57 protein-coding genes and 1 tRNA gene (1 of these 58 cut by a window edge) are annotated in these 55,501 nt (G+C 61.2%); 33 read left to right on the top strand and 25 right to left on the bottom strand.

Annotation, left to right across the window (positions count from 1 at the left end):
* On the bottom strand, positions 1-366 hold the 5' portion of the coding sequence (locus tag AC07E3_RS15390; protein ID WP_478363109.1) for a porin. The gene continues 747 nt to the left of window position 1, outside the view; only the first 366 of its 1,113 coding nucleotides appear in the window; its start codon is at positions 364-366; the stop codon falls past the left edge of the window.
* Between the two features lie 495 nt (positions 367-861).
* Between AC07E3_RS15390 and AC07E3_RS15385 the strand changes: the two genes are divergently transcribed.
* From AC07E3_RS15385 to AC07E3_RS15375, 3 genes are all read left to right on the top strand, one after another.
* Positions 862-952 (top strand) — tRNA-Ser (locus tag AC07E3_RS15385).
* Positions 953-1,217: 265 nt separating this feature from the next.
* Positions 1,218-2,360 carry a porin gene (locus AC07E3_RS15380; RefSeq protein WP_336065715.1) on the top strand — a complete coding sequence of 381 codons (1,143 nt, stop codon included), beginning with the start codon at positions 1,218-1,220 and terminating at the stop codon, positions 2,358-2,360.
* Positions 2,361-2,762: 402 nt separating this feature from the next.
* Complete coding sequence (locus AC07E3_RS15375; RefSeq protein ID WP_374730065.1) at positions 2,763-3,698, top strand: tyrosine-type recombinase/integrase; 936 nt, start codon at positions 2,763-2,765, stop codon at positions 3,696-3,698.
* Between the two features lie 88 nt (positions 3,699-3,786).
* Here AC07E3_RS15375 and AC07E3_RS15370 read toward each other — a convergent pair whose 3' ends face one another.
* Both AC07E3_RS15370 and AC07E3_RS15365 read right to left on the bottom strand, forming a co-directional pair.
* Positions 3,787-4,674, bottom strand: coding sequence for an alpha/beta fold hydrolase (locus AC07E3_RS15370; RefSeq protein ID WP_336065712.1), 888 nt, complete (start codon positions 4,672-4,674; stop codon positions 3,787-3,789).
* A gap of 198 nt (positions 4,675-4,872) precedes the next feature.
* Positions 4,873-6,948: a lytic transglycosylase domain-containing protein gene (locus AC07E3_RS15365; protein WP_478363107.1), complete on the bottom strand. Its 2,076-nt coding sequence runs from the start codon at positions 6,946-6,948 to the stop codon at positions 4,873-4,875.
* A gap of 236 nt (positions 6,949-7,184) precedes the next feature.
* Here AC07E3_RS15365 and dapA point away from each other — a divergent pair, with 236 nt between their 5' ends.
* Positions 7,185-8,066, top strand: coding sequence for a 4-hydroxy-tetrahydrodipicolinate synthase (gene dapA, locus AC07E3_RS15360; protein WP_065818357.1), 882 nt, complete (start codon positions 7,185-7,187; stop codon positions 8,064-8,066).
* Between the two features lie 120 nt (positions 8,067-8,186).
* Entirely contained in the window at positions 8,187-8,660 is a 474-nt protein-coding gene (smpB, locus tag AC07E3_RS15355) for an SsrA-binding protein SmpB (protein WP_007008478.1), read from the top strand.
* A gap of 32 nt (positions 8,661-8,692) precedes the next feature.
* Here the strand turns inward: smpB and AC07E3_RS15350 are convergent, their stop codons facing one another.
* Together AC07E3_RS15350 and AC07E3_RS15345 are read right to left on the bottom strand one after the other, a co-directional pair.
* The gene (locus AC07E3_RS15350; RefSeq protein ID WP_478363105.1) at positions 8,693-9,358 is read right to left on the bottom strand and encodes a uracil-DNA glycosylase; all 666 of its coding nucleotides are present in this window, start codon (positions 9,356-9,358) and stop codon (positions 8,693-8,695) included.
* Positions 9,355-9,945, bottom strand: a complete 591-nt coding sequence (locus tag AC07E3_RS15345; RefSeq protein ID WP_065818355.1) for a LabA-like NYN domain-containing protein — start codon at positions 9,943-9,945, stop codon at positions 9,355-9,357. Before AC07E3_RS15345 ends, AC07E3_RS15350 begins: the two co-directional genes overlap by 4 nt.
* A 296-nt stretch (positions 9,946-10,241) precedes the next feature.
* Between AC07E3_RS15345 and rpoZ the strand changes: the two genes are divergently transcribed.
* The 10 genes from rpoZ (at position 10,242) to recO (ending at position 19,019) form a co-directional block, all read left to right on the top strand.
* Complete coding sequence (rpoZ, locus tag AC07E3_RS15340; RefSeq protein WP_007008481.1) at positions 10,242-10,640, top strand: DNA-directed RNA polymerase subunit omega; 399 nt, start codon at positions 10,242-10,244, stop codon at positions 10,638-10,640.
* A gap of 133 nt (positions 10,641-10,773) precedes the next feature.
* The gene (locus AC07E3_RS15335; protein WP_336065697.1) at positions 10,774-13,026 is read left to right on the top strand and encodes a RelA/SpoT family protein; all 2,253 of its coding nucleotides are present in this window, start codon (positions 10,774-10,776) and stop codon (positions 13,024-13,026) included.
* A gap of 196 nt (positions 13,027-13,222) precedes the next feature.
* Entirely contained in the window at positions 13,223-13,570 is a 348-nt protein-coding gene (locus tag AC07E3_RS15330; protein ID WP_478363103.1) for a hypothetical protein, read from the top strand.
* Between the two features lie 109 nt (positions 13,571-13,679).
* Entirely contained in the window at positions 13,680-14,537 is an 858-nt protein-coding gene (locus AC07E3_RS15325; protein ID WP_478363101.1) for a methyltransferase, TIGR04325 family, read from the top strand.
* Positions 14,538-14,761: 224 nt separating this feature from the next.
* Positions 14,762-15,358 carry a DUF2062 domain-containing protein gene (locus AC07E3_RS15320; protein ID WP_065818352.1) on the top strand — a complete coding sequence of 199 codons (597 nt, stop codon included), beginning with the start codon at positions 14,762-14,764 and terminating at the stop codon, positions 15,356-15,358.
* Positions 15,355-15,762: a holo-ACP synthase gene (acpS, locus tag AC07E3_RS15315; RefSeq protein WP_336065689.1), complete on the top strand. Its 408-nt coding sequence runs from the start codon at positions 15,355-15,357 to the stop codon at positions 15,760-15,762. Before AC07E3_RS15320 ends, acpS begins: the two co-directional genes overlap by 4 nt.
* Positions 15,763-15,853: 91 nt before the next feature.
* The gene (gene lepB, locus AC07E3_RS15310) at positions 15,854-16,603 is read left to right on the top strand and encodes a signal peptidase I (RefSeq protein WP_065818350.1); all 750 of its coding nucleotides are present in this window, start codon (positions 15,854-15,856) and stop codon (positions 16,601-16,603) included.
* A gap of 14 nt (positions 16,604-16,617) precedes the next feature.
* Positions 16,618-17,337: a ribonuclease III gene (rnc, locus tag AC07E3_RS15305; RefSeq protein ID WP_478363099.1), complete on the top strand. Its 720-nt coding sequence runs from the start codon at positions 16,618-16,620 to the stop codon at positions 17,335-17,337.
* On the top strand, positions 17,334-18,260 hold the full coding sequence (era, locus tag AC07E3_RS15300; RefSeq protein ID WP_478363097.1) for a GTPase Era: 927 nt from the start codon (positions 17,334-17,336) through the stop codon (positions 18,258-18,260). The genes rnc and era overlap by 4 nt, the downstream gene beginning before the upstream one ends.
* An 18-nt stretch (positions 18,261-18,278) precedes the next feature.
* Positions 18,279-19,019: a DNA repair protein RecO gene (gene recO, locus AC07E3_RS15295; protein ID WP_478363095.1), complete on the top strand. Its 741-nt coding sequence runs from the start codon at positions 18,279-18,281 to the stop codon at positions 19,017-19,019.
* Between the two features lie 9 nt (positions 19,020-19,028).
* Here the strand turns inward: recO and AC07E3_RS15290 are convergent, their stop codons facing one another.
* On the bottom strand, positions 19,029-20,240 hold the full coding sequence (locus AC07E3_RS15290) for an MFS transporter (protein ID WP_418792890.1): 1,212 nt from the start codon (positions 20,238-20,240) through the stop codon (positions 19,029-19,031).
* A gap of 229 nt (positions 20,241-20,469) precedes the next feature.
* Between AC07E3_RS15290 and AC07E3_RS15285 the strand changes: the two genes are divergently transcribed.
* Positions 20,470-20,985, top strand: a complete 516-nt coding sequence (locus tag AC07E3_RS15285; RefSeq protein ID WP_478363093.1) for a sigma-70 family RNA polymerase sigma factor — start codon at positions 20,470-20,472, stop codon at positions 20,983-20,985.
* Positions 20,985-21,776 (top strand): anti-sigma factor family protein, encoded by a 792-nt coding sequence (locus AC07E3_RS15280; protein WP_478363090.1) that lies wholly within the window; start codon positions 20,985-20,987, stop codon positions 21,774-21,776. Before AC07E3_RS15285 ends, AC07E3_RS15280 begins: the two co-directional genes overlap by 1 nt.
* A gap of 8 nt (positions 21,777-21,784) precedes the next feature.
* On the opposite strand, the gene AC07E3_RS15275 is transcribed toward AC07E3_RS15280, so the two are convergent.
* On the bottom strand, positions 21,785-22,678 hold the full coding sequence (locus tag AC07E3_RS15275; RefSeq protein WP_478363088.1) for a mechanosensitive ion channel family protein: 894 nt from the start codon (positions 22,676-22,678) through the stop codon (positions 21,785-21,787).
* A gap of 223 nt (positions 22,679-22,901) precedes the next feature.
* On the opposite strand from AC07E3_RS15275, the gene rimI reads away from it, so the two are divergent.
* Complete coding sequence (gene rimI, locus AC07E3_RS15270) at positions 22,902-23,378, top strand: ribosomal protein S18-alanine N-acetyltransferase (RefSeq protein WP_336065676.1); 477 nt, start codon at positions 22,902-22,904, stop codon at positions 23,376-23,378.
* The gene (locus AC07E3_RS15265; RefSeq protein ID WP_478363085.1) at positions 23,375-24,826 is read left to right on the top strand and encodes a RimK family protein; all 1,452 of its coding nucleotides are present in this window, start codon (positions 23,375-23,377) and stop codon (positions 24,824-24,826) included. Before rimI ends, AC07E3_RS15265 begins: the two co-directional genes overlap by 4 nt.
* Before the next feature lie 33 nt (positions 24,827-24,859).
* Here AC07E3_RS15265 and AC07E3_RS15260 read toward each other — a convergent pair whose 3' ends face one another.
* The 7 genes from AC07E3_RS15260 to AC07E3_RS15230 all read right to left on the bottom strand — a co-directional run bounded on the left by AC07E3_RS15260 (position 24,860) and on the right by AC07E3_RS15230 (position 29,708).
* Positions 24,860-25,678: a mechanosensitive ion channel family protein gene (locus AC07E3_RS15260; RefSeq protein WP_336065668.1), complete on the bottom strand. Its 819-nt coding sequence runs from the start codon at positions 25,676-25,678 to the stop codon at positions 24,860-24,862.
* A gap of 258 nt (positions 25,679-25,936) precedes the next feature.
* Positions 25,937-26,557, bottom strand: coding sequence for a YfbR-like 5'-deoxynucleotidase (locus AC07E3_RS15255; protein WP_478363083.1), 621 nt, complete (start codon positions 26,555-26,557; stop codon positions 25,937-25,939).
* Positions 26,557-27,414 (bottom strand): CAF17-like 4Fe-4S cluster assembly/insertion protein YgfZ, encoded by an 858-nt coding sequence (ygfZ, locus tag AC07E3_RS15250; protein WP_478363081.1) that lies wholly within the window; start codon positions 27,412-27,414, stop codon positions 26,557-26,559. The genes AC07E3_RS15255 and ygfZ overlap by 1 nt, the downstream gene beginning before the upstream one ends.
* Positions 27,415-27,516: 102 nt before the next feature.
* A complete protein-coding gene (locus AC07E3_RS15245; protein WP_336065661.1) occupies positions 27,517-27,939 on the bottom strand; it encodes a hypothetical protein in 423 nt (140 codons plus the stop codon).
* A 60-nt stretch (positions 27,940-27,999) separates the two neighbouring features.
* A complete protein-coding gene (locus tag AC07E3_RS15240) occupies positions 28,000-28,764 on the bottom strand; it encodes a hypothetical protein (protein ID WP_478363079.1) in 765 nt (254 codons plus the stop codon).
* A gap of 48 nt (positions 28,765-28,812) precedes the next feature.
* On the bottom strand, positions 28,813-29,184 hold the full coding sequence (locus tag AC07E3_RS15235; RefSeq protein WP_478363077.1) for a TIGR02301 family protein: 372 nt from the start codon (positions 29,182-29,184) through the stop codon (positions 28,813-28,815).
* 110 nt (positions 29,185-29,294) lie between these two features.
* Complete coding sequence (locus AC07E3_RS15230; protein ID WP_478363075.1) at positions 29,295-29,708, bottom strand: NUDIX hydrolase; 414 nt, start codon at positions 29,706-29,708, stop codon at positions 29,295-29,297.
* A gap of 123 nt (positions 29,709-29,831) precedes the next feature.
* Here AC07E3_RS15230 and AC07E3_RS15225 point away from each other — a divergent pair, with 123 nt between their 5' ends.
* Positions 29,832-30,356, top strand: coding sequence for a DUF2799 domain-containing protein (locus tag AC07E3_RS15225; RefSeq protein ID WP_478363073.1), 525 nt, complete (start codon positions 29,832-29,834; stop codon positions 30,354-30,356).
* A 23-nt stretch (positions 30,357-30,379) separates the two neighbouring features.
* On the top strand, positions 30,380-31,135 hold the full coding sequence (locus AC07E3_RS15220) for an SOS response-associated peptidase (protein ID WP_478363072.1): 756 nt from the start codon (positions 30,380-30,382) through the stop codon (positions 31,133-31,135).
* Here AC07E3_RS15220 and AC07E3_RS15215 read toward each other — a convergent pair.
* Together AC07E3_RS15215 and AC07E3_RS15210 are read right to left on the bottom strand one after the other, a co-directional pair.
* Complete coding sequence (locus tag AC07E3_RS15215; protein WP_478363070.1) at positions 31,132-32,415, bottom strand: NAD(P)/FAD-dependent oxidoreductase; 1,284 nt, start codon at positions 32,413-32,415, stop codon at positions 31,132-31,134. The genes AC07E3_RS15220 and AC07E3_RS15215 overlap by 4 nt on opposite strands.
* A gap of 203 nt (positions 32,416-32,618) precedes the next feature.
* Positions 32,619-32,789 (bottom strand): transcriptional regulator, encoded by a 171-nt coding sequence (locus tag AC07E3_RS15210; RefSeq protein ID WP_157776523.1) that lies wholly within the window; start codon positions 32,787-32,789, stop codon positions 32,619-32,621.
* 435 nt (positions 32,790-33,224) lie between these two features.
* On the opposite strand from AC07E3_RS15210, the gene cysS reads away from it, so the two are divergent.
* The 6 genes from cysS to rarD all read left to right on the top strand — a co-directional run bounded on the left by cysS (position 33,225) and on the right by rarD (position 39,322).
* Positions 33,225-34,700, top strand: a complete 1,476-nt coding sequence (gene cysS, locus AC07E3_RS15205) for a cysteine--tRNA ligase (protein ID WP_478363067.1) — start codon at positions 33,225-33,227, stop codon at positions 34,698-34,700.
* Complete coding sequence (locus AC07E3_RS15200; protein ID WP_336065642.1) at positions 34,697-35,080, top strand: VOC family protein; 384 nt, start codon at positions 34,697-34,699, stop codon at positions 35,078-35,080. Before cysS ends, AC07E3_RS15200 begins: the two co-directional genes overlap by 4 nt.
* Positions 35,081-35,197: 117 nt before the next feature.
* Positions 35,198-35,710, top strand: coding sequence for a GFA family protein (locus AC07E3_RS15195; protein WP_478363198.1), 513 nt, complete (start codon positions 35,198-35,200; stop codon positions 35,708-35,710).
* Positions 35,703-36,656, top strand: coding sequence for a prolyl aminopeptidase (gene pip / locus AC07E3_RS15190; protein ID WP_478363065.1), 954 nt, complete (start codon positions 35,703-35,705; stop codon positions 36,654-36,656). Before AC07E3_RS15195 ends, pip begins: the two co-directional genes overlap by 8 nt.
* Positions 36,653-38,284 (top strand): citramalate synthase, encoded by a 1,632-nt coding sequence (gene cimA / locus AC07E3_RS15185; protein WP_478363063.1) that lies wholly within the window; start codon positions 36,653-36,655, stop codon positions 38,282-38,284. Before pip ends, cimA begins: the two co-directional genes overlap by 4 nt.
* Before the next feature lie 111 nt (positions 38,285-38,395).
* A complete protein-coding gene (gene rarD, locus AC07E3_RS15180) occupies positions 38,396-39,322 on the top strand; it encodes an EamA family transporter RarD (protein WP_336065635.1) in 927 nt (308 codons plus the stop codon).
* A gap of 279 nt (positions 39,323-39,601) precedes the next feature.
* Here the strand turns inward: rarD and AC07E3_RS15175 are convergent, their stop codons facing one another.
* Positions 39,602-40,213 carry an LOG family protein gene (locus AC07E3_RS15175; RefSeq protein ID WP_478363060.1) on the bottom strand — a complete coding sequence of 204 codons (612 nt, stop codon included), beginning with the start codon at positions 40,211-40,213 and terminating at the stop codon, positions 39,602-39,604.
* A gap of 110 nt (positions 40,214-40,323) precedes the next feature.
* Here AC07E3_RS15175 and AC07E3_RS15170 point away from each other — a divergent pair, with 110 nt between their 5' ends.
* From AC07E3_RS15170 to pssA, 5 genes are all read left to right on the top strand, one after another.
* The gene (locus tag AC07E3_RS15170) at positions 40,324-41,811 is read left to right on the top strand and encodes an Ig-like domain-containing protein (RefSeq protein ID WP_478363058.1); all 1,488 of its coding nucleotides are present in this window, start codon (positions 40,324-40,326) and stop codon (positions 41,809-41,811) included.
* 122 nt (positions 41,812-41,933) lie between these two features.
* On the top strand, positions 41,934-42,251 hold the full coding sequence (locus AC07E3_RS15165; protein WP_336065629.1) for an ArsR/SmtB family transcription factor: 318 nt from the start codon (positions 41,934-41,936) through the stop codon (positions 42,249-42,251).
* The gene (locus AC07E3_RS15160; RefSeq protein ID WP_478363056.1) at positions 42,241-44,118 is read left to right on the top strand and encodes an ABCB family ABC transporter ATP-binding protein/permease; all 1,878 of its coding nucleotides are present in this window, start codon (positions 42,241-42,243) and stop codon (positions 44,116-44,118) included. Before AC07E3_RS15165 ends, AC07E3_RS15160 begins: the two co-directional genes overlap by 11 nt.
* Before the next feature lie 154 nt (positions 44,119-44,272).
* Positions 44,273-44,971, top strand: coding sequence for a phosphatidylserine decarboxylase (locus tag AC07E3_RS15155; protein ID WP_478363054.1), 699 nt, complete (start codon positions 44,273-44,275; stop codon positions 44,969-44,971).
* Positions 44,971-45,795, top strand: a complete 825-nt coding sequence (pssA, locus tag AC07E3_RS15150) for a CDP-diacylglycerol--serine O-phosphatidyltransferase (protein ID WP_223004413.1) — start codon at positions 44,971-44,973, stop codon at positions 45,793-45,795. The genes AC07E3_RS15155 and pssA overlap by 1 nt, the downstream gene beginning before the upstream one ends.
* A gap of 10 nt (positions 45,796-45,805) precedes the next feature.
* On the opposite strand, the gene AC07E3_RS15145 is transcribed toward pssA, so the two are convergent.
* The 8 genes from AC07E3_RS15145 to AC07E3_RS15110 all read right to left on the bottom strand — a co-directional run bounded on the left by AC07E3_RS15145 (position 45,806) and on the right by AC07E3_RS15110 (position 55,160).
* Positions 45,806-46,471, bottom strand: coding sequence for a 1-acyl-sn-glycerol-3-phosphate acyltransferase (locus tag AC07E3_RS15145; protein WP_336065621.1), 666 nt, complete (start codon positions 46,469-46,471; stop codon positions 45,806-45,808).
* 204 nt (positions 46,472-46,675) lie between these two features.
* On the bottom strand, positions 46,676-47,425 hold the full coding sequence (locus AC07E3_RS15140) for an SDR family NAD(P)-dependent oxidoreductase (RefSeq protein WP_478363051.1): 750 nt from the start codon (positions 47,423-47,425) through the stop codon (positions 46,676-46,678).
* Entirely contained in the window at positions 47,422-48,897 is a 1,476-nt protein-coding gene (gene purF, locus AC07E3_RS15135) for an amidophosphoribosyltransferase (protein ID WP_478363049.1), read from the bottom strand. Before purF ends, AC07E3_RS15140 begins: the two co-directional genes overlap by 4 nt.
* Before the next feature lie 42 nt (positions 48,898-48,939).
* Positions 48,940-49,479: a CvpA family protein gene (locus tag AC07E3_RS15130; protein WP_007007707.1), complete on the bottom strand. Its 540-nt coding sequence runs from the start codon at positions 49,477-49,479 to the stop codon at positions 48,940-48,942.
* A gap of 87 nt (positions 49,480-49,566) precedes the next feature.
* Entirely contained in the window at positions 49,567-50,955 is a 1,389-nt protein-coding gene (gene radA / locus AC07E3_RS15125; RefSeq protein ID WP_336065609.1) for a DNA repair protein RadA, read from the bottom strand.
* The gene (gene alr / locus AC07E3_RS15120; protein WP_478363045.1) at positions 50,955-52,130 is read right to left on the bottom strand and encodes an alanine racemase; all 1,176 of its coding nucleotides are present in this window, start codon (positions 52,128-52,130) and stop codon (positions 50,955-50,957) included. The genes radA and alr overlap by 1 nt, the downstream gene beginning before the upstream one ends.
* Before the next feature lie 27 nt (positions 52,131-52,157).
* Positions 52,158-53,651 carry a replicative DNA helicase gene (locus AC07E3_RS15115; RefSeq protein WP_007007704.1) on the bottom strand — a complete coding sequence of 498 codons (1,494 nt, stop codon included), beginning with the start codon at positions 53,649-53,651 and terminating at the stop codon, positions 52,158-52,160.
* 249 nt (positions 53,652-53,900) lie between these two features.
* The gene (locus AC07E3_RS15110; protein WP_478363043.1) at positions 53,901-55,160 is read right to left on the bottom strand and encodes a class I SAM-dependent methyltransferase; all 1,260 of its coding nucleotides are present in this window, start codon (positions 55,158-55,160) and stop codon (positions 53,901-53,903) included.
* Positions 55,161-55,316: 156 nt separating this feature from the next.
* On the opposite strand from AC07E3_RS15110, the gene AC07E3_RS15105 reads away from it, so the two are divergent.
* A partial coding sequence (locus tag AC07E3_RS15105) for a hypothetical protein (protein WP_478363041.1) occupies positions 55,317-55,501 on the top strand: 185 nt, incomplete at its 3' end.

Here is a 55,501-nt window from a genome sequence, read left to right as displayed (position 1 = left end):
CAAGCCGGGAGCGGACGCCGGGGCCTCAGAACCGCTCGTGCCACGGAACTTGATCCATGCGCCAAGCGTGCCGTACTCGGTCTCGGAGCGTGCATCGATGTTCAGCTCGCCGCGAGCATACTTGTCCCAGCCCTCGGAGTCACCGAAGTCACCGTCGGAGTAACCGATCTGGTAACGGACCATGCCGCTGATCTTCAGGCAGGTCTCGGTGCCGGGGATGTAGAAGAAGCCTGCGCCGTAGACGTCGCAAACGCGCACATATTCCATCGGCTCCGGCTCGGGGACGACGATCGGGTCGGCCGCCTTGGCGCCGGTTGCAGCAGCTGCGAGAGCTGCGGAGCCAATCAGAAGGCTCTTGAGTTTCATGTTCTGACCTCCAGTCAAAGTTCTAAATGCGGGTCTGGGTATTTTGCTGAAGGACAGCGTTCCCTGCCCCATCCCCAAGAAAAGAAAAGTTCGCGCTTTCGCGCCCCCTTTCCGAGCCTGACATTACTCATGGGGACGCCAGGTTCAACCGCGATTACGCGGCAAGCCCCCCTGACGGTCGTCTATCCGGAATGGCTGTTGCACAAATGACACGATCTGAGCCGCCGGGTAAGTCTTTCTTAACACTTGGAAGCCGGATATCGGCATAACAAACGCGTTCCGGGGGGTGGTTTTACCGTAGTCTGGGGACGAATCGAGTCAAATTGAAACGGAATCACCGGTTTTGGGCCTGGCGATTCCCTGCCGCGATTTCCGGTGATCCACGCAGCCGCCCATCGTGCGCCGGACGGGATGCAGAATTTCCTTATAATAAAGCACGGAATCGCGAATGCCGTATTGATTGTGCGGCCGGTTTTCTTTATCCAGCCTTTCGCCGGAGAGGTGGCCGAGTGGTCGAAGGCGCTCCCCTGCTAAGGGAGTAGACCTCAAAAGGGTCTCGTGGGTTCGAATCCCATCCTCTCCGCCATTTTTCTCGCTCACGGCAGTCTCGCTTCGCCCGACGCCCCCGCTGGGGCGGGCGAAAGCCCGGGCAGCAGTCGCGGCCTCTGGCGCCTTGTTTGGGACACCTCCCGAACCCTCCGTTGAATTCCCCGTGGCGGTTTTGTTGCTGTTTCCGAAAATCGTGCGCCGGCCCATCGAGGCCGGCGTTTCATGAATTATTCCAATACTTTAACTCTATTCCCCCTAGGTGTTGAAGGTTGTTTCTTACGATTCTGACTGGAGGTCAGAACATGAAACTCAAGAGCCTTCTGATTGGCTCCGCAGCTCTCGCAGCTGCTGCAACCGGCGCCAAGGCGGCCGACCCGATCGTCGTCCCCGAGCCGGAGCCGATGGAATATGTGCGCGTTTGCGACGTCTACGGCGCAGGCTTCTTCTACATCCCCGGCACCGAGACCTGCCTGAAGATCGGCGGCATGGTCCGTTACCAGATCAACTGGGATGAGAATGATGACGGCTGGGACAAGTATGCTCGCGGTGAGCTGAACATCGACGCCCGCTCCGAGACCGAGTACGGCACGCTTGGCGCTTTCATCAAGTTCCGTGCAACCAGCAACAATGCTGGCTACACCCCGGCTGGCTCTGCAACGCCTTGGGCGACCACTGCTGGTCCGCTTCCGGCTGCTGGTGTCAACGACGGTGACGCTCTGTCGCTTGGTGTGGGTTCCAGCGTTGGCCTTCAGCAGGCGATCATCTCGCTTGGTGGCCTTTCCATGGGTCTCTCTGACACGCTCTACGACGCTGGCCTCTCCGGTGAGTTCGATAGCGGCGGTGGCGATCGCGTTCACTTCATCAGCTACACGTTTGTTGCCGGCAATGGCGTTACCGCAACGCTCGCTCTTGAAGAAGCCGACAAGAACTACGACTACACGCCGAACTTCGTCGGTAAGGTCGGCATCGCTCAGGGCTGGGGTTCCGCAGACCTCTACGCCGCTTACGATGCAACGGCTGAAGAATTCGCGCTCAAGGCAATCGTGAAGGCTAACCTGACCGAGCGTCTGTTCGCCGAAGCAATCGCTACCTATGAGAGCGGCATCAACTTCTACTCGACCGACCCGTTCAACGTGACTGGCACGGGCATCCCGTCCACGATCCGTTTCGGTTCGGAGTGGTCCGTCGGTGGTCTCATTGGCTACAAGTTCACGCCGAAGCTGAAAGCCTCGATCGGCGCTCAGTACTATGACAATGTCGGCAACGACTTTGTTTCCGCGCTTGCGGGTGGCGACGTGAACTTCCTCAGCGCCGGTGTCACGGTCGACTATGAGATCGTCGAGAACTTCGACGCCAAGCTCGCCGTCAACTACGGCAAGCTCGACACGCCGTTCGGCAACGAAGACAACTGGAGCGGCTTTGTTCGCTTCCAGCGCAACTTCTAAGATGCGCGGTTAGAAACATACGGAACCCGGCGGAGAAATCCGCCGGGTTTTGGCTTTGAAGACATCGCTGGTAGCGGGCGTCATAGGCGCAAATGCTTCGGGTGACAGGGTTTAGCGAGGTCTTCAGTCAGGCTCTCTCAAGGGCGAGTTCGTCTCATTTTTTTGAAAACTCCAGGAAGGAGAAACCATTACCCGCCGTCAGGGGCTCATAAGGGCGGGGCCATAAGTAAGTGAAAAAAATGCTTTTTTTTCTGGACTGGCCTAAGTCGCGAGTGCTAGTGCCCTTAACCGGGGATACGACTAGCTTGGGGAAATCGAGAATTTTTATCTCGAAAGGGTGGTTCACAACTCAGAATTTTACCGAACACGCATTTGACATAGACGCCCGGGACGTGACCTGACATGGGGGCGGTCAATAGTCCTGGTAGCGAGTGGGGCCTTTCGAGGTCTCGCTATTCCGTCACGTTCGGTAGCGAGCATTTGCGTCTCGTTTCTGAGTACAGTTTAAAAGAACTCTTCACAAAGTATGGCGACATACTTTGGGAACCTGGCACGCATAAATACAATGTCACCTTCTTCATCGGTGAGCTTGATGAGCTCTTGATGGGGAAACGATTCAGTGCGTTCGAGCAGAGCCTGCTCGATGAACTGATCGGCAAACTGCGCGCCCGCGGAAACAGCAATGCGACCATCAATCGAAAGATGGCCGCGCTGAGCAAGCTTCTGCGGAAAGCGCATAAGATGGGTGACATTCACAGCCTGCCGGAATTCCGGCGCCAGAAAGAGCGCTCCGGGCGCATAAGGTTCCTTTCCTGCAGCGAGGAGGAGATGCTGTTCGCGGCAATCCGCCGGCGCAGCGAGGATGCCTGGCGCCTTTCGGTGTTTCTGGTCGACACGGGCTGTCGTCTCGGCGAGGCCATCGGCCTTACCTGGAACGACGTTCGGGACGGGCGTGCGAGCTTCTGGATCACCAAGTCGGCACGTGCCCGCTCCGTGCCGTTGACAAAACGTGCTCAGGAGGTCTCGAACCTTCCCAGAAATGGTGAAAAGGGCCCGTTTGCAATGCTGCGGCAGGCGCAGTACCGCACGATCTGGAACGAGGCGAAGGCGGAGATCGGGCTGTCGCAGGACACCCAGGTGGTACCGCATGTTCTACGCCACACCTGCGCATCCCGTCTTGTTCAGGGCGGCATCGATCTGCGCCGCGTGCAGATGTGGCTCGGCCATCAGACACTGACCATGACCATGCGCTACGCGCATCTGGCAACGGGCGATCTGGATCCCTGTGTCGGCGTTCTGGAACGTTGCTCCAAAAAGGCGGCCGCAAAGCAGGCGTAGCCCTTCGGCTATGTCTGCCGTCGTTGCGAGGAATAATCTTGGCACCTGCCCGCCGAAACGGCGGGCGGGCTCCTTGGTTCGTCCGGGTTCAGGCTGATTTTTCCGCACGCTTGATGAAAGCGGCAATCTCTTTCGGCAGCGCTCCCGTCTCCAGAAGCGGGGCGTGACCCTGACCGGCCACCACGATCTGCTGCATTGTCGGGTGGCGTGCGGCCATCTCCTCAAGTGTTAGACTGGAGAGCAGGCGGGAGTTTGCGCCGCGAATGGCCAGCACCGGAATTGCTGTCAGGCCTTCAAACAGCGGCCAGAGTGCGGGAAGGGGCGTGTCGAGGTCGATCGCTTTCAGCGGCTTCAGCAGTTTGGGATCGAAATCGGCGCGCAGGCGCCCTTTCTCCTCCCTGTAAAGCGCCCCGGTAAAACGCCACCAGTCTTCATCGTCAAGGGCCGGGAATGCTTCTCCGTGAATGGCCTTCTGGATTTTGACCGCCTCGGCCATCGTGCCAGGTTTGGGCGCGCGCTGCAGATAGGCGCGGATCTGGGCGAGCCCGTCTCCCTCCACCACCGGACCGATATCGTTCAGCACCGCGGCTTTCATAAGGGTGGGGCGTGCGCCGGCCAGCGCCATGATGATCAGCCCGCCGCGCGACGTGCCGATGAATGCCGCATGTTCCACCCCAAACGCGGCAAGACCGGAAACGATGTCAGCGGCTTCCACCGTCACGTCATAGCGCCGCCAGTCCGGGTCGTCGTCGGAGAGGCCGCGTCCGCGATAATCGAAGGCAATGACCTTTCGCGGGGTCGTCGCGTCGGTGGAGAGCTTTTCGGCAAGGGCGTGAAAATCGCGGGCATTGCGTGTCAGACCCGGCAGGCAGACCACCGGCAGGCCGGGATTGGCTTCGCCATAGAGGCGGGCATGAAGCCTCAGCCCGTCCTGCGCTGAATAGAAGACATCCCGAAAACCGCGCTCAGACATCATATCCCCCAGGGAGGTCCCGTATCACCCAGACGTCCCTATCAGTTGTCTCCATACCTCAGGGCATAGAGGATTTTGGAATCAGATACTTGCATCTGACGTCCGCACAAGTGCGGAGAAACAATGAGATAGAGCGGGTCAGCGTTTCCATGAAACGATGACCCGGTCAACGATAGCCCGGTCAAGGGGCGGGCGGTTCAATCAGCTTCCTGCGGAAATATCCGCAACAATGTCGAACCGGCCGGTGAGGCGCATCTTGTAGATCTGCAGGTTCTCCATCACCCTTTGAACATAGTTTCGCGTCTCCGGATAGGGAATGCGCTCAATCCAGTCGACAATCTCCTCAATCGGCTTCCCGCGCGGATCGCCATAGCGCTCCATCCATTCGGCCGCGCGGCTCGGCCCGGCATTGTAACCGGCGAAGGTGAGAATGTAGGAGCCATTGAACCGCGCGAGCTGCTCTTCCAGATAGGCCGCCCCCAGCGTTGCATTGTAGGTTGGATCGGTTGTGAGGCGCGCACGCGAATAGGGAAGGCCGCTCTTGCGCGCCATCTCCCGCGCCGTCGCCGGCATGAGCTGCAGCAGGCCGCGCGCGCCGGCCGGCGAAACCGCCGCCGGATTGAACTCGGTTTCCTGCCTGGCAATCGCATAGGCGAGCGCCTGGCGGGTGGTAGGGATGGCGGCGGCTGCTGGTATGGCACCCACCGGATGCGCCAGTGCGCCGATGTCGAGCCCCCGGCCTGCCGCGATCTTGCCGACCCGCAGGGCAGTGGTGTAATCGCCGCGCGCCTCGGCCATCCGGGCGAGCAGGGTCAGTTCGCCGGGCCTGTCCAGCGTCTCTGCCAGTTTTCGATAAAGGCTGCCTGCGCGCCAGAGATGGTTGGTCTTCTCCAGGCTCTGGATTGCACGCACCATTTCGCGGGCGGAGAAATGACGGCGGTCTTCGTCGCCGGGTTCCGGCGCATCGGCCGCAAGCGCGGCGCGCCCGAGCCTGGCAGTCGCCAGTTGCCCGTAGAACGTCGCGCCGAAGCGGGCAGCCTCTTCATAGGAGGCGGTTGCATCCCCCGGAGCACCGGCTTCCACTGCCCGCCCCAGCCAGTAATTCGCGCGCGCATTCGAGATCGGACCCTCGGCAATTTCCGCAATGCGGGCGAAATGCGGTGCGGCCTTTTGCGCGTCCTTCAGGGCGCGCAGCGCATACCATCCCGCGTGAAACTCCGCGTCGGCGGCGCGCGAGGGGCTTTCTGCCGAGTGGGCAGCCGCCACCCTGTAGGCCGTCTCCGCATCGCCGGTGTCGAGCAGTTCGCGCGAGAGCACGCGCCGTTCCACCCACCATTCGTCCGGATCGATCAGGCTTTCCGCATCCCGTGGCGCCGTCAGCATCAGCCTGGCAGCTTCATCGAAGCGCCCGGCACGGCGCAGGAAGCGTGTCCTGGCAAAGATGTATCCGGCGCTGCGTTCCGCTCCGGGCACGGCGTCGAGCAGGTTTTCCGCATTCCTGTCACCACGAATAACCGCCGCCCATGCCTTTGTCAGGGCCGCGCCGCCGGCGCGTTCCGCGACCCGCTCGGCAGAACGCACCCGCGTGTCATACAGCATCTGCTCCATGCGCACCCGGTGGTCGGTCCTTGAAAGCAGATCACCGAATGCCTCCAGAAAGGCTGTTTCACCCGTCGCATCGAGCTTTGCCTTTCGCCAGAACCCGGAGACAAGCGCGCGCGCCTTCCCCTCCTCTCCCAAAGCTGCATAGGACCTTGCGAGCACCATCGTGCCCTCGAGGGTTCTGGGCTCCGTGTCGCCAAGCAGGCTCACCACCACACGCGGTCGCTGGTTCTCGCGGTAGAGCGCGCGCTCGGCGTGCTCGCGCAGTGTCAGCATGCCGGGCCAGTCGCCAAGCTCCCTGGCGATGGCCGCGATCTCGCCGCTCGAGAATGTGTCGCTCGCCGAAAGCGCCATGGCCCAGGTTAGAACCCGCCGTTCGAGACTGTCTTCCTTCATGTGGTTGCGAAGGGTGCGCGCGGTTGCCGGATCGCTGAGCGAAAGGGCATCGAGCCCCGCGATCAGGGCGCGTTCGTTTGCCGATGGTCCGCCCTGTCCGTCCATCACGTTCGGGCGAACGGCGGCGGTGTTCGTCAGCGCATCGATGGCGGCTGCGGGCGAGTTGACCGCGTCGGGGCGTGCGAAAGGGATCGGGCCCATGTCCGGCAGGGACTGCGCATGCGCGAGTGGCGAGACTGAAAGAAGAAGCAGCGAAGCAAACGCAGCCTTTGTCGTCATACACAAACGTCCCGAACGTTAGACCCTATGGGCAGCCGGAGCTGCTTCCAGAACAGGCAATATCGTTTCACGATGGTGCAGAGCCTGCGGATACTGGCGTAACACACCATCTTTGCAGGATTCTTGCGGGCAAGAGATGGCAAGACTATGGTGCGCCGCCTGATCTTCGGTTAGAAGCATCCGGCGCCAGCCTGGGCTGGCAGCAAACCATCAATTTCATTCAGGAGTTCGACATTATGTTCAGGGGGTCTCTCACAGCGCTTGTGACACCATTTGCCAGGGATGGCAGCCTGGACAAAAAAGCGTTCCGCGAACTCGTTGAATGGCAGATTGCAGAAGGCAGCAACGGGCTGGTGCCCGTTGGCACGACCGGCGAATCCCCGACGCTCACGCATGAGGAGCACCGCGAGGTTGTCCGGATCTGCGTCGAGGCGGCTCAGGGGCGCGTTCCGGTCATCGCCGGTGCAGGCTCCAATTCGACCCGTGAGGCAATCGCGCTGGCAAAGTTTGCCGAAGAGGTGAAGGCCGACGCGGCGCTGGTGGTCACACCCTATTACAACAAGCCGACGCAGGCAGGGCTCTATGAGCATTTCGCGGCTGTCGCCCGTGCCACGAGTTTGCCCATTATCATCTACAATATCCCCCCGCGTTCCGTGATCGACATGACGCCGGAAACCATGGGGCGTCTTGCGAAGGACTTTTCCAACATTGTCGGCGTGAAGGACGCGACGGCGAAGGTGGACCGGGTCTCCGAGCAGCGCATGACCTGCGGCAAGGACTTCATCCAGCTTTCCGGCGAGGATGCTTCCGCTCTGGGTTTCAATGCGCATGGCGGGGTGGGCTGCATCTCGGTGACGGCCAATGTCGCACCGCGCCTGTGTGCCGAGTTCCAGGCGGCCACGCTCGCCAATGACAAGGAGAAGGCGCTTGAGCTGCAGGATCGGCTGATGCCGCTGCACAAGGCGATTTTCATCGAGCCCGGGCTTTGCGGTGCAAAATACGCATTGTCTCGTCTCGGCCGGGTCGAAAACACCGTGCGTTCGCCACTTGTGCCGATCGAGGCCTCGACGGCAGAGCGCATCGACGCTGCCATGCAGCATGCAGGGCTGCTGAACTGACGCATTTTGCCGCCGGGCAGGGCACCTGGCGTCGCACAAATGCGGTGAAACGAACGGGCGGCTTTCTGCCGTCCAAGGGAAAGCGGAAGCGCTGCGGCTCTTCCGCCGCATTTGGAACTGATGGCAAAAGACAAGAATCCCAACGTCAAGACGATTGCCGAAAACCGTAAGGCGCGCTTCTCCTACGAGGTGCTCGACACGCTGGAAGCCGGCCTCGTCCTGACAGGAACCGAAGTGAAATCGCTGCGCGACGGTCACTCGAACATCCAGGAGGCTTATGCTTCCATCGAGGATGGCGAGTGCTGGCTGATCAATTCCTATATTCAGGAGTATTCCGCCGGAAACCGCTTCAACCACGAGCCCCGCCGCAGGCGCAAACTGCTGGTGTCCAAGCGCGAGCTGTCGCGCCTGGCCCAGTCGATCGAACGCGAAGGCATGACGCTCGTGCCGCTCAGGCTCTATTTCAATGCGCGTGGGCTTGCGAAACTTCAGCTCGCCGTGGCGCGCGGCAAGAAGCTGCACGACAAACGCGAGACGGCCAAGAAACGCGACTGGAACCGGGAAAAAGCAAGGCTCCTGAAGCAGCATGGCTGAAGAGGCGCAGGGCGCAGCACCTCTATCGGACTCTATTTGTCCAGAAACGCGCGTATATCACGGAAAACGCTGACGAACATCTCTTCGGTCAGACGGCCGGTATTCGTGTTGTAGCGCGAGCAGTGATAGCTCGAAAAAATCGAAAGTCCGGCAAGCTTCTGATGCCCGCCATGTGTGAAGGGATGGGCGGCAACGCGCCCGCCGAGCGCTCGAACGGTTGACTGATGGGCGATCACGCCAAGCGTGAGCACCGCTCTGAGATTCTTGAAGCGCTTCAGCGTCGGCGCAAAGAAGTGCTGGCGGCAGGTGTTGATCTCGGCGCCCACTGGCTTGTTCTCCGGCGGAACGCAGCGCACGGCGTTGATGATGGCCGCGTCGACGAGGGTCAGGCTGTCGTCTGGTCGGGCTTCGTAGCTGCCCCTGGCGAAGCCGAACGTCTTCAGCGTGCTGTAAAGAAGGTCTCCAGCGTAGTCGCCGGTGAAAGGACGTCCCGTCTTGTTAGCGCCGCGAAGCCCCGGCGCCAGGCCGACGATGAGAAATGCGACGGCGTCATCGCCTCCTTCGGGCAGGAAGGTGGGAACGGGCGCATTGTGCCATTCGGGTTCGCGGGCGCGCCAGTCGGCAATGAACTGGTGAAGGCGCGGGCAAAGTGGACAGTCGCGCGGCGGCTCGGTTTCACGCGCCGAAACAGGTGTCATAGATCGTCGAAGGTCTCGTCTGCGTCGTCTTCGGGTTCCACCTTGCGGGAAGGCCGTTCGCTTGTCGCACGGCCGACTTCCTCGCGCAATGACGAGAGATCGATGAAATTGTCCGCCTGCCGGCGCAGATCGTCGGCGATCATGGGCGGCTGGGACTGGATGGTCGATACGACGCTCACTTTGCGGCCCTTGCGCTGCAGGGCCTCAACCAGCGTGCGGAAATCGCCATCGCCGGAGAAGATCACATAGTGGTCGACCACGTCGCTGAGCTCCAGCGCGTCTATCGCCAGTTCTATGTCCATATTGCCCTTGATCTTGCGGCGCCCGGCCGAGTCGGTGAATTCCTTGGCGGGCTTGGTAACGACCTTGTAGCCGTTATAGTCGAGCCAATCGATCAGCGGGCGAATGGAGGAATATTCCTGATCTTCCACGAGGGCCGTGTAGTAGTAGGCGCGCAGAAGATACCCGCGCTCCTGGAAGCTGCTCAGGAGCTTCCGGTAATCGATGTCAAATCCTAAGGCTCTCGAAGTGGCATAGAGATTGGCACCATCGATGAAGAGAGCAATTTTTTCCCGTGGATCGAACATCGTCAAAATTCCTGTTTCAAATAAACGTTCAGCGCTCAAATGAGAGGCTCCGGGCCGAAAATCGGCCAAAAAGCCATCTCTTATGAGGAAATAGCGCTGGAATATGATTGTTCCAACCAATATATAAATTCGTCATAAATACAAGCGTGTGAGACGCAGGCTGCGCCGCCATCGCCACGCCCCATTTCCGTGTTGATCGGAGAGCGGGCGTTGAGCGTTGGCCTTGAATTTTGCGATGTGGCAGGCTATTGACGCGCTGGATTTCCTTGCAGATTTACGCATGAAAGGGGCACTGAATGGCCCGTGTGACCGTTGAAGACTGTATCGACAAGGTCGATAACCGCTTTGAGCTCGTGCTTCTGGCCGGCCATCGCGCCCGTCAGATTTCGCAGGGTGAGGCGATCACCGTAGACCGCGACAACGACAAGAACCCTGTCGTTGCGCTGCGCGAGATTGCCGATGAAACCCTGTCGCCTGGCGACCTCAAAGAAGATCTGATCCATTCGCTGCAGAAGCATGTCGAGGTGGACGAGCCCGAGGCTGACCTGCCCGAGATCAGCGAGCCGGCCGCCGCTTCCGCCGAAGCCGGTGCCGATCAGCCGGAGGAAGAGATTTCCTTCGACCGCATGAGCGAGGAAGATCTGCTTGCCGGTATCGAAGGCCTCGTTCCGCCGGAAAAAAGCGACGATTTCTGATCGATACGGATGTTCGGCGCGGCATTCTCTTCCTTGCCGAAACATTCCTGCCTATCTTAAACATGCGCCGTGAATTTCGCGGCGCATGTTTTGCTTTGCGTAGATAACAACAAAAAGAACGAGGAAGCCGCCCATGATGCGTCAATACGAGCTTGTCGAGCGTGTCCAGCGCTACAAGCCGGACGTTAATGAGGCGCTGCTCAACAAGGCTTATGTCTACGCGATGCAGAAGCACGGCCACCAGCGCCGTGCCTCTGGCGACCCGTATTTCTCGCATCCGCTGGAAGTTGCAGCCATCCTGACCGACATGCATCTGGACGAGGCGACCATCGCTGTCGCCCTGTTGCACGACACCATCGAGGACACCAGCGCCACGCGGGACGAGATCGACGAGCTGTTCGGTCCGGATATCGGCAAGCTGGTCGAGGGGCTGACCAAGCTGAAGCGCCTCGATCTCGTGTCGAAGAAGGCGCACCAGGCGGAAAACCTGCGCAAGCTTCTGCTCGCGATCTCAGAGGACGTCCGCGTCCTTCTGGTGAAACTCGCGGACCGCCTGCACAATATGCGCACGCTCGACCACGTTCCCGAGCACAAAAGGCTGCGCATCGCCGAAGAAACGATGGACATCTATGCGCCGCTCGCCGGACGCATGGGCATGCAGGACATGCGCGAAGAGCTCGAGGAACTGGCCTTCCGGCATATTAACCCGGAGGCTTTCCGCGCGGTCACCGAGCGGCTTGCCGAGTTTTTCGAGCGAAACCGCGGGGTCATCAAGGCCATTGAGGAGGCGCTGTCGCATCTCTTCGCCGAACATCAGATAGAGGCGACGGTGAAGAGCCGTCAGAAGAAGCCCTGGTCAGTGTTCCGCAAGATGGAGACCAAGGCCCTTTCCTTCGAGCAACTGTCTGACATTTTCGGCTTCCGCGTGCTCGTCGATAGTGTCGAGGATTGCTATCGCGCGCTCGGGGTCATCCATTCCACCTGGTCGATGGTGCCGGGCCGTTTCAAGGATTACATCTCCACCCCCAAGCAGAACGACTACCGGTCGATCCATACGACGATCGTTGGCCCGTCGCGCCAGCGTGTCGAACTGCAGATCCGCACCTATGACATGCATGGCATTGCCGAATACGGCGTGGCGGCCCATTCGATCTACAAGGATTTCGGCGGCAAGGTGAACGGTGCGGATCACCGCATCTCGCGCGATACCAACGCCTATGCCTGGCTGCGGCGCACCATCGAGGCGCTGTCGGAAGGCGATACGCCCGAAGATTTCCTGGAGAACACCAAGCTGGAACTGTTCCAGGACCAGGTGTTCTGCTTCACGCCCAAGGGGCGGCTGATCGCGCTGCCACGTGGCGCAACGCCCATCGACTTTGCCTATGCGGTTCACACCGAGGTGGGCGACACCTGTGTGGGCGCAAAGGTCAATGGCCGCATCATGCCGTTGATGACCGAGCTGAAGAACGGCGACGAGGTGGAGATCATCCGTTCCAAGGCGCAGGTGCCGCCGGCGGCCTGGGAATCGGTCGTGGTCACGGGCAAGGCGCGCGCCGCCATCCGCCGCGCGACACGAAACGCGATCCGCAAACAGTATTCAGGCCTTGGCGCGCGCATCCTGGAGCGAGCCTTCGAGCGCGCGGGCAAAAACTTTTCCCGCGACGGCCTCAAGCCGGTTCTCCACCGCCTCGGGCGTCAGGATGTGGAGGATGTTCTGGCGGCGGTCGGGCGCGGCGAACTTTCGTCGCAGGATGTCGTGCGCGCGGTGTTCCCCGACTACAAGGACGAACGCGTGACACAGGTGCCGAAGGAGCGCGAGGAGGGCTGGTTCAATCTGCGCAATGCCGCCGGCATGCTGTTCCAGATCCCCGGCCGCTCCTCGCGCAAGGCAAAGCGTGCCAAGGGAAGCGCTGCTCCAGCGGAGAAAGGGGCAGGCGGCGCTCTGCCGATTCGCGGTGTCTCGGGTGATCTGCCCGTCAGTTTCGCCCCGGAGGGCGCGGTGCCCGGAGACCGAATTGTGGGCATCCTTCATCCGGGGTCGGGCATCACCATCTATCCAATCCAGTCGCCGGCGCTGACCGCCTTCGACGACCAGCCGGAACGCTGGATAGACGTGCGCTGGGACATCGACGAGAACATGAAGGAGCGGTTCCCCGTCCGCATGTCCGTCACAGCCATAAACGAACCCGGCTCGCTGGCGGAAATAGCGCAGGTGATTGCGTCGAACGACGCCAATATTCACACGCTCGCCATGGAGCGGACCGCTCCTGATTTTACCGAAATGCTGTTCGATCTCGAGGTCTGGGACCTGAAGCACCTGACCCGCCTCGTCTCACAGCTAAAGGAAATCAGCTGCGTAAGCGACGCGCATCGGGTGAATGGCTAGGGTCCTGACCCTAGCAGCGATGATGGGCGGCGAGGACCTTCCGACCCCGTGCCTTCGGTAGATTGGAGTGCTGTGTCGTACGAAATGAGTAGCCCGGGAACGACCAGGATGAGTTGACCCCTCCAGTACCCGGCGCCCAACATTCTGAATGCGCAGCGTTCAGAAACAACGGCTTTCGGAGATATTGAGGGGTGGATTGGCCGCTCTCATTCTGGTCGCCCTTGTGCTGTTTCCTTTTGGCGGTGTGCATGTGCACGTGACCCCACCAGCCGCTGCGGCGGATATTTCCTCCAGCCACGCCATTCCCCACACGCAGGACCACGCACACGAACATGGCGATGGGCATGGCGACCAAGCGCATGGCAGCACGGGGGCAGCGGATACGGAATGCTGTATGGCCCACTGCATGCCGCTCGACAGCCTGAAGCATGAAGCCATGGTCCATGCGCGGCTCGGCGCCTGTTTCGCTGCGGGGCCCATGGCCGCACTCTGTTCCAACCTGGTGGAAAAGCCGCTCAAGCCTCCGCGCACAAAGCTCTCCTGAACCGTCCGGTCATATTCGCCGGCCACGTCGGCTTCCGATGCGTCCTGCATCGGAAGCGGGCGCTGCCAGCGTGACGGGCGCGCGCTACTCGTGTTCAAGAGAGGCTGAAATGAAAACCTTACTGCATTTCGATGGCGGCAGGATCAAGCGTTTTGCCCGACCGTTGCACTCGGTCCTGTCAAAGGTCCACCTGGTGGCCCGACGCGCAGAACTGACCGGAGCATATCCCGATCGCGAAAGCGCTGTGAGCGCAGCCCCCCGCTGGGCTTTGACCGATTATGATCATGAAGATGTGGTTCCGGTTGCGCTCGACAAGATGAGCAGGATCATCGACTGGGACTATCCCGTCATGTTCTGGCTCGAGCGGGAATTGCGTGCGCGGGCAGGCGGCCGGATTCGTCTGCTGGACGCCGGCGGGCATGTCGGAACGAAATATCGCGCTTTCCGCGAACTGCTCGATCTTTCAGACGTGCAATGGCAGGTCTATGAACTGCCGTCCATGGTGAAGGCCGGCCGGGCCATGGCGCGCGCCGAGGGTCTCGGTCCGGAACTTTCCTTTTGCGACAGCTTTTCCGAGATCAGGAAAGCCGAGATACTGCTGTGTTCCGGACTGCTGCAGTATCTGGACATTCCGTTCGCGGACTTTGTCGACAGACTGCCCGAGCGGCCGCAGGTGATTCTCCTGAACAAGGTGGCATTGCGGGAGGGTCCGTCCGTCTACACGCTGCAGCGCGGCGGGCCGACCTTCCTGCCCTACCACATCCGCAACAAGAACCGGTTTCTCGCGGATATCGACGCACTCGGCTATCGCATTGTGGACAGCTGGTGCATTCAGTACCTGGCTCACAGAGTTGCGAGCCATCCCGAACTCGGCTGGAGCGAGAGCCGCGGATATATGCTGCTGCGCAAGGATCTGGCGCTCGGCGATCGAAAACCTGCCGAACCTTCAATGGCGAAAGCGGGTTAGGCAGGCGCCCAAATTCCGCCGCTTCATGTGAATAGCTCTATCGTGTTTCCTGCTTTTGTAGCGGGAAACACGATTATTAACCCGTTTCCCTTGCCCCGTCCGACCGAGCTTGCCTATATCGAACCAGAGACATGTCCAGGGGAACCCGTCGTTAAGAATACGGGCTCTAGGATTCTGTCGACAGGGGGAAGCTTGGTTGCTGTTGGGGGTGCTTCGTAGTCGCGATGTTGTTTCGACGTAGAAAACCGGCGGATCTATGGGAGAGGGCGCGGACCATGGTCTGGCCGCGTCGCTCGTTCTGGCGGTCCGCACAATATTTCGTCAAGCGTGCTCTGCGGTTGACGGCGACACCGCACGCCATTGCTGCAGGCATCGCCGCCGGTGTGTTCGCGTCGTTCACGCCCTTCATGGGGTTCCACTTCTTTATCGCGGCCGGTCTGGCATGGTGCATCGGCGGAAACCTCGTCGCCTCGGCCATTGGCACCGCCGTTGGCAACCCGCTGACATTTCCGTTCATCTGGGGGGCGACGCTGGAAACGGGTCGCCTCATCCTCTATGGGCGGGAGCTCTCGCACGGTGCCCCCATACATCTGGGCAAGATGCTGCGCCACCTGGAGTTCTCCCAGCTCTGGGAGCCGGTCATCAAGCCCATGTCCGTCGGCGCGCTGCCTCTGGGCATTTTCTTCGCTCTGGTGTTCTACTTCGTGACACGCTGGGCGACATTCACCTTCCGCGAGCAGCGCCGCAAGCGTCTCGCCGAGCGGGCACGCCGCAAGGCCGGCCGGCAAGCCTTCGACGCAAGGACCGCGACGAGTTCATGATTATCGGAATTGGAAGCGACCTGATCGACATCAGACGGATCGCCAAAACGCTCGACCGCTATGGGGAGCGCTTCACCCAGCGTGTTTTCACGGAGATCGAACGGACCAAGTCCGACAGGCGCCGCGAGCGTGCGGCTTCCTATGCGAAGCGCTTCGCCGCCAAGGAGGCGTGCTCCAAGGCGCTTGGCACAGGCATCTCCCGTGGCGTCTTCTGGCGCGAAATGGGGGTCGTCAATCTTCCCGGCGGCAAGCCGACAATGGAGCTGTCGGGGAAGGCCAGGGCGAGGCTTGAGGGCATGACACCTTCAGGCATGAAAGCGCTGGTTCATTTGACCATCACTGACGACTATCCCCTGGCTCAGGCATTTGTGATCATTGAGGCGGTTCCCGACAACGGAAACTGACGCCGAAAACTGCGCAAGGGTTGTGCTGTCGCATTGCCGCCGCCTTTCTGGCGCGATAAGACCGTGCCGAAACACTCGAACCGAGGACATGATGAGCGTGGCTGACAAGACGAAGAAGAAATCGGGCGGCGTGGGCGAAACCGTCAATGTGATTGTCCAGGCGCTTATCCTCGCGCTGGTTATCCGCACCTTCCTGTTTCAGCCATTCTCCATTCCGTCCGGTTCCATGCGCCCGACCCTGCTTGAGGGCGATTATCTGTTCGTCACCAAATGGGCCTATGGCTATTCGCGTCATTCTCTCCCGTTCTCGCCACCGCTCTTTTCCGGTCGCATCTGGGGTTCTGAACCCGAGCGCGGCGACGTGGTTGTCTTCAAGTTTCCGCCCAATCCTTCCGTCGACTATATCAAGCGCGTGGTCGGGATGCCGGGCGATAAAATCCAGATGCGAGAGGGTGAGCTCTACATCAACGACAAAGCCGTGGAGCGTGAGAAGATCGGCCAGATTGACGACCCCGACATTACCGAAATGGACCGGCCGGTAGACGTCTACCGGGAGACGCTGCCCAACGGCGTTTCCTACGAGACGCTGGATTTGACGGCGAACGGCATTGGCGACAACACGCGCGAATTCATCGTGCCCGAGGGGCATTATTTCATGATGGGCGACAATCGCGACAACTCCGCCGACAGCCGCTTCTCGGTCGGTTTCGTGCCGGCTGAAAACCTTGTCGGCCGCGCCAACATCATCTTCTTCTCCATCGCCGGGGGTGCAAGCCCGCTGGAAATCTGGCGCTGGCCTTCGGAAGTGCGCCCGTGGCGCATCTTCGACTGGGTCGACTAGAGTTTGCGTGGATCATGACTGCCAAGCGCCTGCGTGGCCCCCAGTTAGTCAAAGCGGTCGCCGATTGCACCGGATTTGTATTCACGAATGCCGCGCTTGTCGAAGAGGCGATGACACATGCCAGCGCACGGAGCCGCTCGGGTTCCGATTACCAGCGGCTGGAGTTTCTCGGCGACCGTGTGCTGGGGCTTGCCGTTGCCGAACTGCTTTATGAGAGCTTCCCCAAAGCGCCCGAAGGCGAACTCTCTGTGCGGCTCAATGCGCTCGTCAATGCCGAGACGCTGGCAGAGGTCGCCGACGAGTTGAAGATCAGTCCGCTGATCCACATGGGCAGCGATCTGCGCGGGGCGGCGACCCGCAAGCAGATCAATCTGCGTGCCGATGTGATGGAAGCGCTGATCGCGGTGGTATACCTTGAAGGCGGCATCGACGCTGCACGTGCCTTTGTGCGCGGTCACTGGCGTGAGCGTGCGCAGGCCGAAGGGGCCGATCGCCGCGACCCGAAAACCGCCCTGCAGGAATGGGCGCATCAGGTTGCCGGCGTCACGCCAGGCTATACTGTGGAGGACCGGCAGGGCCCCGACCATGATCCGGTTTTTTCCGTGACCGTCAGGATCACCGGATATGAGCCCGCGCACGGAAGGGGCCGTTCCAAGCGCGAGGCGGAACAGGCCGCCGCCATCGGCATGTTGGAGCGGGAAGGCGTGTGGCAGAGCAATGAGAGCACATCATGAGTGAAGACGTTCCCGCAGCCGACGCACAGGGCGAGACCCGGTCCGGCTTTGTGGCATTGATCGGCGCCCCCAATGCGGGCAAGTCGACGCTGCTCAATCAGCTTGTCGGTGCGAAGGTGTCCATCGTCACCCACAAGGTGCAGACGACACGTGCGATCGTACGTGGCATTGCCACCCACGAAAACGCGCAGATCGTGTTCATCGACACGCCAGGCATCTTCAATCCGCGCCGCACGCTCGACCGCGCCATGGTCACGACCGCCTGGGGCGGGGCCAAGGACGCCGACATCGTGGCACTGTTGATTGATGCGGAGCGTGGCATCAAGGGCGATGCCGCCGCCATTCTTGAAAAGCTCAGGGATGTGGCGCAGCCCAAAATCCTGATTCTCAACAAGATCGACCGGGTAAAGCGCGATTCTCTGCTGGAACTCGCCGCCCGGGCCAACGATGCGGTGGGGTTTGAACGCACCTTCATGATCTCGGCACTGCAGGGATCGGGCTGTGACGATCTCCTCGCCTACCTCTCCGAGACGCTGCCCAAAGGCCCCTGGTATTATCCGGAGGACCAGCTATCCGACCTGCCGATGCGTCAGCTCGCAGCGGAAATCACACGCGAAAAGCTCTTCCTGCGACTGCACCAGGAATTGCCCTATGCGATCCACGTCGAAACCGAGAAGTGGGAAGAGCGCAAGGACGGCTCCGTGCGCATCGACCAGGTTGTTTATGTGGAGCGCGACAGCCAGAAGAAAATCGTGCTCGGTCACAAAGGCTCGGCCATTCGTGCCGTTGGGCAGGCCGCCCGCGAGGAGCTGGCGGGGATCCTTGAGCAGAAGGTTCATCTCTTCCTGTTTGTGAAGGTGCGCGAGGGCTGGGGCAACGATCCGGAGCGCTTCCGCGAAATGGGGCTTGAATTCCCCGGTTGAGGGAAGGACAGTGACCTGATGGAATGGCGCGATGAAGGGATCATTCTGGGCGCCAGAAAGCATGGCGAAACGAGCGTCGTCCTGGAAACGATGACGGCGGCCCACGGTCGTCATCTCGGCCTCGTAAAAGGCGGCCGGTCGCGCCGCATGCAACCGCTTCTCCAGCCGGGAAATCGCGTTGATCTGGTCTGGCGCGCCCGCCTCGAGGAGCATCTGGGCACATTTCAGGTCGAGCCGCTGGAATTGAACGCTGCGCGCCTTCTCGCCTCGGCACTGGCCATCCACGGCATACAGCTCCTGGCCGCTCATCTGCGTCTGATGCCCGAGCGCGACGCCCATGCGGGCCTTTATGAGACCCTGAAAATCATCACCGCCCATCTGGATGAGCCCGAGATCGCCGGGCCGTTGATGGTGCGCTTTGAACTGGCACTGCTCGACGAACTGGGATTCGGGCTCGATCTCACGCGATGCGCGCTGACGGGCAGCCGCGAAAGCCTTGCCTATGTGTCGCCGAAATCCGGCCGTGCGGTGACCGAAGAAGCCGGCGCTCCCTGGCGCGACAGGCTTCTGCCGCTACCGCGCTTTCTGACGGTGAAGGCGCGGATGGAGACACCGCCCGATGCGCTTGAGGACGCTTATCGTTTGACCGGGTTTTTCTTCCACCGAAACGTCTACGAACCGCGCGGGATGGAAGAGCCCGCTGCGCGCGGCGGCTTTCTGGCGGCACTCGCCCGCAGCGCCGGGGACGCGGCCGGTTGAACCGACGGCCTACTCGGCTGGCGCAAGAGCAGGGCGCGGCACGGCTGCTTCCCGGATCGGCCAGTGAACCAGGGCTGCAAAGAGACCGAGGATCACGCCGAGCCACCAGACCGGATCATAACTGCCGAACAGGTCGTAGAGATAGCCGCCCAGCCACACGCCCAGGAACGAGCCCACCTGGTGTGAAAAGAACACGACCCCGCCCAGAAGCCCCAGATGCCCCGTGCCGAACATGATCGCCACCAGCGAATTGGTCGGCGGCACGGTGGATAGCCACAAAAGCCCCATGACGATGGCGAAGATGATCACGCTTGTGGGCGTTTGCGGGAGCAGCAGGAATGCGGTTACGGCGATTGACCGCGCGATGTAGATCAGGGCCAGAAAACCGGGCTTGGAATAGCGCTGGCCGATATAGCCCGAGGCGAGCGAACCGATGATGTTGAAGAAGCCGATCAGGGCCAGCGCCACAACCGCATAGCGTGCATCAATGCCGATATCGCCGATATAGGCCGGGAAATGGGCGGTGATGAAGGCGACCTGGAAGCCGCACACGAAGAACCCCGCGACCAGAAGCACGAAGCTGCGATGCGCGAAGGCCTCCCGAAGGGCCTCTCTGACCGTCTGCTTGAAGGTTTCCGCGCTGTTACGCGCTGTCGCCGCATTGCCGACGAGCGGTATGGCCAGAAGCGGGACGATCAGCATCGCCACGCTCATATAGACCAGCGTATCGGACCAGCCGAACGCATCGATCAGGCCCTGGCTTATCGGCGCGAAGATAAACATGCCGGCAGAGCCTGAAGCTGTCGCAAGGCCGAAAATCAGGCTGCGCTTCTCGGCAGGAACGCTGCGGGCAAAGGCTGCGAGGATGATGCCGAAGGATCCGCCGGCAACGCCAAGGCCGACAAGAACCCCGCCGCCGATGTGAAGCATGGCTTCATGCGTGGGCATCGACATCATCAAAAGACCGACGGCGTAAAGCACGGCGGAGAGGGCGAGAACACGCCACGTCCCGAACCGGTCCGCGATGGCGCCGAAAACTGGCTGTCCGATCCCCCAGAGCAGGTTCTGGATCGCCATGGCGAGGCCGAATGTGGTGCGGTCCCAGCCCGTTTCGGCGAGCAATGGGAGCTGGAAGAAGCCCATGGCCGAGCGCGGGCCGAAGTTCAGGGCTGCGATCAGACAGCCACAGATGACGACCGCCCATGGAAACGCATGTGGCATGGCCGCGCGGACAGGGTTTTGTTGTGTCATGTTGCCTTCACGCGTTTCCGGTGTGTCAGTGCAGTGATCGGGAGGATGAGGATAGCGCAGGCTGAACTTCAGCGTAATCGACAAATTGTGCACCTTCGATCAGTTTTTCTCATGATTGCTGTCGCAGACCGGGAATAAACTCGTCTACGCAACCGTTGATCGGACAGAAGCGAACTCCCGTAAAAGGCGGGCAGGGGGCATGGACGGCAAGAGGAAGGCGATTGTCGGTGAAATTCCGGGGCTGCGACGCTATGCGCGCGCGCTGCTGCGCGATGCGGATGCGGCCGACGACCTCGTGCAGGATTGCCTCGAGCGGGCCTTTTCGCGGCTCGACAACTGGCAGACGGGCACGTCGCCGAGGCGATGGCTGTTCACTTTGATGCATAATCTGTTCGTCGATGGTGTGCGGGCACGAAAGCGGCGGAGCGAACTCGTCTCGGGCGCAGCGGTCGACATGCCGGCTTCGATCAGCGCGCCGGAACAGAACGGCATGCTCGATCTTCGTGACGTGCTCGATGCCCTGCAGGAAATCAGCCCGGAACGGCGCGCCGCGATCCTTCTGGTGGGGGTTGAAGGCATGAGCTACGCCGAGGCAGCAGACGTTCTGGACATTCCCACGGGAACGTTGATGTCGCGCGTGGCGCGTGGACGGCAGGATCTGCGTGACATTCTTGATCTGGCGCGACGCCGGCGCATTCTCAAGGCGGTGGAGTGATGACACAGCGCAGCTTTGACGAAAGGGACATTCATCTTGCACTCGATGGCGAGCTGTCACCGGAGGATATGGCTGCCTACGAGGCCTGGCTGGAAACCCGCGCTGATATGCGTGCGCTGAGCGCTCGCTACGTCTCGGATCGGGCGCTGCTGCGCGACACGCTGGCCATGCTGGCGAGCGAGGAGGTGCCGCATCGTCTGCAGGAAGGGGCGCATTCTGCCGACCGCAAGACAAAGGGCTCCCGGCACATGCCGTTGCGCCGGCTCGCCGTGGCTGCCGTCATGCTTGTCGCGGCCGGTGCGGCAGCCGGTTTCTGGGTGGGGCGGCAGGGTTTTGGTGGCGGCGAAACGCTCGCCGCGCTGGACGTGGTTGGCGAGGCCGTCGCTGCGCATCAGGTTTATGCGGCAGAAAAACTGCATGTTGTTGAAGTGGGCGCCAGCGATCGCAGTCATCTGGTCGGATGGCTGTCCAACCGCGTCGGTACCAGGCTTGTCGCCCCCGATCTGCGGGCCGAAGGGTTTGATCTCATGGGCGGCCGGTTGCTGCCCTCGGGCGGAAAAGCCGCCGCGCAGTTTATGTATGAAGATCCCTCGGGTGAACGCGTTTCGCTCTATGTCGCCCATTGCGTGAAGGGAGAGACGACGGGTTTCCGGCTCTTTGAGGATGAAGGCGGCCGCGCATTCTACTGGCAGGAAGAGGGCTTCGCCTACACGGTTGCCGGAGCGATTTCAGAAAAGCGCCTGCTGGAGATCGCGAACGTCACCTACCGGCAATTGCTTGCCGGCAGGTGAGGCAAGCATCAGCGCTTGGCGGTGCTCTTTTTGGCCGGGCTGGTGGACTGGGCCTTGCTGTCGAGCGGCAGATAGTGAACGTCGCGCTGCGGAAAGGGGATGGAGATACCCTTCTCGTCGAACGCCTTCTTGGCCGCTTTGGTCAGGTCAAGGCGGGTCTGCCACCAGTCTGCGGTCGTGGTCCAGTAGCGCATGGTGATGTTGACGGCGCTGTCGCCCAGTTCCGAAACGAAGGTCGCGGGTTCCTGATCGGCCAGAACGCGGTCGTCGGACGCAGCAAGGTCGAGCATCGTCTTCTGTGCCAGGTCGATGTCGTCATTGTAGCCGATGCCGATCACCAGGTCGTTGCGGCGGCGCGGATTGCGCGAATAATTGGTGACGGACGTGTTCCACAGCGAGCTGTTCGGCGCGAGGATGTAGAGGCCATCGACCGTCTTCATCTCGGTTGCGAAGAGGCCGATGGTCTGGATCGTCCCTGAAATTCCGCTCGCCTCGACAAACTCGCCGACACGAAACGGTTTCAGAACGAGGAGCATGATGCCGGCGGCGACATTCTGCAGCGTGCCCTGCAGGGCAAGGCCGATAGCGAGGCCGGCTGCACCGAGTGCGGCGATGATGCTCGCCGTCTGAACCCCGAACTGGGCCAGCACCGTAACTCCGACCAGAATCAGGACCGCGTACCGGGCAATCTTGGAAAGAAAACTGGTGAGCGTGATATCGAATGAGGGAAAACGATCGAGCGTGCGGCGCACCCACTTTTCCGCCATCCCCGCGACAATAAAGCCGGCGATGATGAGAATGATGGCGCCGAGAATCGAGAAGGCGTAAGATACGGCGAATTCGCTGGCCTGGGCCAGAGCTGCCTGGGCGGCTGTCATGAGGTTCTCAGTTTGCATTTCCATATTGGGGAATGTCTCCGTTCCATGTTTGTCGTTTCCGGCCTTCAGGGGACGGCATTGACCCGTTTGCAGCGCTCGAAACGCCAGGATCTGGCTTTGCGGACGTCCTGTCGCGTCTGGCCTGCTGATCTCGCGTGTCTAGCAATCCCCGCCGGGCGCTGCAAATCGGGGCTCCGGCTTCTCGACCATGGGCCTTCAAAGCCGCTGATATTGTCCGGAGCGTGGTATGTCGATTGAAGTTCGCTGTGCCGCTCTTGGAGATCTCGATGCAATGGTTACAATCGAGAACGCGGCGTTTTCGGGCGACAGGCTTTCCCAGCGCTCTCTCCGGCGCCTGATCGGATCGCGGGCGGCCATCACCTGCGTTGCCGAAGAGGGTGAAAACATCCTCGGATATGCACTGGTGCTGACACGCCGGACGAGTGGCATCGCGCGGCTTTACTCCATTGCTGTCGCACCGGATGAAACCGGCAGGGGGGTCGCGGCGTTGCTGTTGCATCATGTAGAGAACGCAGCGCGTGCACGGGGGCTCCGGTCGATGCGTCTTGAGGTGCGGGCAGACAATGAGCCGGCCATCCGGCTTTACGAAAAAACGGGATATCGTAGCTTTGCCCAATATGAGAATTACTATCACGACGGTATGAGCGCATTGCGTTACCAAAAGGCGCTGTGCGCATTGAACACGGAGAACGGCCCCAGATGAGTTGGGTCATCCTGACTGGCAAGAAGGGCGATCTCGACGAGACCGCCACCCCTTATAAAATCATCACCAACCGCGATTATCTGGCCCATCCGGCGCTGTTTCGCGGACAGCGACCCAAGGTCATCAATCTCTCATCAAGCTATGCCTATCAGAGCCGTGGCTACTACGCGTCGCTGCTTGCCAGTTCCCGCGGTCATCGCGTGATCCCCTCGGTCGAAACCATGATCGACCTTTCCGCGCGCAAGCTTTACGAGAACGCGCTTCCGGAACTCGAACAGGCCCTCAACCGTTGCCGCGCTGAGATTGGCGGTAGATTTCCAGCAAGCGTCAGCGTGTTTTTCGGCATCGGACCCGAGAAGGCCTGGGAACGCTTCGCGAAGCTCCTGTTCGACTGGTTTCGCGCGCCCGCTCTGGAAGTTGTCATCAAGGACGGTGAATGGGCAACGATCACGCGCATCGGGTTTCGTGCCCTTTCACGCATGAGCTCGGAAGAGAAGGAGCGCTTCACCGCATCCCTGCACACATATACGAGCCGGCAGTGGCGTGAGAGCCGCACCCGGGTTCCGTCGCGCTATGGTTTCGCCACCCTCATTGATCCAAGGGAGGAACTGCCGCCGTCGAGCGTTGCTTCGCTCAAGCACTGGTCGCGCATTGCCGCACGCATGGGCGTTGAAGTGGAGCCCATCACAAAAAAAGATCTGCCGCGCCTGGCAAATTTTGATGCCCTGTTCATCCGCGAGACCACGTCCATTTCAAACCACACATATCGCTTCGCCCGGCGTGCCGAACAGGAGGGCATGCCGGTGATCGACGATCCACTGTCGATGATCCGCTGCACGAACAAGGTTTATCTCAATGAGTTGATGACGACGCACCGCGTTCCCGTTCCACCGACCATGATGATTGCCGGCGCGGCGGACCTTGAGCGCGCTGCCGATCTGCTCGGTTTCCCGCTGGTGCTCAAGACGCCCGACAGTTCCTTTTCACGAGGCGTGAAGAAGGCGGCGAACATGGCGGAACTCAAGGCGCTGGCGACAAAATGGCTGGAGGATTCCGATCTGCTCATCGCGCAGAAGTTTCTGCCCACCGCCTTCGACTGGCGTATCGGGGTTCTCGAGGGAAGGCCGCTTTTCTCGGTGCAGTACCTCATGGCGAAAAAGCATTGGCAGATCGTCAATCACGAAAGGCAGGGTCGCCCGGACGAAGGAGGCTTCCGCTCGTTCACCCTGGCGGACACACCGTCGGACGTGCTCGACATCGCCGTGCGTGCCGCGCGTTGTATCGGCAGCGGGCTCTACGGTGTCGATCTCAAGGCAACGCCGGAAGGTGTCTACGTGATCGAAGTCAACGACAACCCCAATCTCGACCATGGCTGCGAGGACGCCGGAGAAAAGGACGCTGTCTGGACCACCCTCACGCAGTGGTTCATCGACCGTCTGGAGAGGTGAAGTGCCTCTCCAGTTGCCGTTTTGGAAGCAGGTTCAGTTCGGGGTTGAGACGCTCACGCCCTTCTTTCCAAAACCCTTGTTTATGGCCTCAGTCAGGGCCGAGCGTGATTTCTGCCATCCCTCGCTTCTCGCCCAGAAACGAAGTGTCAGGCGTGGAGCGCCGCCATCAATCGCCGAAAAGAGCGTTTCTGCTTGAGGTTTCTTCAAGATGCTTTTGTCCGTGGCAAGGATTCTCAAGAGTCCCTTCTGAACCTGTTCGGGGCTGAGATCGCTGCCGACATCGATTTCAAGCTCTACCCTGCGAGCCTTGTTTCGGGAATGGTTTGTTATGGCCGCATTCCAAAGTGTGCTGTTGGGGGCGAATACGATGAGACCGTCATCCGTTTTCAGCTCCGTAGCGAATAGTCCCAGAGTGGTCACGGTCCCGGATATTCCATTCGCCAGAACGTGCTCATCTACTTCAAATGGGCGCAGAATGAGAAGCATCACACCGGCTGCAATGTTCTGCAATGTTCCCTGAAGAGCAAGTCCGACCGCGAGACCTATAGCACCGAGCGCCGCGATAATGCTGGCGGTTGGAACACCCAATTGTGTAAGCGCCGCAACACCGGAGAGCGCAAGAACGGTGTATCGGGCCAGCGCCGACAGAAAGGAAGTCAGGGTCGCGTCGAATGAAAAGACCTTGCTAAGTGTATTGCGCACCCAGCGCTCCAGCATTTTCGCAGCGATGATTCCAATCACCAGGAGAGCAATCGCTCCGAAAAACGTCAATCCGTAGTTCAGCGCAAACTCTGTGGTGTAACCGAGCGCTGCATTCGCTGATTGAATAAGTCGTCCTGCTTGATTGTCCATGTTTCGAACATCTCCGTGCCGTGTTCGGGGTTTCTTTTTTCAGAAACCGAAGCACCGCCCCGTCGACGTTCCCATCCATCCAAGAATTCTTGAAGTAAGATAAGAAACGCTGAACTGCATCAGTTTGGATAGCGAATATATCAAGTGTATTTATGATGGAAAAGAATATATATAATATAATTTTACGGCGTCAATAAATTAAGTAATTCGTGAAAAGTTTATATTAAATTCTTCATTAGGGGTGAAAATAAGAAATACTTAGGATTGAAGTTTTCTCTTTTCTTCAATATCGGCGAAACGATCGAGGAAGGCTTTTTGCGCCAGCCTGGGTGGCTGCGGATCGAGCCTCAGCCCTTCCGGAGGCAGCCCGCGCGGGCGACCGAAGAACCTCGCGGCCTCCGTCACGCCGAAGCCTGCCAATTGCGTCGCCTCATAAAAGGCCGCGATCTGGTCGGCGCGTTTGATTGCTTTCTTCAGCCGTACCGGCAGATCCGGTGTAAGAGCGAAGCGCTGGTGGATGGCGCGCTGCAGGCGCTTCTCGACAGACTTGTAGTCGTCGCCCAGCGTGGCCTTGAATGGGGAAATCATGTCGCCAATGACATATTCGGGCGCGTCATGCAGCAGCGCGGCCATGGAACACTCGGGCGTGACGTCGCGTGTGATCCTGCAAAAAATCTCTTCCACCAGAAGCGAATGTTGAGCCACGGAATAGGCATGGTCGCCCTCGGTCTGCCCGTTCCAGCGGGCAACACGGGCAAGGCCATGAGCGATATCGCTGATCTCTACATCCAGTGGAGACGGGTCCAGAAGGTCCAGGCGACGGCCGGACAGCATGCGCTGCCATGCGCGAGGGGCCCCGGTTTTGGTCGAAGCCGGCATCAGCCCGCACTTTCCGTCGATTCTGGAAAGGTGAAGCTGGCCCATTGCGGGATGGCAAATGTTACGGCTGTGTCTCCTGCCAAGACGGGTGTTCCGGTGTCCATCGCGTCTTTGACCCTGTCGATCCGCACGATGGCCAGGCCCTTCGGGCCCGAGACCGTGCCCAGTGTTCCCAGAGGTTTGCCGTCCGCGCGCAGCTCGGTGCCCGGAGGAGGCAGGTCGGAATCGCTTTCGGTGATCAGAAGCCGCCGGCGGGCCGTCCCCCGGTGATGCATCCGCGAGACCACTTCCTGGCCGACAAAGCAGCCCTTCTTAAGCCCGATGCCGCCGTTCTGGTCATAGAGAACATCATGAGGAAAGGCGTCGCCCAACGCAAAGTCGTTGCCACTTTCAGCAACGGCATGGGAAATCCGCAGCTCATCCCAGCGCTCCCTGGTGCTGTCGGCTTCGGGCGTTTCGCCATAGTGCCGCCGCACGTTCAGGTCTGCGGGAAAGCGACAGTCCGTCAGCGTTGAATCTTTTTCTGAAGAAGCAGAATCACTTTGCCACGAAACCGCGATAGTGCGTTGTTCTATCTCGGAAATATCCACTTTCGCGCGCAGCTTGTAGAGGGTCAGGCGCTTCACCAGGTCAGCCGCGATATCCGCTCGACATTCTATCCGCAGCGTTTCGCTGCCGGCGCGGGAAACGAGAAAATCGAACAGAATCTTGCCCTGAGGGGTGAGCAGGGCGCTCGGGCGGCATTCGCCATCCTTGAGAGCCGAGAGATCGTTCGTGATCACGTTTTGAAGAAAGTGTTCGGCCTCGGGCCCCTGCAACTGGAAGAGGGCGCGATTGTCTAGGTGGCAGGTTGGCATGGCTGATCCGGCTGGATGAACGGGTTCTAATCCTAGCTAGGATGCTTTGTCGCTGACGACAACCCGGTAGGTGTCAGGAATGGCGGCGCATTCCGGATTGGCTCAACGCCCGGCCTTCTCCCTAAGGCGGGCCGCAGCCTCGGCAAGAGCTTTGGCGCTTCTGGCGCTCAGGCCACCGTTTTCAAAGTCGCGGCGCAGTGCCTCCTCGATCTGCTCGGCGATGTTGTCGAGTGAGGGGGAGGGCGTGTCGTGCGGCGCGCTTCGGTGGTCGAAAAGATTGATCCAGTGATCCGTCTCCCTGCCAAACCGCATCAGGCGGTCGAGATAGACCTCGGCGCTTCCGTTGCGTGAAATGAGACCGAACAGACCGGCGGCGATCGACAGGGGACTCATAACGACATCGCGCATGCCGTCGGCCATGAGCTTCACCTGAAAGAGGATGACGCGCCTGACAAGGCGTCCGCGCCTCCCCGGGCTTCGCGGCGATGCGGCAAGGCCGCTTTGCGATTGCGCTATCCCCTCCATGGGACACCTCCCTGAGCTCCACCGGATATGGGGGCGTTCCAGGCGATTGCAAGAAACGGCTCAGTCTCCGGCCACGAAAAACGCCCAGTGTCCATCTGGCGTTATACCCACGCGATAAAAGATGTAGGCGCCGAAACTCTTCATGTCCTCATAGTCACCGGCAGTCACAAGCGTGAACAGTTCGACGCGCTGCTTCTTGTCGAGGGATTCGAGCGGGATGGCGAAAAAATAAGGCCAGACATACATTTCCTGGGGCGTGCCTGCATCGAGATGCACATAGCCCGCCTGCAGGACTTCGAGCAGTATGGCCAATATTTCCTGGCCTCCCTCGTCTCCTGACAGTTCGATGAGAAAATCGAGCGGATCGCCATCGAGCCCTCCGAGCGAGAGGCGCGTCGCGCTCTCGCCGCTGCCGATCAGTGGGTGCAGACGTTCGATGTCCCCGCTTTTGGCGGCTTCGACGATCAGCCCATGCATCCGCCGCACCGGTTCGGGGACCTGCTCCAGATCGTAAAGGATCTCCGGCAATTCCTTTCCGATCTGGGTATCCGGCCGCACCACATCGCGCAGTGGGGTATCCTCAACGGGAATAGCATCCTCACCCGGCTCAGAACTTTCCGGTGTGTCGGTGTCGGCGTTCGGGAAGCGAATCGGGGGCGGCAGTGGCACACGCTCGACACTATCGGACCCGCTCTCGCCTTCCTCTGCCGGTTCGACCTGCTGCAGTTCGCTGAGGGCAAACGCGGGCAGGGCGTTCGCTCCAGTCAAACCAGCCGCAGCCAGGCCGGCCATCAGAAGGCGCCGCCACCGCGTCCGGCCCTGCATGTTTGAGTGGTTTCCGACGTTCACCAGATGCCGCTTCATTGTCACGTCTCAGTTTCCGTAGCGCTGCACGATCTCGCTGGATATGCGTGAGCCCTCGTTCATATAGTGGTCGATGGCGGAAAGCGCCTGGTCCGTACAGTTTTCATAGGTGCCTGCAAAGGATCTGTAGCCGCGATTGAAGCTGGCGATCAGCTTTTCCCGGCGAGCCGGCGTCGGCGCTTCCGTTTCCAGAAGCTCTTCCATCTTCTCGCGCCAGGTGTCGGAACCCTCTCCGCACAGATTGCGCAGATAGTGGATCGAACCAAGCACTTCAGCGAGCCTTAGAAGTGGTGTTTCATAGGTCGCGTCGTTGGCCCGTGCCGCAGGCGCAGCCATGAAAAGGGCCACCACGAGGCCGAAAAGTGCTGAACCATTGCGCATGCCGTGTTGTCTCCCAGCGAGCGCCGCCTGTCAAACGCCCGCAGTTGCAGGAAGGCGATCACCAGACATTCAGGAAAGTGGCAAGATTGAGGGCGCAGAGCCCCATGGGCTCAGCTATTGGTCGAGTGTTGCAGTTCTTCAATAACCGCGCGCGTGCTTTCAGTGAGGGGCATGGCAGTGATCGCCTCGGCTGCATACCATCCGGCCTCGCTTGCATCGTCACCCGCGGTGATGGCGCCTGCCGCAACGGTGGCGCGAAACACGATCAGCCGAAAGGTCTGCTGCCCGTCATCCCCGTTGAGCAGGATTTCGCGATAGGGGCTGGCTGTTTCTATGACCAGTCCTGTCTCCTCCAGCAATTCGCGTGCGAGCGCCTGCTCGAAGGTTTCTCCCGCTTCCACGCGACCACCGGGAAAGGCATAGAGGCCCTGCGCGGGCGGGCGGCCGCGGCGCACCAGAAGAACGTGCCCGTCCTTTAGAACGGCCGCGGAAACGGCGAGGATTTCCTCTGATTTCACAGGCATACCCCTTGCATCCTGCCACCCGATCACCAACAGTCCGGCCCGTGTTTATGTCTTGAGAATATGGGGGACGCAATCGTGCGGGTGATGCGAAGCACGGGGCTGGTTGCAGGTCTGGCGTTCATATTGTCCTTGTCAGCATGTGCAACGCTGAACGAGACCGAGTGCGAATCGGTGAACTGGAGCGACCTGGGACGCAGCGACGGCGCTGCCGGACGCAGCCCGTCCTATGTTCAAAGGCACCGCGAAGCCTGCGCCAAGTACAGTCTGCCGGTGGATGAAAGCGCCTGGCGCGCAGGCTGGGAAGACGGCATTCGCCGCTATTGCACCCCCGAAAATGGCCTGAGCGCCGGGCGCGACGGGCGCAGCTACGCCAATTCCTGCCCCTCCGACGTTGCACCGGGATTCGAGAGCGCTTACCGCGTCGGCAAACGTGTGCATGACGCCCAGTCGGAATATGACCGTCTCAAGCGCGAACTCGAGCAGCTTTACGACGATCTCGAAGACGCCGCCAAGGGCGAGGACCGTCGCAAGGTGCGCAATCGGATTTCGCTGAAGGAATCGGACCTGTTCCTCGCCGAGGGCCGCGTGCGCGATGCCGAGCGCCTTTACGACCGCTACCTCTATGAGGAGGCGGCCGGCCGTTACTGAAACACTGGTCGGGGTATCAGCTCATGTGTGGTCGCTTCGCTCTCACCGACACGCCGGGCGCGGTGCAGTCGCTCCTCGCGGTGACCGATTTCGAGCCGTTTCCCCCGCGCTACAACATCGCCCCGACACAGCCCGTTCTGATGGCTCTGTCCGGCCCGGCGCGACCGGCCGGTTCCAACCTGCCTTCGCGGCAGAGCATGCTGGTGCGCTGGGGGCTCATTCCCGCCTGGGCAAAAAATCCGGACGACTTCTCACTTCTGTTCAACGCCCGCTCCGAAACGGCGGCGGAAAAGGCCTCCTTCCGCACCGCCATGCGCCATCGCCGCGCGCTGGTTCCGGCCAATGGTTTTTACGAATGGCGACGCGTTGGCTCGAAACGCGCGGAGCCATACTGGATCCGGCCCCGCGATGGCGGCCTGATCGCCTTCGCCGGATTGATGGAAAGCTGGTCGGAACCCGGTGGCACGGAGATGGACACGGGCGCCATCCTGACGACGGAGGCCAATGCGGATCTGCGCGGTATCCATCATCGCATGCCCGTGGTCATCAAGTCGGAGGATTTCGACCGCTGGCTGGACTGCCTCAACCAGGAACCGCGCCATGTGGCCGATCTTCTGAAACCGGCCGAGCCCGGCTTCTTCGAGGCGGTGCCCGTGTCGGACCGGGTCAATAAGGTGGCAAATGCCGGCCCGGACCTTCAGGAGCGCGTGGAACGCCGCGAGGCTAAGGACATCGACCCAAAGCCCGGAGACGACAGTGGTCAGCTCGATCTCTTTTAAACGACGGTTCGCATGAGGTGGACGGCCTCGGCGCCGAAGCGATAGACGCCCTCGCGCAACCCCCGGAACGACTGGCGCGACACATCGCTGACGGGCAGGGGAAGCTCCTCCTGTGAAATGCGCCCCAGCACAAGCTCCGCCAGGGCCTTGCCGAACACGGTGCCCGGCCCGATGCCGCGCCCGTTATAGCCTGAAAAACCGACGACATTTTCGCCAAGACGATGGAATTTCGGCAGATGATCGGCCGTCATGCCGATATGGCCATACCAGCAGTGGTCAAACCGCGTCCCTTTCAGTTCTGGGAACAGGCGGGCGATGGCCCGCTCCGCCCAGGCGCGGTGAACCGCCTGCCCCGTGCCCTTCAGGGCCCCCACACTTCCGAAGATAAGCCGCCCCTCCCGGTCCCAGCGGAACGAGGTCAGAATCTGCTTCGTGTCCCACGCACCCTGCCGCTCCGGCAATATCCGGTCCCGCACGGCCTGCGGTAGGGGCGGGGTGGCGAAATTGAAATAGGGCAGGTGGACGATCTCTTCGCGGATCTGAGACCATGGTGTGGTGGTATAGGCGTTGGTTGCCACGATCACATGCCGTGCCAACAGCGTGCCGTGAGGCGTTTCAAGCCGCCAGCCATCGCCGCTGCGCTCTGCCTTTGTCACCCGGGAACCGGTGTGAAGCCTTGCACCAGCCCGTGCTGCCGCATGGGCAAGGCCCCGCGCGTAGGAAAGCGGCTGGATCGTGCCTGCCCGTTCATCGAGCAGCGCGCCGGCATATGCCGCGCTCCCGACCTTCTTCGCCGTTTCCTGCCGGTCGAGAAGCCGCACCGGAGCACCACGCGCCTTCCACTGCCGCGCGCGCTCATCAAGCTGTCTGAGGCCGTTTTCGCCGACGGCGCAGTGCAGCGTCCCGACAGGCATCGCCTCACAGTCCATGCCGTGCCGCTTCGCCAGGTCGAACACAACGCGCGGTGCGTCGCCAAGAATTTTCAGCAGGCGCTCGCCATAGGTCGCACCGAGAATACCGGGCAGGTCGTCGGGCATGACCCACATGCCCGCATTCACAAGGCCGACATTGCGGCCCGAACCGCCGAAACCGATTTCGTCGGCTTCGAGAACCGCGACGTCCGCACCGGCCTCCGCCAGGCGAAGTGCCGCCGAGAGACCCGTATACCCGCCGCCGACAATGGCAACCATCGCCGACTGATCGCCGGAAAGGGCTGTTGTCTGCGGCGCGGCAGGGGCTGTTTTTTCCCACAGGCCATGGGAAAGCGGGTCGTTCCTCATCTGGCGGACTCACTGGACACTGAGACTGTCCCGACACATCTCATGCCGCCTGCCGCCGGTCCAAGCGAAAAAACCGCATGATGTTATGCTGAGGTCGCATTGAAGCGCCAGATGCGCTGCACATCATCCTTGGCATCGCTCTCGCAATGTCTGGAAACTGTGCTGCCCCTTGCCACACGCTCCGGTCACACCGGAGCGAAACCTCAGTCGGTCTGCGTGTCGTAAGGGGATTGTTTCGGCGCCGGTGCCGGCTTTTCGGCCTTGCACTGCAGAGCGGCATTGATCGCTGCCGGTCCAACCGCGTGATACTGGCTAAGCAGGAGCTTTTCCTGTTCGGCGGTATACTCTGCTGGCTTGTTCATATCGCGGGGCATAACTAATCCTTGGTTCCGCGTTGTCGTCCCTTCCGCGCAGATGGGGACCAAATCCGACAAAATCTTGACAGACCGCCCCGTCGGAAGACGCATTCCTAAAATTGCCGCATCAGCCTTAACATTTCCTTCACAATGCCATTTTGCTTGCAATACCTCTTTAGGGCCGCAACGCCGGGTTTCGCCGCGATCCCCAGCCTTTTGGCTTTCAGCTTTTAGTCTTGACGCATCTGCCACCTGCGGCGATAAGAACGCCTATGAAAACGCTGTGCACCATTATCGGTATTTGCATTATCGGCTAGCGCCTTATCGCTGGTCCGGACGTTTTCGCCCTCCTTTCCCGACGAGAAAAACGCCCAGGCCAGACGGCCGGAGCAAACCGTGCCCGCAATATCGCACCGCTTCGGCATGGCGATGGGTTGAAAACGGAAGGTGAGGATGACGAACGGTTTCAGGGGCCTCAGGGTCTACAACACGCTCACGCGGGCCAAAGAGGACTTCGTCCCCATCGATGCGGACAAGGTGCGCATGTATGTGTGCGGGCCGACAGTCTACGACTATGCCCATATCGGCAATGCGCGTCCGGCCATCGTTTTTGACGTTCTTTACCGTTTCCTGCGCCATCTCTATGGCGAGGACCACGTGACCTATGTGCGCAACATCACCGACGTCGACGACAAGATCAACGCGCGCGCCCGCCGCGACTATCCCGACCTGCCGCTCAATGAGGCGATCCGCGAAGTGACGCAGAAAACGGCCGACCAGTATCATTCGGACGTTGCCGCCCTCGGCTGCCTGAAGCCGACCATCGAGCCGCGTGCCACCGATTTCGTCCTGCCGCGCGCGGACGGATTGACGGACATGGCCAGCCTGATTCAATCTCTCATCGATCGCGGCCATGCCTATGAAGCGAAAGGAGAAATCCTTTTCGACACCGCCTCCATGCCCGCCTATGGCGGGCTTTCGAAACGCCGGCTGGAAGACCAGCAGGCTGGCGCCCGCATTGCGGTGGAAGCGCACAAGAAGAACCCGGCCGATTTTGTCCTCTGGAAGCAGTCCTCGGCAGATGAGCCGGGGTGGGATGCGCGTTTCACCATCCGTGGCGCAGCAATGACCATTCGCGGCCGCCCCGGCTGGCACATCGAGTGCTCGGCCATGTCTGCGGCCTATCTCGGCGAGGAGTTCGACATTCACGGCGGTGGCCTCGACCTGATCTTCCCGCACCACGAAAACGAGATCGCGCAGTCCTGCTGCGCCCATGGCCGCGATGTCATGGCGCACTACTGGATGCACAATGGCTTCCTCCAGGTGGAGGGGCGAAAAATGTCCAAATCCGAGGGCAATTTCGTCACCATCCATGAACTGCTGGAGACGGAGAAATTCGGCGGGCGCAAATGGCCCGGCGAGGTTTTGCGTCTTGCAATGCTGATGACGCATTACCGCGAGCCGATCGATTTTTCGGTGCGCAAGCTCGAAGAGGCGGAGGCTGTCCTCGACGGGTGGTATCGGGCTGTCGGCGATGTTGAAGCCGGTGATATCGGATGCGCCGATACCATAGCCGCGCTCAGCGACGATCTCGGAACAACCGCTGCCATTGCCAGCCTTCATGAATTGCGCAGCGAAGCGACGAAAGGCAGCAGCGCGGCAAAACAGGCTCTCAAAACGAGTGCGGGTCTTCTCGGGCTGCTCGCAGGCACGGAAAGCGAATGGTTCGCCGTCAAGGCGTCGGAAGCCTCCATCGATACCGGGTTCGTTGAAACAGCGGTGGAAAAGAGGCTCACACAGTTGCGCGAGAAAAACTTCGCCGAAGCCGACCGCATCCGCGATGAACTTGCCGCACAGGGCGTCCAGCTCATGGACTACAAGGACACGGAGAGCGGCGAACGCCGCACCAGATGGGAGGTGAAACGGTGATCGACCATATCGGCATCAAGGTTGCGGATTTCGAGCGTGCGAAGGCGTTTTACGACAGGGCAATGGCCCCGCTCGGCGCGTCGCTTCTGATGATGGTGCCGCCGGAATACACCGATGGCGTCAAGGTCGGCGGGTATGGCCGCGATCGGCCGGTCTTCTGGCTGACGGAAGGCGCACCCGCTGCCGAACCGAAACATGTCGCCTTCACGGCCAACACCCGTGAGGAGGTGGACGCTTTCCATAAGGCAGCACTCGAGGCCGGTGGCCGCGACAATGGTGCACCGGGCCCGCGCCCCCATTACCATGCAGACTATTACGGCGCCTTCGTTTTCGACCCTGACGGCAACAATGTGGAGGCCGTCTGTCACAAGCCGGCCTAGAGCAATTCCAGGAAAAGTGGCGACCGGTTTTCCGTCCGGAACTGCGTAAGAACGATAAGATTGAGCGCTTTTACACGTCAGGCAAAAGTGGAAGCACTCTGGGAGAAAGGGCAGGGAATGAGCCTCGACAACAAGCCCGTCTATTCCGGCGGTTGCCAGTGTGGGGCGGTGCGTTTTCATATCGAAGGCGCGCTTGGCGAGGCTTCGGTCTGCCATTGCCGCATGTGCCAGAAGGCGAGCGGCAACATCATGCTTCCGCTGGTATCGGTGCGTGGCGCGAAGCTCACCTGGACACGCGCCGAACCCAAGCGCTTCCAGTCGTCCAGCCATGTGCGGCGGGGCTTTTGCCGGCACTGCGGCACGCCGCTCACCTATGAAGCGCCCGACGGGCTGGCAATCGCCATCGCCGCCTTCGACCATCCGGAGGAAATCGCGCCGGTGGTGCAGTGGGGCATGGAAGGAAAGTTGCCCTATACCGACGGCATCGCGGCCCTCCCGGGTTACACCTCCGAGGAAGATGCGGACGCGGTGGAGTTTCTGCGCGACCTGGTCTCCTACCAGCACCCCGATCACGACACGGACGAATGGCCGCTGCCTGAAAACGCACGGAAAGACACTGAGAATGAATGAATTGCGCACGCTTTATCCTGAAATCGAGCCCTTCGACAGCGGTATGCTGGATGTGGGCGATGGCCACACGGTCTATTGGGAGCGCGTGGGCACGCGTGGCGCAAAACCGGCGGTGTTCCTGCATGGCGGCCCGGGCGGCGGCTGTTCACCCACGCATCGCCGCGCGTTCGATCCGGAAAAATACGATGTGGTGCTCTTCGATCAGCGCGGCTGCGGGCGCTCGAAACCCCATGCGGAGCTGGAGGCAAACACCACCTGGCATCTGGTGGCCGACATCGAGCGGCTGCGCAACATGATGGGCGTCGACAAATGGCAGGTCTTTGGCGGCTCCTGGGGGTCCACACTGGCGCTTGCCTATGCCGAGACCCATCCCGAATGCGTCTCCGAGCTGATCCTGCGTGGCATCTACACGCTCACCCGCGCGGAGCTTGAATGGTACTACCAGTTCGGCGTGTCGCAGATGTTCCCTGAAAAGTGGGAGCGCTTCGTCGCCCCGATCCCGGAGGCCGAACGCGGTGACCTGATGGGCGCCTATCGCAGGCGCCTCGTGTCCGAGAATCGTGCTGTTCAGCTCGAGGCGGCAAAGGCATGGAGCCTGTGGGAAGGGGAAACCATCACCCTTTTGCCCGATCCCGGCCTCACGGAGCAGCATGGCGGCGACGATTTCGCCATCGCCTTCGCCCGCATTGAAAACCATTTCTTCGTTCATGGCGGCTGGTTTGAGGAAGGCCAGCTTCTGTGCGATGCCCACAAGCTCACCGGCATTCCCGGCGTCATCGTTCACGGCCGCTACGACATGCCGTGCCCGGCCCACTACGCCTGGCAATTGCACAAGGCCTGGCCTGACGCGGAATTTCACCTGATCGAAGGGGCGGGGCACGCCTTTTCCGAACCCGGCATTCTCGACCGTCTGATCCGGGCAACAGACCAGTTTGCAGGCAAATGACCATGGCAAAAAGAGAACGTATCTACCTTTTCGACACCACGCTGCGCGATGGCCAGCAGACGCCGGGCGTGGATTTTTCCGTCGAGGACAAGATCGCGGTGGCAAAGCTGCTCGACGATTTCGGCTTCGATTATGTGGAAGGCGGGTATCCCGGCGCGAACCCCACCGACACGGCCTTCTTTTCGAAGAAGCGCACCGGCAATGCCGCTTTTGTCGCCTTCGGCATGACCAAGCGTGCCGGTGTCTCCGCCTCCAATGATCCCGGCCTCGCGGCCCTGCTTCAGTCGGCCAGCGATGCGATCTGCTTTGTCGCCAAGAGCTGGGATTACCATGTGCGCGTCGCGCTCGGCTGCACCAATGAGGAAAATCTGGAATCGATCACCGCCTCGGTCGAGGCGTCGGTTGCCGCCGGCAAGGAGACGATGGTCGACTGTGAGCATTTCTTCGATGGCTACAAGGCCAATCCGGACTACGCGCTGGCCTGCGCGAAGGCGGCCCATAAAGCCGGTAGCCGCTGGGTGGTGCTGTGCGACACCAATGGCGGCACGCAGCCGACAGAGATCAGGGAAATCGTGAGTGCCGTGATCGCGGCTGGCATTCCCGGCGCGCATCTGGGCATCCATGCTCATGACGACACGGGCCAGGCCGTGGCCAATTCGCTTGCCGCCGTCGAGGCAGGCGTGCGCCAGATACAGGGCACGCTCAATGGCATTGGCGAGCGCTGCGGCAACGCCAATCTGGTGACGATCCTGCCGACGCTGGCGCTCAAACCCGCCTATGCGGAACGCTTCACGACCGGCATTCCCACCGAGAAACTGGCCGATCTTTCGCGCCTTTCCCACGGTTTTGACGAGCTTTTGAACCGCGCGCCGGAGCAGCAGGCGCCCTATGTCGGCGCATCGGCCTTCGCCACCAAGGCCGGCATCCATGCTTCTGCTGTGCTCAAGGAGCCCGAAACCTATGAGCACGTGCCGCCGGAAAGCGTTGGCAACACGCGCCGCGTCATGGTCTCGGATCAGGGCGGGAAATCGAACTTCATTGCCGAACTAAAGCGCCGCGGTGTTGCCGTCGACAAGGCCGACCCGCGCCTCGATACGCTGATTGCGCTCGTCAAGGAGCGGGAGGCCGAGGGCTATGCCTATGAAGGAGCCGATGCAAGCTTTGAACTTCTCGCTCGGCGCACGCTCGGCCGCGTGCCGGAGTTTTTCAGGGTCGACGGTTTCCGCTGCATGGTGGAGCGTCGGTTCGATGCCAATGGCGAATTGAAAACCGTGTCGGAAGCCGTGGTCCGGGTGACCGTTGACGGCGAGACGCTCATGTCGGTCGCGGAAGGTCACGGGCCGGTCAACGCGCTCGACATCGCCCTGCGCAAGGATCTCGGCAAGTATCAGGCCGAAATTTCGGATCTGGCGCTGGCCGACTACAAGGTGCGTATCCTCAATGGCGGTACCGAGGCGATCACCCGCGTCTTGATCGAATCCTTCGACGGGACGGGCGCCCGCTGGTGGACCGTCGGTGTCTCCGACAACATCATCGATGCGTCGTTCCAGGCCCTGATGGATTCCATCGTCTACAAACTGGTCAAGAACCGGGACAAGGCAGATGCCGCAGAAGAGAACGCCGCCTGATCGAGACGAGCGAATGCGCTGGACCAATAAAATGAGATGGCGCCGATCCAGAGCGGTATGACAGGATAATCGAACGCCTGTCACCCCCGCCGGGCTTTTCGTGGAAAGCAGATGTCCGAGATAGCAGAAGCAGAAAAGCCGCTTGAGGCGGACTCTAACGACGCGACGCGCGGCTTCTTCTTCGCTCTGTCTGCCTATGGCCTTTGGGGCTTCCTGCCACTCTACATGAAGCTTGTTTCCCACATCCCGGCGATGGAGGTGGTGGCTCACCGCGTTCTCTGGTCTCTTCCGGTGGCGGCGGTCATCCTCTATTTTCTCGGTCGCACGGCCGATATCCGCCAGGCGCTGCGCTCGCCGCGCACATTGCTGATGGCAGCGCTGACGGCGGCGATCATCTCCTGCAACTGGGGCATCTATGTCTGGGCGATCGCGGTCGACCGTGCCGTCGAGACGGCACTCGGCTACTATATCAACCCGCTTGTCAGCATCGCCATGGCGGCGCTCTTTCTCGGCGAGCGCCTCAACCGTTACCAGATCGCCGCAGTGTGCCTTGCAGGCGTTGCCGTGCTGATCCTCACGACCGATGCGGGCGGTCTGCCCTGGGTGTCCCTCAGCCTCGCCTTCAGCTTCGCGGCCTACGGCATTCTGCGCAAGACCCTGCCCATCGGGCCAAGCCAGGGCTTTTTCCTTGAAGTCCTGATCCTTGCTCTGCCCGCTCTCGGCTACCTCATCTGGCTCGGCGCGTCGGGCGAGGCGCATTTCGCGCTTTCGAACCCGGCCGACATCGCTCTGCTCATCGGCTGCGGCCCGGTCACGGCCATTCCGCTTATCCTGTTCGCCATGGGTGCCAAGCTGCTGCGCTATTCCACCATCGGCATCATGCAGTACACCGCGCCGACCATGATCTTCCTGATCGCTGTATTCGTCTTCAAGGAGCCGTTCGGCGGCGTCAAGGCGGTGGCGTTCGCTCTCATCTGGGCAGCCCTTGCCCTTTATAGCTGGTCGATGCTGCGTGACGCGCGCCGGGCAAAAAAATAGCCGTCCCAGGGGGCCGGGTAAAAAAATAGCCGCCCCAGAGGGGCGGCAAATGAAACCCGGGATGCCGGGAAGGGGTGCGGCGGGCATCGACGGGTCAGGGACGGCGTGCGCGGAACATGCGAAGCCGGAGAACGCTGAACGTTCAGACTCCGGACGATGGATGGATGCATAGGCCATGCACCGCGCAACCGGATCGAAGCAGGCCAGTGTTACAGCGAGACTGCAATCGAGTAACGGCAGGATGACAATCCCGCCCTGTTCATTGAAATCTGTGGACAGTCACAGCCGGTCGATAACCGTCTGGTCCTCACCATTCGATGACGCGCGCTGAGCGGCTGCCTTGAGGATTGCGGGAACGATATCCTGCGCCTGATCCACCACGATCGGGCGGACCCGGTGGCCGGAATGCACGAAGCCTTCCTGCTTCATGTGATCGACGAGCGTCAGAAGCGGGTTCCAGAAGCCGCCGATATTCGCGAACACCATCGGCTTTTCATGCCGGGCAAGCTGTGCCCAGGTCATGATTTCAACGATCTCTTCAAGCGTTCCAATTCCCCCGGGCAGGGCGACGAACGCATCCGAGCGCTCGAACATGGTGTGCTTGCGCTGGTGCATGTCCTCGGTGACGATGAGTTCGTCAAGCTCGGCCAGATCCACCTCGTTGGCCTCGCGGCGGATCAGGAATTTCGGAATGATCCCGGTCACCGTGCCGCCGGCATCCATCGTACCACGGGCGACTGCGCCCATGATGCCTTTGGTACCCGCGCCATAGACCAGCCGCAAACGGGCTTCCGCCAGACTGCGCCCCAGCGTCAGTCCTGCCTGAAAATGACGTTCATCGCGCCCATTGCTTGAACCGCAATAGACGCATACCGACTCGATTATGCTCATGAAACCATTGCTCGTCTGCGTTACCGTTATGGTCAAGAGGACAAAGGCTTTTTCTTGTCGCTTGAGCGAAAAAGCGTTACAGCCTGTCACAAAGGGACTATCGTGGGTTTATGGGCTTGACACCTTTAAAGGGGCTTCTTTTTCTCTCCGGCGCTGTCGTGGCGGGCCTCGGGGCCGCATATGTTCTGGGCGCGTTTGACACACAGGAGCCACGCCCGGCTGCCCTGTCATCGTCACCATCGCCCGACACGGGCGCGCCGGCGGCGACCGCAAAGCAGGATGAGCAGGGCGCGGGTGCAGCCACCAGGGAAGCGCGCCTGGGGGATGCCGGTCAGGAAAATGCCTCCGAGCCGGTGAAGCCGGCTCAGGAGATTGCCCCGCCAACCTTCGATATCGTGCGGGTCGAGCCGAACGGCTCCATGGTGATCGCCGGCAAGGCAGAGCCCAACGCGCGGGTCGAGATCATCAATGGGTCGACCGTTCTCGGAACCGCCACAAGCGGCGCGTCGGGCGACTTCGCGGCTGTGCTCGAAGAACCCCTTGAGCCGGGCGATTACCAGATTGTGCTACGCGCCACCACACCCGACAATCTCGCCGCCACTTCCCTAGAAACGGCCATCGTCACCGTGCCCGACGACGAGGCGGGGCAGGTGCTTGCCCTCGTCGATCAGCCGGGTGCGCCGAGCCGTCTGATTACGGTGCCGGAAGCAAAGGCGCCGCAGGAAAGCGAGAGCGAGACACAGGCTGAGCTCGCGTCTGAGCCGTCCGCGACCGCCCCGACCGGGCAGGAGCAGCCGGCCACGGCAGAAAAACCGCAGGGCGAGCCGGCTCCGGTCGCCACCGAGGCCGAAGGCGAAAAGCCGGCAGAGGCCGCGCAGACGGAGGAACAGTCACCGCCAGCCACCACAGCGGCGGAAGCCACAGGATCCCCCTTTATCGAAGCGGTCGAGATTGACGGTCGCCAGGTTTTCGTGGCCGGCGCCGCACGTCCCGGCAGCACGATCCGTGTCTATGTGAACCAGATCCTTCTCGGAGAGACGGTGACCACGCCGAACGGGCGTTTCCTGATCGAAGCCACCCGTGAACTGCCCATTGGCGACTACATTGTCCGTGCTGACATGCTTTCAGACGATGGGCGTACGGTCGTTGCCCGTGCCGCCGTGCCTTTCACACGGGCCGAGGGGGAACAGGTTGCAGCCGTCGCTGCGCCGGATTCCGGTTCGGATGTGCGCAACGATGCGGTTGACGGCAAGGATGCACGCCTGCCGTCGGCGGAGGCTTCGCAGCCCGCACAGGAGCCCGAAGCGGCGGCGAAGGCTACGAGCCCTGATGCGAAGACCACGGCGCCAAAGCTTGCTCCGGTGGACGGTTCGGTCATCATTCGTCGCGGCGACACGCTCTGGCACATCTCCCGGCGCGTCTATGGCCGTGGCATCCGCTACACGACGCTCTATCTGGCCAACCAGGACCAGATCGAGGATCCCGACCGCATCTGGCCGGGGCAGGTTTTTGCCGTTCCGGAGAGCACCGAGGAGGGCGAAGCGGCCGATATGGAGGCCATCGAAGATCAGATGGTCAAGCCGGAAAACGCCAATTAGCCGACATTAAATTCCCTCTTTCTCTTGAAATCACAGAACCTTTCATCGTATATCGCCGATGAACGATGAAAGGTTCTGCCATGCCACGCTCGTTGTCAGGCGCCTGCTGTGCGCATCACGCCATGACGAAGGGATTGAGCGCACTGTCTCACCCTGTGCGGGTCGAGATACTGAAGCATCTTTCGGGCTATGATGCGTGCTGCTGCAAGGATGTGGTGCGTCATCTGCATCTGGCGCAGTCCACGGTTTCCCAGCACCTGAAAGTGCTTGTGGAGGCGGGGCTGGTGCATGTGCGCCCTGAGCGGCAAAGCTCGCGCTATGAGGTGGACACAGAGGCTCTTGCAGGCCTGACAGAAGCCCTGGCGCGTCTGACACAGACCTGTATCGATGCCAGGAAGAATAGAACATCCAGCCACGGGGCCGAAGCGAATGACCAATAAGACCGTATCCGCCGAAGGCTCCACCTTCCAGACCCTGCGCAATCTGTGGCCCTATATGTGGCCATCCGACCGGATCGACCTGAAGCGGCGTGTCGTCATTGCCGCCTTCTTTCTGGTGCTTGCCAAGGTCATCCTCGTTTTCGTGCCATATTTCTACAAATGGGCCACCAATACCCTTTCCGGGGAAGGGGAGGCGCCGGGCTTCCTGCCGGCCATGCTGGCCGGTCCGATCATGCTCGTCGTGGCCTATAATGTCGTGCGTGTCGTCCAGCTCGGTTTCAACCAGTTGCGCGACGCCCTCTTTGCCAGTGTCGGGCAGCACGCCGTGCGCCAGCTCGCCCACCGCACCTTCGTCCACATGCATCAGCTTTCGCTGCGCTTCCATCTGGAGCGCCGCACGGGCGGACTTTCGCGCATCATCGAGCGCGGCACCAAGGGCATCGACACGATCGTTCGCTTCACGATCCTGAACTCGATCCCCACCGTTCTGGAATTCTTCCTCGCCGCCGGCATTTTTGCCTTCGCCTATGGCTGGATCTATGTGGCGATTGTCGCCGTCACGGTATGGCTCTACACTTGGTTCACGATCCGGGCGAGTGACTGGCGCATCGGCATTCGCCGGCAGATGAACGATTCCGATACGGACGCCAACACCAAGGCCATCGATTCCCTGCTCAATTTCGAAACGGTCAAATATTTTAACAACGAAGCCATGGAAGCACGGCGTTTCGACCGCTCCATGGCGCGTTACGAAGACGCGGCAACCCGCACCTGGACATCGCTCGGCTGGCTCAATTTTGGACAGGGCGTCATTCTGGGGCTTGGCATGACCGCCGCCATGGGGCTGTCCGCCTATGAAGTGATGCGCGGCACGCAGACGGTGGGCGATTTCGTCTTCATCAATGCCATGCTGATGCAGCTTTCCATCCCGCTGAATTTCATCGGCTTTGTCTATCGCGAAATACGCCAGGGCCTGACCGACATCGAACAGATGTTCGACCTGCTCGACGTTCGCGCCGAGGTCACCGACAGGCCTGACGCAAGGCTACTGACCGTCGAGAAAGGCGATATACGCTTCGAGAATGTATGCTTTTCCTATGATCCCGAACGGCCGATCCTGAAGGGCATCAGCTTCGAGATCCCGGCTGGCAGGACCGTTGCCGTGGTTGGTCCCTCCGGCGCCGGAAAATCCACCATCTCGCGCCTTCTTTTCCGCTTCTACGATGCCCAGAGCGGCGAGATCACCATCGACGGACAGAACGTGAAGGACGTGACGCAGGAGAGCCTGCGTGCGGCCATCGGCATGGTGCCGCAGGACACGGTGCTCTTCAACGACACCATCGCTTATAACATCCGCTATGGCAGGCCCGACGCCAGCGACGAGGAGGTGCGCAGCGCGGCCGAGATGGCACAGATCGGCCCCTTCATCGAGAGCCTGCCGGAGGGCTATGGCACGATGGTGGGCGAGCGCGGGCTCAAGCTCTCCGGCGGTGAAAAACAGCGTGTCGCCATCGCCCGGACCATTCTCAAGGCCCCGCCCATTCTCTTGCTGGATGAGGCGACCTCGGCACTCGATACGCACACGGAGCAGGAAATTCAGGCAGCGCTCGACACGGTCAGCCGTGGCCGCACCACGCTCGTCATCGCGCACCGCCTGTCCACCGTCATCAACGCCGATGAGATCATCGTGCTGAAAGGCGGGGAGATAGCCGAACGCGGCCGTCACCCCGACCTTCTGGCTGCCGGCGGGCTCTATGCGGAGATGTGGAGCCGTCAGCGTGAAGCCACCGAGGCCGAAGAGCGGCTGCGCAAGGCGCGTGAAACGGATGAAATGGGCGTGGTGGTGCGCCGCCAGCCCGCTTACTGAGGGACGGCCTCGGCTCCCTCCCTGAACCACTTCATGGGCTTGGTGACGGCACGCAGGTGTTGGAAACGGGCCGGCAGCCCGGTTGATGCGTTGCGGGAGAACCCGGATTCCGTTACCAAGGCGGCACATTCATTCGATTTGAAAGTGGCCGCCGATGAGCCTGATTGACACGATCCGCAACACGCTGGTGCCGATCCACCGCGAAGGGTATCCCTTTATTGCGGCTTTCGCCGGCGCAACCATTGTCCTGGGGCTGATCTGGGGGCCGCTGTTCTGGATCGGCCTGATCCTGACGGCCTGGTGCGTCTATTTCTACCGCGATCCCGAGCGCGTGACCCCCGTCGACGACAGTCTGGTGATTGCGCCGGCCGATGGCGTCGTGTCCTTCGTTGGCCCCGCCGTGCCGCCGACGGAGCTTGGCATGGGCGAGGGGGAGATGACCCGCATCTCCGTTTTCATGAATGTCTTCTCCTGCCACATCAACCGTGCGCCGGTGCGGGGCCGCATTTCCCTGATCGAGCATCGGCCGGGCCGGTTTCTCAACGCCGAACTCGACAAGGCGAGCAGTGAGAACGAGCGCAACGGCCTCGTGATCGAGAGCCCGCACGGCCCGGTTCCGGTGGTGCAGATCGCCGGGCTCGTGGCGAGGCGCATCGTCTGCTGGGCTGAGGCGCCCGGGCAAATCACTGTCGGTGAACGGTTCGGCCTGATCCGCTTCGGATCCCGTGTCGACGTCTACCTCCCGGCAGGTGCTGTGCCACGGGTTGCGATCGGCCAGACCGCGGTTGGTGGCGAGACAGTCATTGCGGCTTTCGGGAGCGATCTGAAACAGCCCATCGTCAGGGTTTCCTGATGGCAGGGCCCTTTCCACCATTCGAACCGCATGGCGGGGGCGGGCCCAAGCTCAGTGAAATTCCGCTGCGCATGCTGGTGCCGAACGTCATCACCGTTCTGGCCATCTGTGCCGGGCTTTCCGGGATCAGGCTTGCTTTCGAGCACCGCGTCGAGACGGCGGTTGTCATGGTCCTGATTGCCGCGTTTCTGGACGCGGTGGATGGTCGCGTGGCCCGCATGCTCAAGGCGTCGTCGAAATTCGGCGCGCAGATGGATTCGCTGGCCGACATCGTCAATTTCGGCGTCGCGCCGGCTCTGGTTCTTTATGCCTATGTGCTCGATCAGGCGGGTGCGCTCGGCTGGATCGCTGCGCTTCTCTTCGCCATCGCCTGCTGCCTGCGGCTTGCACGCTTTAATGTCATGCTGGACGATCCGGATCGTCCCGCCTGGCATACGGATTATTTCGTCGGCGTTCCCGCGCCGGCGGGAGCGGCACTGGTGCTCCTGCCAGTCTATCTGGGGTTTCTCGGCATCGCGCCGGACACCACCATGGCCTTTGCAGCTTCGGCCTATACGGTGCTGATCGGGTTTCTGCTGGTCAGCCGCCTGCCGGTCTATTCGGGGAAGAGTTCCGGTAGCCGGGTTCCGCGCGAATATGTTCTGCCGCTGATCCTGGGGCTGGCGCTCTACGTGCTTCTTCTGACCAGTTTCACCTGGATGACGCTTACGGTCTCAGCCCTTGGCTATCTGGTCTTCCTTGTCTTCAGCATGCGCGCCTACGCCCGCCGTGCGGAACTGGAAGACAAAAAGGCGGCGGAAGAAGCCGGTGGAGAGCAGGAATAATCCGGCAAGATCAGGTCTCGTTCGTCGGAGCCGGTGCGCCACGCACCTCGATCATCCGTCCAAACAGGGCTTCGGAAGCCCGCATGTCTTCCCGGCCCGAGCGCGCAATCAATGCCTCGATTGTCATCGGGGGCAGGGTGCGTACGTGGCGCGCGGGCACGAACCCGCGCCGTTCCATATAGACAGGAACCACATGTGCCTCTGCCTTGAGCGCAATGCGCGCGACGGCACGAAACAGGCGAAATGCCTTGGTGTCCGGTTCGGTGTCGTCGGGCATATAGACGGCAAGCCGGCCATTGCCTCTGAGGCGGCGCACGAGCCGGCGGCTGACAAAAACATGGTGTGCGTTGAAGGCGATTGTCCGCGCGAGCGCGCGCCAGGGTTCGAGAAAGGGTGACTTTGCCGATGCCTCATCGAGAATGTGCAGCGTGTCGTCGGGAAGAAGAGCAAGCATCGTCGCCGGGTCGAGACCGGATTGATGCCACACGGCATAGATGACCGGTGTATCGGCCTTTCGCGCCGCATCGACCTCGCGGTCGCTTATGCGAAACAGAAGCTTTAGCGGCGCGTGCAGCGCTGCCTGATGAAAGCTGACGCCGCGCCGATACTGGACGATGCCTGCCATGGCGGCCCAGACCGCCAGGACAAGCAGCACGAATTCGATGATCAGTATCATGCCGCATCTCCCAATCGCCGGTTCTTCACCTGTCGGCAAAGTCCGGCATCAATGTCTACGTTCGGGTCAATTGCGTATCGAACGCTGTCCCTTCCGCAGCCCCTTTTTGGCGCGGCGTCTTCGTCCGCTGCCGCGTGGAAAGGTAACGAAAGCGTCCGGCAGGTCAATCGCGAAGTCTGGTCTGAAACGGAGCCTGTGTCCGCCTCACTGAGGCATCTGGTAACGGGTAAAACGATCTTTCTTTACGTCGAAGATCAGGCCTGTTTCCGTCAATTCCGGGCTCGCAAGCGGCAGGATTTTGGCTGCCACTTCAGAAGGATGCGGCAACGTCGCGGGATCTTCACCCGGCATGGCCTGCGCACGCATGGCTGTGCGGGTCGCGCCCGGGTTTACCGAGTTGACCCGCAGCGGCATGTTCTTGGTCTCGTCGGCCCAGGAGCGCGCCATCGCCTCGACAGCCGCCTTCGAGGCCGCATAGGGACCCCAGAATGCCCGTGCGGAGTGTGCCGCCCCCGATGACATCACGATCGCACGCCCCGCGTCCGAAGCGCGCAGCAGCGGGTCCACCGTCCGGATCAGCCGCCATGTGCCGGTGACATTGATGTTCATGACCTTTTCGAAGACCTTCGCCTCCACATGGCCAAGCGGCGCGATCACGCCGAGAATGCCCGCATTGGCGACCATGATGTCCAGCTTGCCCCAGCGCTCGTGAATGGCGCCGCCAATCCGGTCGATACCGGCCATGTCGGTCAGATCGAGCGGAACGAGCGTGGCCTCGCCGCCCGCAGCCTTGATCTCGTCGTCGAGCTCTTCAAGACCGCCGACAGTGCGCGCCACGGCGACGACATGCGCGCCGCAGGCTGCAAGCTCTTTTGCCAGAAAATAGCCGATGCCGCGGGATGCGCCGGTGACGAGAGCCAGCCGGCCTTTCAGGTCTGGTTTTGTGTCTGTCATTGACCGCCTGCTGCGAGAAGGGAAAGCGTGCGCACATTGTCTGTGCTGTCGTGATCGGTCAACCGCGTCGGGTAGTCCTTGGTGAAGCAGGCATCGCAATATTGCGGCTGCTCGGCATTGCGTGCTGCCTCTCCGACCGCGCGGTAGAGCCCGTCAATGGTCAGGAAGGCAAGCGAATCGACCCGGATGAAGTCGGCCATCTCCTCGACCGACATGCGCGAGGCGAGAAGTTTGGCCGCTTCCGGCGTGTCGACGCCGTAGAAGCAGGGCGAACGCGTGGGTGGGGAGGCGATGCGCATATGCACTTCGGCCGCGCCTGCGTCGCGCACCATCTGCACGATTTTCTGGCTCGTGGTACCGCGCACGATGGAATCATCCACCAGCACAACCCGCTTGCCCTCGATGCAGCGGCGGTTTGCATTGTGCTTCAGTTTCACGCCCATATGGCGGATGGAATCGGTCGGCTGAATGAAGGTGCGTCCCACATAGTGGTTGCGGATGATGCCGAGTTCGAAGGGAAGGCCGGCGGCCTGAGCATAACCGATGGCGGCGGGCGTGCCTGAATCCGGCACCGGCACGACAATATCGGCCTCGACCGGCATTTCGCGCGCCAGCTCCGCGCCGATTTCCTTGCGCACCTCATAGACATTGCGTCCCTCGACGAGGGAATCCGGCCGCGCGAAATAGACATACTCGAAGATGCAGAAGCGCGGCTTCTCCTTGTTTTCAAAGGGGAAGAAGCTCTCGATGCCCTTTTCGGTCACGACCACCATCTCGCCCGGCTTCAAATCACGCACGAAGCGGGCGCCGATGATGTCGAGCGCACAGGTCTCCGAGGCCAGGATGTAAGCGCCGTCGAGATCGCCGAGAACCAGCGGGCGTATGCCCAGCGGATCGCGGCAGCCGATCATCTTTTTCGAGGTAAGCGCGACAATCGAGAAGGCACCCTCGATCTGCCGCACCGCTTCGATGAAGCGCGTGTTCGTGTCGCGTTCCTTGCTGGTTGCGACAAGGTGCAGAACCGTCTCCGTATCCGAGGTGGACGAGAAGATCGCCCCTTCCTTCTGCAGCTTGCGCTGCACGGTCATGGCATTGGTGATGTTGCCATTGTGGGCGATGGCGAGACCGCCGTCCGACAATTCTGCAAAGAAGGGCTGGACGTTGCGCAGGCCCGAGCCGCCGGTGGTTGCATAGCGCGTATGGCCGATGGCGCGGCTGCCGCTCAGGCGGTCCAGAACCGACTGTTTGGTAAACGTATCGCCGATCAGGCCGATATGACGCTCCACATGGAACTGGGTGCCGTCGAAGGAGACGATGCCGGCCGCTTCCTGTCCGCGGTGCTGCAAGGCATGCAGGCCAAGCGTTACGATGGCCGCGGCGTCACTGCGTCCGAAAATGCCGAACACGCCGCATTCATCATGAAAATGGTCGTCCGCTTCGCCTGCGAGAGGCAAATTGTCTTCCAGTGCCATTTCTGGCCGCCCTTTCATTGTGACACAGACGGCCCGCGACCGTCAGTTTGCGGTTTCGCCCTCGCCGGATGCGCCATTGGTGAGGCGATCGAAAACCGTGTTGTCCGGATCGTCCGGAAGCATGGCCTGGATCCACTGACCCACGCCATCCAGCAATGGCCGGGATTTGGCTTCCGCAACCCAGCTCGGCGGGTTCGCACCCATCAGCCAGTTGAGAAACAGAAGCGCAACCGCCACCACCAGAATACCGCGTGCGGCACCGTAGAGGAAGCCAAGTGTGCGGTCGAGCGCACCAATGCGCGAATCGATGATGAAATCCGCGATCTTCATCGTGATGATCGTCACCACGATCAGCGCCACGAGGAAGACGGCTGCTGCCGCAACGGCCAAGGCCAGCATGTCATTGCTGATATAGGGCTTCACATAGGGCAGAACCAGTGGATGAAAATAATAGGCCGCCACCGCAGCCGCCGCCCACGAAGCGATCGACAGCACCTCGCGCGAGAAACCGCGCACCATGGCCAGCATGGCCGAAACGAGCGTGAAGCCGACAAGAATTCCGTCAAGCAACGTGATTGGCATTGTCACCCCTACTCCTTTGGCAGTTAGGATGCCCCCGCAAGGTCATGTTCTTTATCTTCCGGGTCACTGTGCCGCCAATCGATTCATTCAGGCCGCCTTGGCGCCCGCGATCCGGGCCACAAGTTCGGCCAGCGCTTCGGGCCGCGCCGCCCGTGCTGCGATGGCACCCGATCCGTCCTCGCTGCCCCGCGGCATGACCGCTTGGGCGAAGCCGAGCTTTTCGGCTTCCTTGAGACGGCTCGCTGCATGCGCAACGGGTCTGACAGCGCCCGAAAGGCTGATTTCGCCGAAATAGACGCAATCGGCGGGCAGGGCAAGCCCGGTGAGTGAGGAGACCAGTGCCGCCGCCACCGCAAGGTCGGCTGCCGGCTCCGAAATCCGGTAGCCGCCGGCCACGTTCAGATACACGTCATGGGTAGCAAAACGGACCCCGCAATGGGCTTCCAGAACGGCCAAGACCATGGAAAGCCTTGCAGAATCCCATCCCACCACGGCGCGGCGCGGCGTGCCGAGCGGCGAGGGGGCAACAAGTGCCTGGATTTCCACAAGAACCGGTCGTGTGCCTTCCATGCCGGCGAAGACAGCGGCACCGGGGGCCGCTGCACTGCGCTCGCCCAGAAACAGCTCAGACGGGTTGGAGACCTCGCGCAGCCCCTTGTCGCCCATTTCGAACACGCCGATCTCGTCGGTGGGGCCGAAGCGGTTCTTCACCGTGCGCAGGATGCGGTAGTGGTGCCCGCCTTCACCTTCGAAATAGAGAACCCCATCCACCATGTGCTCCACAACGCGCGGGCCGGCGATCTGGCCTTCCTTGGTCACGTGACCGACCAGAACCACCGCGGCGCCGGTCGATTTCGCATAGCGGATCATGGCCTGCGCCGACGCGCGCACCTGCGTCACCGTGCCGGGCGCGGATTCGGCCATGTCGGTCCACAGCGTCTGGATGGAATCCAGAATGACGAGATCAGGGCGCTTGCCGTCCTCGATGGTCGCCAGAATATCCTCGACGTTGGTCTCGGCTGCCAGTTCCACCGGCTGCTGCGCCACATCCAGGCGCTGCGCGCGCAGGCGGATCTGCGCCACCGCCTCCTCGCCCGATACATAGACGATGCGGTGGCCGCGCGCGGCAAGGGCGGCCGCAGCCTGGGTGAGCAGGGTGGACTTGCCGATGCCCGGATCTCCGCCCACGAGCAGCGCCGAGCCGCGCACGAAGCCGCCACCGGTCACCCGGTCGAGCTCGCCAATTCCGGTGGTGATTCGCGGCGCGTCCTCGATGTCGCCCGAAAGCGTGGTCAGCGCCACCGCACGCCCCTTGCGGGCCTTGCGCGAGGCCGCCTGGGGGCCGGAACCGATGCCGCTGGAGGTGCCTTCCTCGACAAGTGTGTTCCAGGCGCCGCAGCCGTCGCACTTGCCGGCCCAGCGCGCGTGCACCGTGCCGCAGTTCTGGCAGATGAACTGAACGCGCGCGCGGGCCATCAGATGCGGTCCCCGCCGCGCACATAATGGCGTTCGAAACGATGCCCCAGCGCGGTCAGAAGCTCGTAGGAGATCGTCCCGCAGGCGGCAGCCAGCTCGTCCACCGGGAGGTTGGGGCCCATGAGCTCGATGAAATCGCCCACCTGCAGGGCGTCGGGTCCAAGATCGGTCACATCGAAAAGCGTAAGGTCCATGGTGACGCGGCCGAGCACCGGCACGCGCTGGCCCTCGATGAACCCGAATGCGCCTTCAGGCACGGCAGCGCGCAGCGGCACGCCGGCACCGGAGCCGGAGCGATGGTAGCCGTCTGCATAGCCCGTGGCGGTTACGGCAACGAGCGTGTCCCGGTCGAGCGGGGTCGCCCCATAGCTGACGGTGCCGCCGACCGGCACATGGCGCAGTTGTGCGATACGCGAATGCACGCTTGCCACGGGGCGCATGGGGTTTTCGGTGCCACTTACGGGATTGCTACCGTAAAGCGCCACGCCGGGGCGCGTCACATCGCGCAGGAATTCGCTACCCAGGAAGATTCCCGCGGAGTTCGCCAGACTTGATTCAGCATCTGGAAAAAGTTCGCAAAGTGCCTGGAATGATTCGAGTTGTTGCCGGTTCATCGGATGATCCGGCGTGTCGGCACAGGCCAGATGGCTGAGGATCAGCCGCGGCGACAAAGCCCCGGTCAGCGCATTCTCCTGCGCCAGGATGCGGGCGCGTTCGGGCGTGAGCCCGAGCCGGTTCATGCCGGTTTCGACATGCAGCGCGCATGGGCGCGGCGTGTCTCCGTCGTCCCAGCCATGGGCTTCCCAGATGGCGAGATCGGATTGCGAGTTCAAAACCGGCAGAAGGCGCCCTTCGCGGTAGAAGGAGGCCGCCTCGGAGCTGAAAAGACCGTTGAAGACGTAGATGTCGGCTTCGGGAGCGGCCCTGCGAACGGCAAGCCCCTCTTCGGGGAGGGCAACGAAGAATTTGCGGCATCCTTCGGCAACCAGCGCCTCGACAACCGGACCGGTGCCGAGCCCATAAGCGTCGGCTTTCACCACGGCGGCGGCTTCGGCCGGTGTCGATTGTTCGGCGAGGAACCTGTAATTGGCAGCCAGCGCGTCGAGGTCGACCGTCAGCCGTCCCCCGGCCACGCGGGGATCGGCGCCGCGCAAATGCGGGTTGTTACGGGTCATGGCGCTAATCCCTGTGCAGAGGTGCTGTTACTCAAAACGCTCGGGCATACGGTCCTCTTCGGCAAGGTCCGAGAAGCGTGTGAATTCGCCCTGGAAGGCAAGCTGCACGGTGCCTGTCGGGCCGTGACGCTGCTTGGCAATGATCACTTCGGCCTTGCCGCGCACTTCGTTCATCTCGGCTTCCCACTGAAGATACTCCTCGGTACCGGGTTTCGGTTCCTTGTTCTTCAGATAGTACTCGTCACGATAGACGAAAAGCACAACGTCGGCGTCCTGCTCGATGGAGCCCGATTCGCGCAGGTCGGCAAGCTGCGGGCGCTTGTCGTCGCGTGACTCCACCTGGCGCGAGAGCTGAGACAGCGCAATGATCGGCACCGAAAGTTCTTTCGCGAGCGCCTTGAGGCCGGTGGTGATCTCGGTGATCTCCTGCACGCGGTTCTGAGCGGATTTTGCGGACGAGCCCTGCATGAGCTGTACGTAGTCGATGATGATGACATCGAGGCCGCGCTGGCGCTTCAGGCGGCGGGCACGGGCGGCAAGCTGGGCGATGGAGATGCCGCCCGTCTGGTCGATGAAGAGCGGAATCTTCTGCATCGTCTGCGCACAGGCCACCAGCTTTTCGAAATCGGTTTCCGTAATCTCACCGCGGCGGATCTTGGAGGAAGGGATTTCGGTCTGCTCGGAAATGATACGGGTGGCGAGCTGCTCCGACGACATTTCCAGCGAAAAGAAGCCGACGACCCCGCCATTCGCAGCCGCAAAGGAGCCGTCTGCCTGCTGTGCCGGCTCATAGGCGGCTGCAATGTTGAAGGCGATGTTGGTCACGAGCGAGGTCTTGCCCATGGCCGGGCGGCCGGCAAGGATGATCAGGTCGGAGGACTGGAGCCCGCCCATGCGCCCATCGAGGTCGCGCAGGCCCGTGGAAATTCCCGAGAGATGCCCGTCGCGCATGAAGGCGGCATTCGCCATGTCGACGGCGATCTTGGTCGCATCGCCAAAACTCTCGAACCCGCCATCATAGCGCCCGGTTTCCGCCAGTTCGAAAAGACGCCGCTCCGCGTCCTCGATCTGCTTGTTCGGAGCCATGTCCACCGGCGCGTCATAGGCGATGTTGACCATGTCCTCGCCGACCGTGATCAGCGCGCGGCGGATAGCCAGATCGTAGATCGCACGACCATAGTCGGCGGCATTGATGATGGTGACCGCTTCAGCCGCCAGGCGCGCCAGATATTGCGCAACCGTCAGTTCGCCGACCTTCTCTTCGGCGGGCAGAAACGTCTTGATCGTGACGGGGTTGGCTGTTTTGCCCATGCGGATGAGCTCGCCCGCAACCTCAAAAATCTTACGGTGCAGGGGCTCGTAAAAATGAACCGGCTTCAGGAAATCGGACACGCGGTAAAGCGCGTCGTTGTTCACCAGAATGGCGCCGAGCAGCGCCTGTTCTGCTTCGATATTGTTTGGTGCTTCCCGATAAAGCTGGGTTTCCGCCGTTTCAAGTTTGCGGACTGCCGCCTCTGCCATCATTTTTGTTCCGGTGTTGCTCTGTCATTCGCGCCCGGACAAACGAAAGACATGAACGTCCCGGCACCCCAGGGGCCTTCCTAGACGCTGCAGACTCCGATGATAAGGGGGGAAACGACGAACCAGCCGGGTAATCCCATTATCCACGCTCATCCACGACACGAAAACCACAGCATCTCGAAAAGACGTTCATACTAGATGATTCGCTTGACAACGTGTCATCTACGCGGGAAGCGCTGGATTGTGGCTCTATTCGGCCGCCTGCGTGAATTTTCCGGACCCCTTGCCGTCCGCATCGGCGAGCTGTTTCTCGGTTTCGCCGATATAGGCTCGGGTCACGGGCAGGGTCTCACGCTTCTTGGTGAGCTGAATCTGGAAGACCACCATCTCCTGCCATCGGAACGATGCCTCAGAGCCGGCCAGGTAGAACTCCCACATGCGGGCGAAACGCTCGTCATAGATTTCCACAGCCCTGGCGCGATTCTTCTGGAACCGTGCCTGCCAGTGCTTCAGGGTTTCGGCATAGTGCAGGCGGAGGATCTCCACATCGGTAACGATCAGACCGGACCGTTCGATCGCCGGCATCACCTCCGACAGCGCCGGAATATAGCCGCCGGGGAAGATGTATTTGCGAATGAACGCGTTGGTGGCCGCCGGCGGCGCGGAACGCCCGATCGTATGCAGCAGCATCACGCCGTCATCTGCGAGAAGACGGGCGCTCTGGTCGAAGAAGGTGCGATAGTGGTTGATGCCCACATGCTCGAACATGCCGACCGACACGATTCGGTCAAACGGCCCCTTGAGAGAGCGATAGTCGACAATCTCGAACCGCGCCTTGTTTGAGAGCTTCTGTTCACGCGCGCGGCTGCTGGCCACCCGGTGCTGTTCTTCGGACAGCGTCACCCCGAGCACATTGGCGTCGAACTGGCGTGCAATATCGAGGCCCAGTCCGCCCCAGCCGCAGCCGATGTCCAGCACCTTCTGTCCCCGCTCCAGCGCCAGCTTCGCCATGATATGGCGTTTCTTGGCCCTTTGCGCTTCCTCGAGCGAGACCTCGGGTGTTTCGAAATAGGCACAGGAATACTGCATGTCCTCATCGAGGAAGAGACGATAAAGCTCTTCCGAGAGGTCGTAGTGCCGGTGGACGTTTCGTTTGGCGCGCGCAGCCGTGTTCCATTGCTGCAGACGGCGGAAGGGATGACGCAGCGCCTCTCCGAGCTTGACGAGAAAGAGCTGCGAGCCTGTTTCGTCCATGTTGGAGTACACGAGCTGAAGGAAAGAGAGAAGATCTCCTTCCACGATGTCGATCTCACCATCCATATAGCGCTCCGGCACCGCCAGCGTCGGATCGATCGCGATGGCGCGTTCGGCGGCCGCCGTGTGGATGACAATATGGACCGGATCGCCGCTCCCATCGCCGAAGACACGCAGTTTCCCTGCCGCATCGGTGATGGAAAGCTTCCCTTTGCGGACGAGGCGAGAAACGAATCTTTCGAGCAACCAGTTCATCGCATAACCCCCAAAAAGTCTCGGGAGGCTGCAAGTATGAAACAATTCTGTGATGGTTGAAAAGGGGCCAGACCTTCATTGGCCGTTAGCCGGATGAATACTCTTGCCGCTTCTTGCCATTAAGGTCTCGCGGAAGCGAGGAAATCCGGGCTCTTCGTGCAAGATATTCAAAGTATAAAAGTCACGATCAAAACAATTGATGGCGCAACCGCTGGCAACAAAAAAGCCGGGCGCGTGCCCGGCTTCAGACCACTGACAAACCCCGTCGATTTTCGGCGGGGTTTTGTTCAAGTGTGTGCGGTTTCTGGTTTTTGCCTGTCAGGAACAGGCGTCATCAGGCC

Source organism: Nitratireductor lacus, from assembly GCF_056431025.1.
Note: the sequence above shows the minus strand (reverse complement) of the source record. Positions and strands in the feature narration are given on the sequence as shown.

Excerpts from the sequence above, each read along its gene's own strand:
- rimI (WP_336065676.1), top strand. The coding sequence starts at position 22,902 with ATGTCGATTGAAGTTCGCTGTGCCGCTCTTGGAGATCTCGATGCAATG.
- ygfZ (WP_478363081.1), bottom strand. The coding sequence starts at position 27,414 with ATGCCAACCTGCCACCTAGACAATCGCGCCCTCTTCCAGTTGCAGGGG.
- AC07E3_RS15145 (WP_336065621.1), bottom strand. The coding sequence starts at position 46,471 with ATGATACTGATCATCGAATTCGTGCTGCTTGTCCTGGCGGTCTGGGCC.
- smpB (WP_007008478.1), top strand. The coding sequence starts at position 8,187 with ATGGCAAAAGACAAGAATCCCAACGTCAAGACGATTGCCGAAAACCGT.
- AC07E3_RS15280 (WP_478363090.1), top strand. The coding sequence starts at position 20,985 with ATGACACAGCGCAGCTTTGACGAAAGGGACATTCATCTTGCACTCGAT.
- AC07E3_RS15230 (WP_478363075.1), bottom strand. The coding sequence starts at position 29,708 with ATGCCTGTGAAATCAGAGGAAATCCTCGCCGTTTCCGCGGCCGTTCTA.
- acpS (WP_336065689.1), top strand. The coding sequence starts at position 15,355 with ATGATTATCGGAATTGGAAGCGACCTGATCGACATCAGACGGATCGCC.
- lepB (WP_065818350.1), top strand. The coding sequence starts at position 15,854 with ATGAGCGTGGCTGACAAGACGAAGAAGAAATCGGGCGGCGTGGGCGAA.
- AC07E3_RS15110 (WP_478363043.1), bottom strand. The coding sequence starts at position 55,160 with ATGAACTGGTTGCTCGAAAGATTCGTTTCTCGCCTCGTCCGCAAAGGG.
- AC07E3_RS15210 (WP_157776523.1), bottom strand. The coding sequence starts at position 32,789 with ATGCCCCGCGATATGAACAAGCCAGCAGAGTATACCGCCGAACAGGAA.
- AC07E3_RS15215 (WP_478363070.1), bottom strand. The coding sequence starts at position 32,415 with ATGAGGAACGACCCGCTTTCCCATGGCCTGTGGGAAAAAACAGCCCCT.
- pip (WP_478363065.1), top strand. The coding sequence starts at position 35,703 with ATGAATGAATTGCGCACGCTTTATCCTGAAATCGAGCCCTTCGACAGC.
- AC07E3_RS15325 (WP_478363101.1), top strand. The coding sequence starts at position 13,680 with ATGAAAACCTTACTGCATTTCGATGGCGGCAGGATCAAGCGTTTTGCC.
- AC07E3_RS15345 (WP_065818355.1), bottom strand. The coding sequence starts at position 9,945 with ATGTTCGATCCACGGGAAAAAATTGCTCTCTTCATCGATGGTGCCAAT.
- AC07E3_RS15275 (WP_478363088.1), bottom strand. The coding sequence starts at position 22,678 with ATGGAAATGCAAACTGAGAACCTCATGACAGCCGCCCAGGCAGCTCTG.
- alr (WP_478363045.1), bottom strand. The coding sequence starts at position 52,130 with ATGACCCGTAACAACCCGCATTTGCGCGGCGCCGATCCCCGCGTGGCC.
- AC07E3_RS15115 (WP_007007704.1), bottom strand. The coding sequence starts at position 53,651 with ATGGCAGAGGCGGCAGTCCGCAAACTTGAAACGGCGGAAACCCAGCTT.
- AC07E3_RS15165 (WP_336065629.1), top strand. The coding sequence starts at position 41,934 with ATGACGAAGGGATTGAGCGCACTGTCTCACCCTGTGCGGGTCGAGATA.
- rarD (WP_336065635.1), top strand. The coding sequence starts at position 38,396 with ATGTCCGAGATAGCAGAAGCAGAAAAGCCGCTTGAGGCGGACTCTAAC.
- cimA (WP_478363063.1), top strand. The coding sequence starts at position 36,653 with ATGACCATGGCAAAAAGAGAACGTATCTACCTTTTCGACACCACGCTG.
- AC07E3_RS15160 (WP_478363056.1), top strand. The coding sequence starts at position 42,241 with ATGACCAATAAGACCGTATCCGCCGAAGGCTCCACCTTCCAGACCCTG.
- AC07E3_RS15245 (WP_336065661.1), bottom strand. The coding sequence starts at position 27,939 with ATGGAGGGGATAGCGCAATCGCAAAGCGGCCTTGCCGCATCGCCGCGA.
- AC07E3_RS15335 (WP_336065697.1), top strand. The coding sequence starts at position 10,774 with ATGATGCGTCAATACGAGCTTGTCGAGCGTGTCCAGCGCTACAAGCCG.
- AC07E3_RS15130 (WP_007007707.1), bottom strand. The coding sequence starts at position 49,479 with ATGCCAATCACGTTGCTTGACGGAATTCTTGTCGGCTTCACGCTCGTT.
- AC07E3_RS15155 (WP_478363054.1), top strand. The coding sequence starts at position 44,273 with ATGAGCCTGATTGACACGATCCGCAACACGCTGGTGCCGATCCACCGC.
- radA (WP_336065609.1), bottom strand. The coding sequence starts at position 50,955 with ATGGCCCGCGCGCGCGTTCAGTTCATCTGCCAGAACTGCGGCACGGTG.
- AC07E3_RS15380 (WP_336065715.1), top strand. The coding sequence starts at position 1,218 with ATGAAACTCAAGAGCCTTCTGATTGGCTCCGCAGCTCTCGCAGCTGCT.
- rnc (WP_478363099.1), top strand. The coding sequence starts at position 16,618 with ATGACTGCCAAGCGCCTGCGTGGCCCCCAGTTAGTCAAAGCGGTCGCC.
- pssA (WP_223004413.1), top strand. The coding sequence starts at position 44,971 with ATGGCAGGGCCCTTTCCACCATTCGAACCGCATGGCGGGGGCGGGCCC.
- AC07E3_RS15255 (WP_478363083.1), bottom strand. The coding sequence starts at position 26,557 with ATGCCGGCTTCGACCAAAACCGGGGCCCCTCGCGCATGGCAGCGCATG.
- AC07E3_RS15220 (WP_478363072.1), top strand. The coding sequence starts at position 30,380 with ATGTGTGGTCGCTTCGCTCTCACCGACACGCCGGGCGCGGTGCAGTCG.
- AC07E3_RS15170 (WP_478363058.1), top strand. The coding sequence starts at position 40,324 with ATGGGCTTGACACCTTTAAAGGGGCTTCTTTTTCTCTCCGGCGCTGTC.
- era (WP_478363097.1), top strand. The coding sequence starts at position 17,334 with ATGAGTGAAGACGTTCCCGCAGCCGACGCACAGGGCGAGACCCGGTCC.
- AC07E3_RS15375 (WP_374730065.1), top strand. The coding sequence starts at position 2,763 with ATGGGGGCGGTCAATAGTCCTGGTAGCGAGTGGGGCCTTTCGAGGTCT.
- recO (WP_478363095.1), top strand. The coding sequence starts at position 18,279 with ATGGAATGGCGCGATGAAGGGATCATTCTGGGCGCCAGAAAGCATGGC.
- rpoZ (WP_007008481.1), top strand. The coding sequence starts at position 10,242 with ATGGCCCGTGTGACCGTTGAAGACTGTATCGACAAGGTCGATAACCGC.
- AC07E3_RS15365 (WP_478363107.1), bottom strand. The coding sequence starts at position 6,948 with ATGACGACAAAGGCTGCGTTTGCTTCGCTGCTTCTTCTTTCAGTCTCG.
- AC07E3_RS15195 (WP_478363198.1), top strand. The coding sequence starts at position 35,198 with ATGAGCCTCGACAACAAGCCCGTCTATTCCGGCGGTTGCCAGTGTGGG.
- AC07E3_RS15285 (WP_478363093.1), top strand. The coding sequence starts at position 20,470 with ATGGACGGCAAGAGGAAGGCGATTGTCGGTGAAATTCCGGGGCTGCGA.
- AC07E3_RS15265 (WP_478363085.1), top strand. The coding sequence starts at position 23,375 with ATGAGTTGGGTCATCCTGACTGGCAAGAAGGGCGATCTCGACGAGACC.
- AC07E3_RS15260 (WP_336065668.1), bottom strand. The coding sequence starts at position 25,678 with ATGGACAATCAAGCAGGACGACTTATTCAATCAGCGAATGCAGCGCTC.
- AC07E3_RS15320 (WP_065818352.1), top strand. The coding sequence starts at position 14,762 with ATGTTGTTTCGACGTAGAAAACCGGCGGATCTATGGGAGAGGGCGCGG.
- AC07E3_RS15140 (WP_478363051.1), bottom strand. The coding sequence starts at position 47,425 with ATGACAGACACAAAACCAGACCTGAAAGGCCGGCTGGCTCTCGTCACC.
- purF (WP_478363049.1), bottom strand. The coding sequence starts at position 48,897 with ATGGCACTGGAAGACAATTTGCCTCTCGCAGGCGAAGCGGACGACCAT.
- AC07E3_RS15175 (WP_478363060.1), bottom strand. The coding sequence starts at position 40,213 with ATGAGCATAATCGAGTCGGTATGCGTCTATTGCGGTTCAAGCAATGGG.
- AC07E3_RS15240 (WP_478363079.1), bottom strand. The coding sequence starts at position 28,764 with ATGCAGGGCCGGACGCGGTGGCGGCGCCTTCTGATGGCCGGCCTGGCT.
- AC07E3_RS15235 (WP_478363077.1), bottom strand. The coding sequence starts at position 29,184 with ATGCGCAATGGTTCAGCACTTTTCGGCCTCGTGGTGGCCCTTTTCATG.
- dapA (WP_065818357.1), top strand. The coding sequence starts at position 7,185 with ATGTTCAGGGGGTCTCTCACAGCGCTTGTGACACCATTTGCCAGGGAT.
- AC07E3_RS15350 (WP_478363105.1), bottom strand. The coding sequence starts at position 9,358 with ATGACACCTGTTTCGGCGCGTGAAACCGAGCCGCCGCGCGACTGTCCA.
- AC07E3_RS15290 (WP_418792890.1), bottom strand. The coding sequence starts at position 20,240 with ATGCCACATGCGTTTCCATGGGCGGTCGTCATCTGTGGCTGTCTGATC.
- AC07E3_RS15370 (WP_336065712.1), bottom strand. The coding sequence starts at position 4,674 with ATGATGTCTGAGCGCGGTTTTCGGGATGTCTTCTATTCAGCGCAGGAC.
- cysS (WP_478363067.1), top strand. The coding sequence starts at position 33,225 with ATGACGAACGGTTTCAGGGGCCTCAGGGTCTACAACACGCTCACGCGG.